The following is a 56,795-nucleotide window of genomic DNA, read 5'->3' on the forward strand; positions in this document are numbered from 1 at the left end:
GGGGAAAAACAACTGGCCGCCACCGGGGAGAACCCGTGGCCACCAGCGGGGAGAACTACTGGCCGCCTACGGGGAGAACTTCGTGGCCATTGACATGCAACTCGCCAATTCGCTGCTGATAGGTAGATGTCAACGGTATTGGCATCACTCCACCTGTGCCACCACCTGGAAAGACCGCCGTCCATGTCACCACGAAATTGCTTGTCACGCTGAGATTGTGGACTCCGCCAGGCTCCGTCTCTGAGCTGCGCTCAATTCGATGTCCACAAGTCGGAGAGGGCATTCCACTTGGCGGGGTCATCGGACTCGCATCGACTGCGTCGGTGTAAGGAGTAAACGGCAAGAGCGCACCCGCACAAAAGGTGGGCGCGGAACGATCGCCCCAATTTACGAGCACTCCAGAATTTACTGCGTTCGCGGTGACTGTGACGACGCCGGCGGTTGCGACCCTGTTTACGGGCCCGATTTGAGCGGGTCTCGTCGATGCTCCGTTGGGGCAGAAATAGATCCACGCCTCGCGCCCTACGAGACCGGTTCGGCCGCCAGGAGAATTTGCAGGCTCGGGTGTCATGCACATCTCAGGCTTCTCCAACTGCATCGCGGTGACAGCCATCGACACGGTATTCATGATCTCCGCCATCGACGGTGGTGTCGGAGGAACATCAATCCCTGGTGCGGCTGGCGCAGCGTCACAGTTGTTTCGGAGATTGCTGCAGCTGCGACGTTCAAGTACAGCCGGTCCATTATTCGCTGCAGCGGCGGCACCACCGCCGCTCGTCCCTGCACCACCACCGCCACCACCGGCGTTGCCCGCGCCACCAGCATTACCGGCCCCGCCACCGCCGCCCGAGGGCGCGCTGATGTAACCACCACCGACAGTGACGTTCGCGCCACCAGGCGTTACGAACACATCGGAGCCGGCCCCTCCCACACCGGGCTGGGCGAATGAGGACTGACTACCGCCCGTAACCACCACTCCGCAAACGAGTGCCGCAGTGACGAATGCTCTCATTGCTAGCCGCATGATGACACCTTCTCAACTGTTTGACTTGTAACCCGCCAGCCATTCGCGTCTGGCCACTCAGGGTTTCGGACAGTGATCGCGGTGGACTCGAACTGCCCACGGTCGGGCTTCATTGCACTGGTTCCGTCCTGGTATTTGTTCTCCCAACCCGAGATATCCGTGCAAGCTTGCACATGTACCCACGCCGGCTCGGTCCTAGGCTTTCCGTTCTCGTCAACAGGAACCTCGAGATCCGAAACCGAGGAATTGACAACAGTTATCGCTCCAGTACTGGTGATTCCTTGCGAACGCCGGAGAGTGATGTTTCCGACCTGTCCCGACAGGACCGGATCTGCAGCAACAGTGCTGATCGCATCTGTCGATGCGGCGGGATCTGCTTCTACACTCCCCAACAGCGCGTAGTAGTCGTTCACCTTGGCGAGCGCCTGGGCACGTGCTTGTTCATCTGGTGTCTTGGCTGTGGCTGTGCCGTCTGGGCCACCGAATGCGGGGTCTGCGGTGGAGGTGAGGGTGACGTTGGGGTCGTCGGTTTTGTCGGAACAGGCTGCGACGGCGGCTAGTAGGGCTGCGGCGGCGAGGGCTGCTGCTGTGGTTCGTCGGATTGTGTTGTGGGTCATGTTGTTGTCTCCTAGAAGCTTCCGGCGCTGCAGGGGGTTCCGGGTTGTGTGTAGTCGGCTGTGACTCTCCATCCTGCTGGGTCGGGCCACGCGGTGTTGGTCAGGATCGGTTTTCCGAGTTCGAGTTTGTCGACAGGTTTGCTGATGCAGACGTCCATTTGGAGGGTGGCTGTTCCTGCGGTTGGGGCGCCGTTTTCGTCGATGGGGATGTCGTGTTTGGTGATCACGTTTTTGAGTACTTTGAGATCGTTTGGTGGCGTGGGGTTTCCGTTGCGGCTGGTTGTGATCTCTTTTTTGGTTCTGTCGAGGAAGCGTCCGGCTGCGACGGTATCGAGTTCGGAGAGTGGGGCGGTGGGGTCGGAGTTCAATCGTGCGAGCACGGTGTAGTACTCGCCGATCTTCGCGAGGGCGCCTTCTCCTGCTTGTTGTTCGGGTGATTTTCCCGATCCTGGGGGGCCGGTGAAGGTGGGGCCGTTGTTGGTGTCGAGGGTGCCGGGCTCGGGGCTGAGGATGCTGCAGCTTGCGGTCAGGCATGCCGCCGCGGCGAGGGTGAAGACGGCTGCGAGGCGGCGGTTCATGATGCGGCTCCGATTCGATAGTCGGTGGTGGTGTCGAGCTGTCTGAGGAGTTCGTTGGTTTCGGGGTGTGCGTCGACTTGCAGTTCGTCGAGTTCGCTTTTGAGGGTGTCGATGAGGGTTTGGGTGGTTTCGACGTCTCCGGAGAAGTGGGTGGCGATGATGGCCGCTCGCCAGCAGCCTTCGTGGGCACTGTCGACTGTGAGGCCGGTCTGGGCTGCTTTTCCTGCTGCGTCGAGGTCCTGGGTGACTTGTTCGCCGCGGATGTAGCGGCCGGCGAGTTCTTCTGCGACGTCGGTGATTGCGGAGATCATTTCTTGCTTTGTGTGATCTGCCCATCGGTATGCGGTGGGGTCGTCGCTGGTGAAGGGTTGACCGGTTACCAGTGTGAGTGCGGCTTGGAGGCGTTCGGTTGTCGTCGTGGCTGGGTGTGCGTCGACGAGGTGGTTCCAGTAGTCCCAGTCTGTGGTTACTGAGGGGTGCAGGCGGAGTGGTGTTCGGCCGGTTTTGTCTCCGGATTTGATGAGCGCTGCGTCTCCGGTGTCGGTGTCTCCCATCCAGCTGCGTAGTCGTGTGACTGCTTGGTTGCGGCGGCTGCGGAGCCGTACCTTTGCTGTTTTCGCTTCTGCTTCAGTGCTGGCCGTGTTGACGAGTTCGACGTCGTGGGGCCACATTTTTGCGGTGAGTTCAGTTGCGGGTACGCCGTCGTCGCTGAATGCGAGTAGGGCGGCGATTTCGGTGAGGCTTCGTGAGTTTTCGCGGTCCGTTGAGCCTGGGGTGAGTGGGGTGAGGGTGGGTTCTCCGAGGACGCGGATCCAGATGTGTGGGGTTGTGGGGACGTCAGGCTCGGACGCGGTGGTCTCGGTTTCGGTGTCACCGACTGTCTCGGAGTTGTTTTCCTCGAATACGTTGTCGTCGTTGCGAACTACCGTGAACGCCGCAGGGTCGGCGCTGGTGATGAGGTTTTCGGTCGTGATGTCGAAGTCGAGACGTGCCCCCTCCCAACCGAAGTCCCCGAAGTCTGCAGCCTGGGGTTCGGCAGCTGGGGAAGGATCATGTGTGGTGGTGGCGTACAGACTGACGATGCTGTCGTAGCTGGTTTCGTCGAGTGTTGTGACAGTGAGCTGTGCTGATGCGATACCTGGGCGGACCAGTGTTGCGGTGCCGTCGTCGGCGACGTCGAGTGTCCAGTCGGAGCGAGTGTTCGAGTTCTGTGTCGTGACTGCGGCGAACGCGATCCGCGGTGCGTTCTGGGCGATTGCGGCGAGGATTTCTGTTTGTTCAGCTGTCAGCGGGTCGGAGATGAGGACGATTTCCGGAGCGGTCAGCTCGCTGGTTTCGTACACGCTCCGTGCGTGTGCGATGGATTCGATGTCGTTCTCGTCGAGGATGTCGGCGTCGCGTTCGAGGTGGCGGGCCAAGCGCGTCAACACCTCGTCGGTGTTGTCTGAGTGCGTGATTCGGCCGGTGTTCACTGCGTCTGCGAGGTCGCTGCAGTATCCGACGACGTTGAGGTGGAGGGAATCGGCTAGGGGGGATACGGCGAGCTCGACGGCCATCGCGCGCAGCACGTTTGCGGTGGCGGTGGGTGTGCCGGTGATGGAGAGGTGCCCGATTTCCTCCAGATTGAGCATGAGTTCTCGTCCGTCGTCGCTGGTTCCCATTGCGGTTAGGGCTGGGTATGGGCTGACGTCGATGTCCGGGGTGGAGCGAGGGAACGTCCGTGGGTCGACCATCCACGTGTCGTCGTCTGATTGCATCCAGGGTTGGGGCAGGGAGATTTCCTCGAGTAGTCCGAGTTCGATGGTGTCGTCGCCGATGAAGACTGCGAGCAGTCTGGGGATGGGGGTTTCGTTTGTTCGGCAGTGCTGTGCGAGGTTCCGCAGTGCGGTGTCGACGTGAGCGGTGGTCAGTGGATCGACGGCGGCGGTCAGTGCTTGTTCGGCGAGGATTGCTTCTTTGGCGGGTAGGGCGATGCGTTCGCCGCGGCGGCGGCGGTGCTGTTGTTGTCGGCGGCGTAGTGCGAGGTGGCCGGTTAGGCCGGCGGCGGCGAGCGCGGAGATGCCGAGGGCGATGTAGACGATGTCGGATGAGTTGGTGGAGTCGTCTTCTGTGTCGGCGGTGATCGCGGGTGCAGGTGCATCAGGAGTCAGATTTGCGGGCATCTGAGGTTCGGCGGGGTCGAGTTGCCAGGTCGGTGTTGCGGCAACTTCTGGGAGGGGCTGCGGTGCAGGGTCGGGTGCCTGCGTCTGGGGGGTTTGTTCGGGTGCCACCGCCGGCGCAGGTACGGCCGCCGGCTGGGGTGCTGCCTCCGCTGCCGGCGCAGGTGTTTGGGCGGACGCGGACGGAATGATCAATTGCTGTCCGACTGTGATCAGGTCTCCGGCTGGCGCCCCGTCCGCAGTGGTGATCTCAGAGAAGCGCACAGGGTCGCCGAGCTCTCGGTCGGCGATGTCCCAGAGTGTGTCTCCAGCTTGGACGGTGTAGGCGCCTTGTACGACGTCCTGGGCTGTCGCGGGGAGTTGCAGCGTCATTCCCTCTGCGAGGAATCCTGCTTCGGGCACAACGTCTTTGTTCAGTTCGAGCAGTTCGGTGAACAACCTTCCGTCGCCGAGGTGAGTGTGGGCGAGTCCCCACAGGGTGTCTCCGCGGACGGTGGTCACGGTCGGGCCGGCGGGTTGGACTGCGGGCCGTGCAGCGCGGGGGTCCATCTGAGTGTGGGCGGGGCCGCTTGGGTCTTGTTGTGCGGAGATCGGTGCGTAGGGCGCGGGTGATGCGCTGTCCGCTGGTTGCGAGAGTGCGGGTGTTGCGGTTGCGGTGCCGGCTGTCAGCAGGAGAAGTGCACCACTGACGAGGAATGTCGCCGTTTTCTGTTGCGACCCGAGTAGCCGGATCTTCGGTGCCTTGACGCCCCGGAGTGTGGCTGCGAGTTCGACGAGGATCGGGAGGGTGAATGTCGCCCAGGCGGCCCAGCCGACGAGGGGCAGGAGTGCGACGAGGAGGCTGCCGTCGTCGGGGCTGGAGAGCAGACTTTCGAAATCCGAGAAGGGGATGTCGAGAGGATTTCCGCGCAATGCCCATAGTGCTGCGGGGATCCCTGCCACGAGCAGAAGCAGGATGAGGAGGTACCCGAGTCCTGCGAGGCGGGATCGGACTGTGCGAGTACTCATGGCCGGTACACCTCCCCTGCGTTGGTGCGGTTGAGGTTCACGGTTGCGCTGCCCGTGATCACTTTCGAACCAAGGGGTAAAAGCTTGTTGTCGTAGATGATGCGGGTGGTGATCAGCAATGTTCGAGGCCCGGTGGGGATGACCTCGCCCTCTACACCGGCGTCGGCGAGGTAGCGTTTCGCGGCCGCCACTGCGCGTACGGGGTCGACAACCGTATCGATGCCTCGCGCGCTGAGTGTTCCGACGATCTGCTGTCCGGACGCGCGGGCGGCGTCTTCGGCGACGTTGTCGGCGCGTTGAGCTGCGGTGTGCATTCCGCCGCCGTCGACGATGAGTCCCCACACGAAGAATATGAGGATGGGGGCGAGTATCACGGTCATCAGGGTCACGGAACCCTTGTCGCGTTCTTCGGGGAGCCTGGAGGTGAGTCGCTTACGCAGGGCGGTGATCATCTGGTGCGCTCCCGGAATGTGTCGATGGGTGAGATTGCCGTGACCTCGATGGTTCGTCCTCCGCTGACGCCGGGCCATCCGAGGGCGTCGTAGGAGACTTCACAACTGACGGTGACTTCGACGGTGGCGGATACTCCTGGGCGAGTGCGGAATCCGGAGGTGTCCGCGCTGACGTTCATCGTCGTGCATTTGAGTCCTTGACCATCCATCGAGTCCAGGGCCGCTTGGTATGCGAGGGGGTTGGCTTGAGCGGCGGTACGTGAGAGTGATGCTGCTCGGGCGGCTTCTCCCGCGGCGTGCTCGACCTTCTGATGTGCCTGGCGGTTGATGCCGTACGCGTACATCCAACCGAGTAGGACGAGGAGGACGACGATCGCGAGGCACAACTCGATGGTTGCATCTCCTCGATCGTTTGAGCGGGCGCGATTGATCCACTGGTTCAGCTTCATCCGACACCTCCGGGATTGGTCACGCGCTCAGTGGGTTTGGTGTGGTCGACGGTGATAGCGAATTCCAGCCCCGGTACGAGGGTCGGGGACTTTCCGGTGATCGTGACGGTGCTTTCGCGGAGTGTCTTGTTCACCGACACGACCGGTGCTTGAAGGTCACCAGATCCGGATTTCGCGATGCACGCGTTCGCTGCAGCGAGCCCGAGCGCCTGGTTCCCTTGCTGGGAACGTGTGGCTTGCAATGCTTTTTCGGCGCAGGTGTTGGCGACGTCCCGTGCGTGGAAGAACAGGGCGGTTTGCAGCATTACGGAGAACATCATCAGGAAAGCGACCATCGCGATGACGGTGACGAGCGTGGTGGGCCCTCGGTCGTCGTGGCGCCACCGGTCGATCAGCTGTTCCAGTGTCATGACTGTCCGTTTCTCTGCGGTCCGGTTGGTGGGTCGGGTTAGGTGGCGAGATCTCTTTGGGCTGCGATTCTGCGTTTGGTTTCCACACGGTTGCGGACGAACACGGCAGAACATGTCACTGCGGCTACAAAGGCTATGGAGAGGGGGAATGCTGCGGCAAAGGTGCCGAAACGTGCTGCACGGGAGGTGTTTTCGTCGGTAATCAGGTCGGTTGCCAGGAACGGCAGGACGATTATCATGATTGCCGCAGCCATGGGGGCGTAAATGAACGCCATGGAGTGGTCATCGATGATGGTTTCTATCGCCAGCAAGAGAGCCATCGTGACGAGCAGTACGCCGACTGTGATGATCATCGTCGTTTCCTTCACTTTTCTGTGGGTTGGCGCGCGGTTATCTGCGCCGCTTGATGTCAAACCAAATCGCTTCGCCGACGAAGCGGAAACCGTGAAGAGCCACTACTCCGAGTGCGGCGAGACCAAGCACGGTCAGAGATGTTTGCCACCGGCCGAACAACACAGCGGTCAGAAGCAGCACGTACTGCCCCCATAGGCACCAGAGGAACATGTTCTCCATCCGCAGGACCCAGTCTTTGAAGATGAGCCGAACACCGAGTATCAGGAGGCATGCAACTGCTATACCGACAAAAATCGCTTTCGTGGTTGACAACTCAAATGACAACGCGAACATTGATGACTCCTTCCCGCAGATTGGTTGCGCGAGGGGCAGAAGAAGGGGTTTCCGACCCTCAGGGTTGCCATCGATGAGCCGAGCGCTGGAACGCTACGTTGCACTCCAGCGCCCGGCGCGATCGATAGAGCCATGTGTTTTGCTCCTCCACCCGAACTGCGTTGTGCAGTGTCAGTCGGGGATGGAGTCGGCGCGGGACTGGATCTTCTGGACGACTACGGCGCCGGCAGCGATGGCCGCGACGGCGACGATTCCGGCCATGATGACGTATTCGAGGGTGGACGGGCCGCGGTCCGAGCCCTTACCGCCTGCACGCTGCAGGAGGCTTCCTGCGAGTGCGGCGACGAACATCATCGTGAGTGTGAGGTAGGAGGTGATGGCGGCGCGGGTTGCGCGGCGGGTGGTGGTGATGGCTTTGGTGGTCATGGTGTGCTCCTTGTTGGTGTGCTGGATGTGTAGCAGTTGTCCTGGACTGGATGAGTCCGGTCGATGAGTCCTTCTTCGTTTTGCCTGTTCAGAGGGATTTCCTTTCGTGGGTTTGGTTAGCCGCTGATGACGGAAACCGCCGGGATCAGGAGTAGTGCCATGAACAGGCCGGCGAGGCCGGCAAGGGGCATGGCGAGCTTCTCCGTCGCCTCGACGGCGGCGGACTGTTCAGCGGAGGTTTGTGCGGAGCGCAGGCTGGCGGCTTTGGCTCGCAGTGAGGTGTAGACGCTGGCGCCTTTGTCACCGGTCATCGTCATGATGTCTGCGAGGTCGCCGAGTTCTGCGAGTCCGAGCTGCTGCGAGACGCGTGTGAGAGCACTCCAGGGCGCTTCGCCGGAGCGGCCCGCTTCGTAGAGTTCCTCGTCGAGTCGGAGGAACACCCAGCTGTCGCCGACTTGGGCGGCGATCTCGAGGGATTGCGTGGATCCGACTCCGCCTCGTCGGCATAGCGCGACGAGGTCGATGTAGGAGCTGAGAGCCTGTGCGAATTCGGCGCGAGCGGCAGCTGCGCGTCGACGGATGTCGATGTCGGGAATCATGAAGAGGAAGACGGCGGTCGCGAGTGAGAGGATCGCCGGCATCGACCATGCCAATCCCAGTCCGAACGCTGTCAGGACCAGGTTGAGTATCGGGAAGATCAGCAGGCCGAAGAACGCTGCGACAAGTTTTTCGCCAAGTACGTGCGCCGGATCTTTGTGCAGCAGTGAGAGGTCCGCTGTGGGGAGGGTGAGGAATCGGCTGTCTTGTAGGTAGGGGTGTACGCGCAGGCCGAGCCTGTTGGCGAGCCCGTCGACGAGTGATGTCCCTGCGGTGTTTGCCTTTTCCGGCGCGGGTCCGGACATTCTGGACATCACGTCGGTGAGGGCGGGTTGGGCTCGCAGGAAGTACAGGGCCACGAGGTAGATGCCGATTGTGCCGACGCTGGTGTAGACGATGATCGTCATGGTGATGCTCATCGCTGCGCTCCTACGAGGTCAGTGCGTTCGACGCGGTCGTTGGTTCCGATGAACCGCGGGTAGACCGGCGGCTTGGTGGCTTGTTTCATCCAGTACAGGTCCGCCGCGAAGAGCGTCAGCAGGATCAGTAGGACGATCTGCATTCCGCCTGAACGGTAGGGCTCCATGAAGTTTGTGAAGGCGAACGCTGCGGCGAGGACGGCGATGGTGATGATGGTGACCCATTTGGCTTGTGTTCGAGTCGATTTGCGGTCCGCTTCGATGCGGCGGCGGCGGGCGACGGTGTCGCCTACGTCTTCGGCGAGGCCTTCGAGGACGTTGGCCAGGCCGACACCACGCAGTTGCATGGCGAGAAGGAGGGCGCCGCAGATCTTGTCACCGACGCTGTCGTTGAGGTCGGATGCGAATCGTGTGACCGCTTCGGCGGGTGGGACATTGTTGCGGAGCCTGTTGATGAAGGCGGTGATCTCGTCTTTCAGCGTTTCTGGGATGGGGGTCGAGATGATGGTGTGTTCGATTCCGGAGCCGGCTCGCATGCTGCTCGACAAGTTGCGTGTCCATTCGTCCATCGAGGACAAGCGACTGATCTGGTGTTCGGCTTCCGGTCGACTCAGGAGGTAGGGCAGACCCACGAGAAGGGCGGGGACGAGGAAGAGCGTGAAGAGCCATCCGCTCAGGTAGTAGACGGTGGCGCCTGCGCCTATTCCGACGGCCAGGAGAAGTTGGGTGGTGCCCGATAGTTTTGCTCGTTCGCCCTTTCGGCGGCGCTGGCGAGTGGGGGCTGTGGGGTCGCGGCGGTCCCTCCACCCCACGACGAGGCAGCCGACTCCTGCGCAGAGCAGCAGGACGAGGAAGACGCCGATTTGTTGGTACATGATCATGCAGCTCCTTCGTCGTCGAACAGATCGCGTTCTTCGTCGAAACTCCGAAGAGTGCCGGGAGGGAGGTCCACTTTCTTGAATCCGCCGGCGAGGAGCTTGCGTAGCATCGGCTGCGGGATGCTGCCGAATACGCCTGTGCCGTCGGAGTATCCGCGGTAGATGTTGGAAAAGCTGGGTAGCTTGTCGGTGTCGCCAGGTTCGACGTAGACGACTTCGGAGACGTATCGGACTGCGGTTGTGGTGCCTTCGCGGCTGACCCTGACCTTCGTCGCCAGCTGAACGATCACGTCGACGTGTTCGGCGAGTTGCCGCTCGATGTATTCCGCTGACGCGTTCATCGGCGGCTCTTGGGCGAGGTTGGCGAGTCGGTCGATGACACCGCGTGCGGTGTAAGCGTGGGTGGTGAAAATTCCGCCATTGGCCGTTTGGAGGGCCTTGACCAGAGCGAGGATCTCGAGGCCTGCGATTTCACCGACTACGAGGAAGTCGAGTCCCTGGCGGACGAACTCGTAGAGAATTGCGCTCAGACTGAAGCCGCCGGCGAGTTGTCCGTCTGCGCCGCGTTCACCGCCGCCCATGATCATTTCTGCATCGACGATGAAGTCTCGACGGCCTGGGAGTTCGTCGAGGAAGAGTTCTCGTTCGGTTTCGGCGACTCCGATTCGTGTCTGGATGGGGAGTGCGTTGGCCAGGGCGCGGGCGAATGTCGTTTTGCCGTAGCCCATTCCGCCGCCGACTCCGGTCGATGCTCTTCCTCGGATGGCGCACCCGAGCATGTGTGCAAGTTCTGGGGGCATCATGAGGTGGTCGAGTGAGAGTTGTTCGAGGGTGATGTTGGTCAGGCGGTGGATGCGGATTGCGACAGAGGGCCGGATGGTGGTGTATCCGAGGACCGAAAGTCGGTGGTTGCCTTGCATGTTGAGCCGGAGGGAGGGATTGATCCTGGAGAAGGGCCTGCCGCCGTTGTCGGCTCTGGATGCGAGCAGACTCATCCATTCGAGGAGTTCGTCGCTGCTGTCGACGACGGAGTCTCTGGATTCGTAGTGTCCGTCGGGGTATTTGACGTACACGGCGTCGCCGTTGAGGTAGATATCTGTTATGTCGGGTTCTTCGACGAGGTCTTGCAGGGGTCCGAGGCGGAACTGTGCGTCGAAGATCGCCTTGATGAGGGCGTGTTCCTGGTTGAGATCGAAGGTTTCGCCTCCGGACCGGATCGTTTGTTGGACGTGGTTTTTCACCAGCCGGGTGATTGTTTCTCGCCCGTATTCGCGTTCTTCGTCTGCGGTGAAGGGAGCGACGATTTTCGTGTTCTTCGGATCGTTGAGCTCTCGGTCACGCTTGGTGCGGTGTTCGCGCAGCAGCTCGGCCGCTTCTCGCTGCAGGGTGCGGACGAGTTTTCGGTCGACTGGGATCTTCGGGGCCGCACTCCGCTGCGACTGTACGACCTCACCAGGGGCATTGTGCCGCGGCGCTGGCGGTAGGTCGTGAAGGTTGTTGGTGCGGAAGAAATCAGCGGTCTCTGCCGGCACCGGCACCACTGGTTCGGGGGCAGTCTGGGGCTGATCGGCGATTGGAAGCGTCGAGGAGAAGAACGGGAGATCGGTGATGTTCTTGTGCGTAGTCTGCGCTGTCTCGTCTGTCGTCATCGTCGGTCTCCTGTCATGGCGAGGCTGGACTTCCAGTCGGCCTGGTGGGTGGCCGCGAATTTTTCGATCTTCGGCCAGGTCGTTCGGTGCAGTGCACGCAGATACAGCGACCGACGGCGGCGCCACTTGGTCAACACCTCACCGTCGGAGAAAACCCGCGCGTCCTTCGAATCCGGGATGACCGCGATGACATCGAGTCCCGCGACCTTGGCTACTTCGTCTGCGTTGTACGGGGATTCGCCGATGAGGATCAGTCCGAGGCTTGCCGTGGACTGTGTAGCGGACAGTTGTTGACGCAATCCGTTGATCGACGCTCGCAGTGCTGCCAGTGCCGGACGAGTAGTGCGGGTGACGATGGCAATAGTCGTGGCATTGACGATCATTTCCACCGGTGAGCCGTGTTGTCCGATCCGGCCGGCGTCCACGATGACGTTGGCATCGTCGACCCCGAGTCCTGCGAGGTGGATTCCGAGTGGGCTCCAGACGGCGCGCATTGCGTCGACTTGAGCGGAATGTAGAAGGCCGGGGAGAACCGAGACCGTGGTGTCGGGGAAGGTGATCACCTCGGCGGCCAGCGCTGATTTGAGGCGTCCGTGACGGTTGGCGTCGACGAGGTTGATCAACGATTTGTCGTGGTAGCGGCCTCCGAGCAGGTATCCGGCGAGCACCGGCGAGGAGCCGATGGGGTCAGCTTCAACCAAGAGCGTGTTGCTACTCGGTGAATTCAAGGCCAGAGCTAATGCTGTCGTGGAGACCCCTGGCGCCCCGGATGCAGAGATGAGTGCGAGATACATCGATAGTCACCGCACTCGGTTGTCGAGGACGATGGACACGCGCTTCGTCGCGGCACGCGCCGCGACCCAATTCGCTTCAGCTTCCGGGACCAGCAGATTGAGAGTGGTTTCGCCCGCTTCCGCGATAACGGTCATCGAGTAGACCTGCGCCTTCGTGTTGACGGGTCCTGTGACGGGCGGATCGTCGCCCTCGCGGGGTGTGTCTACGACGCGGATCATGTCTCCGGGGACAATCGCTTCCGACGGTAGGTGTGGGTATCCCACGGTGATGCCGACCATCGTCAGGCCTTCCCCGGGTACTACCTGGTCGGTGACAGCTGCAGGCATCAATACGGATCCGGCCGGCAGACGCGTGCCGGCGCTCATGCCGATGACACGGCCGCGTTCACCTGCTGAGAGCGCACCCAGGTCCGCGTCGACGTTGACGGTCTTCACCGTGAGGTCCTTCGACTCGATGACTTGACCCTGTTGGACGTCGCGGGCGAGCACGAGGACATCCGTGGTGGCGCGCATAGCACTCACAGCGGCGAGCATCCCGATCACAGCGACGACGACAAGGGCAATGCCCACGGCCAAGTAGATCGGGCGTCGACGAACACGCGCACGGGTAGTCAGATCAGGTGGGCCATCCGGGTCTGCGCCGTTATGTGCTGGTGGTTTGTCACCGGACGAGCGGATGGAATCGATCTTTTTGGTCAGTAGGGATGCCATGTGTGGTGGTCCTTCACAGTGGACGAGTGGACGAGGTGGGCAGGTCGTACGGGGACAGTAGGACGGGACCTGGACTGGCTGGCGTCAACTGCGCTGCGGAACGGTTTGCTGCGGCTTTTCGGTGGCCGTAGGTTCGCCACAATTATTGTCAATCTTGGTGACAAATCTAAAAGCCAATCTGGGTGGCATATTAGAAGGGTTGCGGCATGGTGTCTAGCGATGGACGGACCAACCCGATGAGCCGCAACGTCCTGCGCGGCTTCGATAAAAAAGCATTCGCAGTTGCTCGCAAGGCAGCTGGCATGTCTCGTGGCGATCTCGCCCGCCTGGCTGACACGACGGCCGCGACCATCCACAATTGGGAGATCGGAGCCACGTCTCCTCAGATCGATTTCCTGGCCAGGGCTGCGAAAGTGTTGAACATCGAGATCGGCGATGTCGTCGTCACGGATCCTGAGCAGCGTTATCTGAGCGACTATCGGTGCTTGGTCGGACTTACCCAACCCCAGCTCGGCAAAGTGTGCGGGCTGACGACCACGACGATCACGCGCATCGAACGCGGTGAGATCGCCCTCACCGACAAAATCGCGGCCGCATTGACCGCAGCGTTGGGGATTTCTGAGGCGCAGGTGAAACGCGCGTATCTGAAGGCCAAGCATCGCCCGCCTGGAACGCCTGCCTGAGTCTCGCCGTACACGTGGCATGGCTATCCCCCTCTGGAGCAAACTCCGAGGTTCTCCCCGCCCCGGTGCCAGCTCGTTCTCCCTGCTGTTTCACTCTCCTGCCTGCCACGCAGCTGAGAGTCTTCTGTGAAACAGGACAGCAGGTTTGTGTGGCCGATACGAGGGTTGCCGGTACCACTAAAGAGTGTTACCTGCGAGTATTGACTTTTCGCCGCACGTTACTGATGAGTATTTGTCCCGTTACAGATGCCCGCGAAAGGTCATGCATGGACAACGTCCGCCCGCCCAACCTGGGCGATTACCTTCGCGCGTTGCGCACCAGATCCACGCCGCAGCAGCCGGGCGGTCTGACCAGGACTGAATTTGCCGCGAAACTGTACTGGAGCGTGAGCCATATCACGCAGGTCGAACGTAACGAATCTGCGCATCCTTCGGTCAAATTCCTCGAAGACGTTTCCCGAGTACTCAGCCTCGATCCGGCCCAGCGCCGACACCTGTACAACCTTGCTCGCCGCACTCAAACCGAACGGGAAACATCGACCACCCCGTGGACGATCGACCAGTACCGATCACTCGTCACACCCGAGATGCGCACGGTGATCACAGCGCTCAATCCACATTTGGTGGCCTACCTGGACGAGCGATGGAATGTCATCGAATGCAACGCTGCCTACGATCGCGCCTTTCCAGGACTTCTCGACGACGGCAATGTTTTGCGCTGGCTCTTCTCCACACCACAGTCCAAGCACGTCATGGCGGAGTGGGAAGCCGAGACAGCCTTGACGGTGAACTGGTTCCGCGCGTTGATGGGACGCTATTACAACCCTGAATGGGCAATCGAAACCCTGCAAGAACTGAGCCAGTTCCCCGCCTTTCGGCGCCTGTGGGACAAAGAGGACGTCCGATTCGGCCGGCATCAGCCATTCATGCACCTGCGCGATGCCGACACCGGCGAGGAATACCGCGTTCACGTCCAAGTACACACGGAAATGCGCGGCGACTACCCCGTCCAGATGTACTTAGGGGTACGAATCCCAGGAACGCAATAGCTGCTCGAACCTCTACAGCCAGCCGGTTTCGACCATCGTCACGAAAGCTGCGATGGTCTCGTTCACGGGCTGCGGGTGAGTCCAATTGGCCGCGTGACCTGCGCCGGGAATGGTGAGGACTGGAACTGCGAGCGGCAAATGGTCGTACAACTGTTTCGCTTTGGCCGCAGGCGCGGACATGTCGTGTTCACCGCGGACAATCAAGGCCGGCACCGCGATGGCACTCAGCCGGTCGACGACATCGTCGCGTTCGATCAAGCACTCCGCGGCCGGCCGAATCGCTCGACGATCGCTCGACGTCCACTTCTCGATCCACGGCGCCCACGACTCTCGTGAGTCTCCACCGATCAATTGCGGCGCCAGAGCTTCGACAAGCGGTTCGATCGGCGCATCGCTGCACCACTGATCGAACATGGCCCTGTATCCAGCCTTTTCGTCATCGGTGCAGGCAGATGCTTCGGTATCGAGCAGCAGCAGCGCTTGGACTCTCTCCGGAGCAAGCAAAGCAGTCCGCAGCGCGGTGTAGCCGCCCTGCGACATTCCGCCGACGATTGCTGTCTCGACTCCGAGGTCGTCGAGGACCGCGAGGGAGTCGCGAGCCAAATCCCAGTACGTGAATGCGGCACCGGGATCGGTTGTACGGCCGTGCCTGCGAGAGTCCCAGGCCACCACCCTGACCTTGCCTGCGAGGGCATCGATCTGCGGGGCGAACATCGACGAATCCATGAAGAATCCATGACCGAGCAGCAGAACGGGACCCGCTCCCCCACTGTCGGTGTAATAAATATCGGCGTCGGGCGTTCTCACGTTCGGCACGAACCTGATACTAGGGGTGACGCATTCCTTCGCCACCAGTGGCCGAGGGCGAGGACGCTGAGCGAACTGAAAGGGACACGCCCGCCTCATGCGACCGGCCCGGTGCGGCGTCCCGATGGGGAACCCGACCAGCGAGAGACGGGCTGTACCTTGAATGACCTCGTGCACCACGGGTGCGGGGCGGCTGTTTAGAAGAGATAGGGAAGCAGGAACGACGCCACGATCAGGAAGGCTCCGAGGACGACGAGAGCCGTGAGATTGCGTCTCATGCCCGCAGCCTTATCTTCGTAATACCACTTCTGGGCTAAAGCGTCGCGGCGCTCGTATTCCTCGAGTAAGTAGGAATCGCGATCGCTTGAAGGGCCTCCGCCGCTGAGAATGCGCACCAAATCGTAGCGATCGGGGCCGACGAAGCCGAGATCTTGGACTTCCCTGTCGTGGAACGATGCTGACGAGTCCGAATGTGCCATTTCAATACCTGACGCTTCCTGGTGTTCCGCAAGGCGGATTGTGACCGCGGATTCGATCCTGCTCATGTGCGAACGTGGATACGACAGTTCCTTGAGTTCCTGATGCGTACCCTAGAAATACGTTGCATTGGAACGTCTTTCGTAGGTGATGCAGTTCGGCTAGTCCGGGTTGCCGGGCAGTCCTTCAAACACGTCCGCTACCCGTGTTTGCAAATTCGGGGAGCTGACGTCAATCGACTGGATTTGGGCGCCGCCGATGAACGTCGCGCACACCTGATCGGACAATCGGTGGCTTGCGCCGCCGGCCCTTATCTCGCCAGCCTCGATGGAGCGGACAACCAATTCATCAATACTGTTACGCCACTTCCGGTATGCGCTCTTCCCCTCAGCGAGGGAGGGTTCTACAGTGAGAAGCAACCCAGCACGCAGACCAGGGTCGGCATCGATGCGGTGCGCCACCTCGCTGCAGAACCGCACCAACTGGCGGCAGGGGGAACCATCGCCAGGTTCTCCGAGAGCCGCATACTCCTCATCCACCATAGCGGACCATCGTTCGATAACCTGTTGTGCCAGTTCTTCTTTGGAGGGAAAGTGAAAGTATAGTGCACCTTTGGTGACGTTCCCGTTTTCAATGATGGCGTTGATGCTTGCCGCGGCGAATCCGCAAGCATCGAATTGGCGGGCAGCAGCGTCGACGATTTTCTCGCGAGTAATCTCCGACCGTTTTTGCCGTAGCTTTCCTTTGCCCGCGCGCCCGACGTCGGACGGGCTGGGCGAATGAATATGACCTGGACTCAACGGCTCTGATTGGACGATGGTTTCACGCATTCCCTCTCACTTTCAGCAGTGGCTTCTCGCTGCATCCTGCAGAAACAACGGAGGCGTTGGCAATCTGCCTATTGTCAGCATTGGTGCACGATTGTGCCGATCGGAGGCCCGCCTGAGCTGACTCTGTCCTCGTAACCCATTCTCCGATTGCAGTCAAAATCCAACTTTTGGACACCTCGCGGTCGACGTCCACTGCCGATGTCAGTGCCTCGAATGCCAGCGTGACGGCGACAGAGAAATCGGGGTGCGAAGTGTCCGTCGCTTCCAGCGCGATGTCGTTGACGGCAGAAAGTGCGAGGTGCAGCGCGTCCGCTGAGACCACCGCCGGGTCTTCTACCAGCACTGCAGTGGATTGGTATGCCGATATCCAACCCTGGGGGTCTAACGGATGCTGAGCGGAGGCGCGGCACATGCGGGCAACCTGCTCCAGTTCGGAGATGATCTGCTCGGTCAGGATCGGGCCGAGTCTGCCGGTCAGCCCCCACTGCGAGTCGAGGAGGTCCGCGAACCATTGCCAGCGCATCGATTCCGGTGCGTCATCGAGAGCGAGCTCGACTGTTCCGGCAGCAAGACACATCACGGCGTCGCCGGGTGTCATGGTGTTGAGTGCGGAGGCGAATGTCGTGTTCATGAGCAAGGTCCCGTCTGGGCTCTCAGGTCGAGACCGGAGATACCTGTATATGTAAGGAACGATCTATTCGTAATGCACTGTCCTGGCATGCTTTTCAGTTTTCAACGGAAATATTGCCGAGAATCGCTTCAGCCGCTATCAGCGATGTCGATCGGGCGCACGTATCCCTGCGGTTGATTCCCTCCGTCCGCCTTTCGCTGCGGCGGACCGCCAGCGTGGCCGTGAACGAATTCCTTCGTGCCGGTCCCTGAAAGGGGTCGACCGCGCAGCCGCGATGCCTGTGCGGGCGAAGGCGACAGCGACTGCGAGCACTGCTTTGCATCGTTGAAATGTTGATCAACTCCGAACAATCGACCAGTAATATTGGGGCGCAACATGTCTCGAGTGGGTTGATGGCGAATGATTCGACCACCAGTTCCTACTCCGGGGCGCCGCTTACTCAGAGTGCGCGGCAGATGGCACGCAGGCCGGATCGGTGTCGCTCCATTCTTATGCCCTGACAGAGAATCAGGCAACAGAACTCGGCCGTTCCTCACGTCGAGCACGACCGTCGCGCGAGCGCTCGATGTCGCCTCTTCCGGCGATTCTTCGTCGAGCAAGATCGGCTCCAGCTGCTGGCCCGAGTGGGCCTCGACAGGAGGCAGTTCGTCAGATTCGTCACGAACAGCGAGGACTTCAGCGGTCGTTTCCTGCGGGCCACTCTCTTCTGTCGATGAATCGCTGTCGGCAGCTGCATCGCGCGCCAGTGCGCGCCGGTAGCGGCTCAATTCGGTGACTGCCGAGTCATATTTGATGGAAAGCGTTGCAGCGAGCTCGGCAGGAGACCAACCTTTCTCGAACGCAATGCGCACGATCTCGCGTCGCTCGCAGAAGCGCAGTGGCATCTGTTCTCCACCGAGCCGGCGAATCACGACTGCCTCGTCAACGGGAACAGCTCCCGCTCCCTGGCGTGGTTGAACTCGTTCCTGACTCCGTGCCTTGGGGTTGTCGATTTCGTCGTCATCCCATCCGAGTGGCGGTACGACGCCGGCGGCGCGGGATTGTTCACGAATTTCGGCGTCCGGGCCCGGGCGCATGGACAGCTCGTCGTAGATGCTGTCGATCGCCTTCCATAGGCCACTTGGGATGAGGCTCTTGGTCGGCATCCCGGTGACGACGTTGATGTCGACGCCGAGACGCGCTGCCAAGAGTTCGTCTCCATAGCCCATTGCATTGAGTGCGCGTAGGCGCCGGTGCGCTCCCACTGCGGGGGTGAGATCGCGGCCGCGGCTGGGGTGGAAGGTGATGGAAAGTACGGCGTCGACGACACGTTGGGGTGCTGACGTCGTGGACGTCTTGCGCAACGCCCGGATGGTTGCGATGGGCAGTGTTGCGAGTTGAGCGATCAGCTCGGTTGTCATTCCCGCGCACATCAGAGCATTGAGGTGGTAGCGAACGTTTGCGAGGTCGACTGATGTATCGACGTGACGGGCAGGTGTCCAAGCCTGCCCGTCACGTCCCCCTGAACCCGATTGTCGCGATGTCTGGAACCACCCGTCGTCGCGACTGGGTGTAGTAGACCGGGCGGGGATTCCGGCTGTTTTCAGTCTAGCTACCGACGCTTGGCGTGCAGGGGAGCGGCAGTCGCGTCGGCTGCTGGGAATTTCGGACGTGCGCTGTGGTGCGGCGGTGCTGGTGGTCATCGAAGACTCTTTTCCGTCTGGCGGCTGGTCAGACCGCTGGTTCGTGGGAACCGTGGTGCGCTTCGGAAATTCGCTGGTAGCACGCGAGCAATCAGGCAATGTTCGTTTATCTTGCCACAGTATGCCCGCATGCTGTGACGGTATGCAACTATGCTGATTCCATGACGACCGTGACGCGACGAATTCTCAAAGGTTTCGACCCAGCCGCGTTGATCCGAGCAAGGACGCTCCGCAAGCTCACCCGGAGCGATCTCGCGCGGATTGCATCGGTCAGCCTCAGCGCACTCGGCAACTGGGAAGCCGGGCGAGGAACACCGCAGGTCGACACTCTCGCTCGCGTCGCCGCAGCACTGGAAGTGCCCATGGAAACCCTGATCCCCATCCCCGAGAAAGATCGGACGCTTGCCGACCTTCGGAACATCGCGGGAATCACGCAGCCTCAACTGGGCAAAGCCACCGGTATCAGCACCACAGCAATCGGCGCTCTGGAGCGTGCCGAAGTGCGTCTGGCCGCCCTCGAACCGACGCGTATCGATGCACTGATTCAGTCGCTGAACACCACAAGAGCGGGATTTGAACGTGCGTATGCAAATGCGAAGAACAGACCGCCAGGAACCCCGGCGTAGTGCCGCACACGCTTCGAAAATTACTTCGAAGGTCGCCACTCTTACCGAAATATTGTGCCGCATTTGCTATTTCACCTGATCGCCCATTCGCAGCCGCTGCTGCCGTCGACGATCCACTGCCTGGCGTAGTCCGCTGATCGCCAGAGCGATCGCTACCGCAAGGACTGCGACAACGACGATGAGCCGGCGAATATCGAGGCCAGCACCTTCCGCGCCTGGAAGGGCCAGCAAGGGCGATTCCGATGCGGCGATGATCATGTTGTGTTCGAGGAGCCAGGCTGTGGCCCTGGCCGACATGGAAGGAAGGGCTCCGACGACGACACCGAAGATCAGTGGGGCTGCCATCAGCAGGGACATTTGATCCGCGTCAGAGAGTCCTGCTGAGTTCGCCGTATTCGGGGTGGTCCGCTGGGGTTCTGACTGACTGTCGAACATGACCGATCTCCTCGTGTCGCCGGAATTGGGCTTCTACGAGTAGGAAGATCCGGTGGAGGCGTCCTGTGTGACACGCGTGGGCAAACTATTTTCGGAACCTGGGTGTCGCACGTGACGGACGCGAGGCGTCGATACGTCCTGCCGCGTTTTTTGCGTTCGACTATCGGCCACACGTGCAGCAACTGTCACCAAAACTCAATGATAGGTCGTCAAAAATTACACTTAGAGCGATATTATTGATGCATGAAAGGTGATGATCGGCTCCTGGCACTGGCAGACCTCGCCCAAGAACAGTGGGGCATGTTCACCTCAGCCCAAGCCGCCGAGTCCGGCGTAAGTGCGCAACACCTCAAGCGGCTGGCAGACCGATTCATCCTCACCCGCATCAGGCATGGCGTGTACCGGCTGACAGGGACGCCGATTCACCTCACCGATCACGTACGCGCCCAATGGCTTGCACTCGACCCGACACGCTCGGCAGCAGAGCGCATCAACAGTGCCGATCCCCGCGGGGTCGCCTCTCATCGAACGGCCGCCGACTTGAGAGAACTCGGTGACATCGATGCCGACATTGCAGAATTCACCGTCCCGCGGCGGCGCAATACACGCAGCGACGGAGTCCGTTTCCACGTCGCCGCGCTGGACCCTACGGACTGGTCCCTACTCGACGGCCTGCCGGTCACGACGACAGCAAGGACGATCGTTGACCTCGCTTCCTCTCGCACAGACGGTGGACACCTCGCGGGAGTGGTGTGGGATGCACTGCGCACCGACCAGGTCTCGCGAGAACAACTGGAGTCCGAACTGCGCCCATTCGCGCACCTCTACGGCGCCCCCCTCGGCGACGGAGCGGGGTTCGTCGCCGCCCTCATCGACGACGTCGCCGCCTCGAACCTGATGGCCATACCGACCGAGGCACTGCAAGAGAAAGCCGCCACCACCGGCGAGGACGCGCACAGGCACGGTGTCCTGAATATTCTGCGTGATCCTGCTCTACCTGCCGCGATTCGTGCACTACGGAAACAAGGAATTCTATAGTGTCACAACATTATTAGACGTCAAAAGCACTTCATAGCGCGGCGCTGTCAGACCGTCGACATTGCTGCGGCACGTGGCGCGAGGAGGTTACTCGAGGAGGTCTGCCACGTGTCGCCCGTCCGTCCCACCGACGAGTTTGAGATTCAGACCTGCGCGCGACGCCAAGGATAATGCGCCGATGCCGTCGGTCAGAGCGGCGTGGGTGATGCGGTCGAGCCCCGCTCCGACAAGTGGGGCGGCCGTCCGCAATGTTGCTTGCAGTGCAACAGAGTTAGTCGAACCGCCGTGCATCAGCAGGTTTCTCTGTCGATAGAGGCGCCGCATCGCGGTGGTGATGTGTTTGGAGACGTCGTTGAGGGTGCGGCGAGGATCTTTCACGACCTGGTTCATGCGTTCCTGGGCGGCGATATCCGTCGGCCGTGTCAATGCCAGCGACCGACCAGATTTGAGGGATTCCGCTACCAATAGAGCCCTCTCCCGATTGGAGGCGGCAGAGGCAAGTGCCAGCGCAAGCCGGTCCGGTTCTTCCGGGTCATGGCGGTGAGCCAAGGAGGTCAATTCACCACGAGGCCATGAACATGCCACCAATGCGGCCATACGATCGGCAGCGACGGAGCCCCGGTCTCGGGTGTCGTCACCGTCGGCGGATGAGATCAGCAAGGCCTCGATGGCCGCCCATCCCCCGGAGATGGCAGGGCCGGGGGATCCGAAGTTCAGCGATGCGGCAAGTTCGAGTGCGTCGTCGAGAGCTGTCGGCTCAGCAACGTCGTATACCCGACGCTCGGCCTGTAGGGACAGCACGAACGCCCCACGCCCGTGTTCGCGGCGCAGTTCGATCTTTTCAGTGTCCGTGCCGCTGCTGACCCAGACTGTGCCCAGCGGCAGCGGGATCTTGTGGCCGCGGGTCCGTTTGCGGGTGTAGCCGCTACGCGCAATCAGCCGATCGACGGTCTCGGCGACAGCGTCGGCTGCGCCGAAGGTGTCTCGGGTCTCCACTGTGTAGAGGAAGCCTCCGCACGTGAGGATGCCTCCTGGAGACTTCGTCTTGTCCTGAATCCACTCGTTCACCTGCCCAGCGGTGCGCCACTGCGGCAGATCCTGCGCCAACTCCATCTTGGGCAGCGCGATGAATGGGACCATTACCTCGAACGAGTGGGCACTGCCGTGGGCCAACGCTCCCGCAGAATCGAGCAACTCGGCCAGGGAATGACCGCCGTACACATGCCCGGAGACCCAACGATGCAGAAAACCCATGCTGTATCCGCAGTCGAGGAGATGCGAGGCAACGGCCCGGGCTAACCGCTCTGGCGAGGGCCGCGAGGATCCCTGCACCGCCACAGCCCAACGCGCGATGTAACCGTCCTGCACCAGATCCGTCAGCTGAGCCAGTGTTCGGTGATGGCGGCTTCCGTGCGGAACTCCGGATCGGAGAGTGGCTCGCAACTGCGTGCGCAGTTCCTTCTCGCCGACGCCCCGATCGCGGCCGGCGAGACGTTCGATATCGTCTGCCAGCCAGGAAACCGCGCTCGTCGAAAGCACGTTCCGCTCGCGCCAACGAGACGCTTCGTCGAGTTCGCGCAATGCCAGAACCGTTCCGGTATCCCAGAGTCGGCGCTGCCAAGGCGAGGTGTCGGAAAAGAAGTCCAACAACCGCACGAAGATGTGCGCGGAATACGGATCAGCGTCCGCACCCTGCGATGCGGCGATGATATGCACGGTGACTGGATCGAGAGGTTTGCTCACCGGAATATCTTCACGTAAACTTCGAGACAAGCGAAACGCTGCAATCTTGAGCAGGGGAATAGTCCTTCGGGACTATTCCCCGCTTTTTCGTTCTCAGCATAGAACATATGTTCGAGGTTAGTTCTGTGTGTGGCAGCGGTTAGGTCACGAGTGCTGAACCAATAGCGAAGGTCCGGTCGGCCAGTTCTTGCCCGTAGACGGTTGCGATGTTGGCCGCGACCGGGGCCCACGCAGTGCGGAACCATTCCAAGCCGCGTTTGAGGCCTTTCGACATCACGGTATCGAGGTCATCGAGAACGTCCTCGACATCGCTGGGGTCGATGTTCGGATGTGCTGGGGCGGAGGCGATGTCGCTGCGAAGCGTGCGCACTAGCTCCACGGCTTCCTCGATGGTGACGCCTTCGGTGTTGTTGACGGTGACGGTGTGGTTTTGCCCGCCGACGACTTGGCTGCTGATGGTTCCGTAGTTCTCGGCCGAGTAGTTCGTGACGTGGTTCGAGACGGGCACCGGCATCGCAGCATCCTCGATCGGGAAGGAACTGCGTAAGGCTCGGTGGCCTTTCGGGGTGAGTTCGGCATAGGTGAATTCGTTATTGGCGTTGCGCTGTCCCGTGATCAGCCTGCGGTCCGCAAGGTCATCGAGAGCCAATCCGACTTCCTGATGAGTGAGAGCGCCGGTGAAGTCTTCACCGTCCGGCCCGCCGACGATGCCAGTGAAGTGTCCGGTGCGCGCGATCGAGGACAGGACCTGGCGGCGTGCGAATTCCTCGCGGTACGACTCAACAGTGTTGCGGGCCCGCATCTTACCGACAGTGGTGAGATGAAAATCGTAGCTGCCGTCGAGGGTGTAGGTGTCTTCGACCAATTCAAGATTTTCGAGTTCGTCGTACACGAAGCGGGCATCGTCATATGGGCAGACCTGTACTGGAAGGGCAACGGCTGGATCGTTGTCGGCCAACCAGCGCAATGCGCGCATAGCGCGAAAGGAGATGCTCACGTTGTGCTCCGTCGTGATCGCGTCGTGCCTGAGTTGGCGCGACGATTCGACACTATCGGCCGCATGTGACATGCATGCTGGAGCAGACGACAGAGGGCTCCGCGTGCACGGACGCCGTTGGCAGTCACAGACACTTTCCGCGATAACGACGACACCGAGAAAGCCGCACGGCCGTCGCGACCGCCCCTACATCCCAATTTCGTCGTCCCACCTGGGTGCGGCTCGATTGCGCACAGGCTGTTTACACGTTGTCTTACGGCTTCCGGTAAGCGAGAACGCGGGAATTCCGAGCGCAGTTAGTACTTGTCGAATACCAAGACCAAGTCGAGGTGGTGCGGTCACCGCTTAACAACGCAACCGCACCGCACCGCATCGCAGGGCAGGGCAGAGCCAAGCCCGCGCCCGCATCAATGCCAGCCGTTCGGCTGCACGGCAGTGGGTGCCGGCCGAGCTCGACAGAGGTCACGCCAGCTCAGGTACCTGAACAGGCTTGCGAATCGAGACGTACGAACTGTCCGGAATCGCAAGATCGCCCATCTCGTCGGTGTCGCTGCGCCAGGTCAACGAGAGCAACGAGTCTTCGATGATGTCGGGCTCGGGTTCGGTGTCGACAACGACCCACTCGTCGGTGTCCTCCATCAACATCAGATCTCCCAGTGCCACGTCAGAGGCGCGAACATCCTGGACCGGTCCGTATTGGTCCTCGTGTTCGTTTCCGCTGCCGAATGCATAGTCCGGTTCCTCGCGTGGAGCCGTATCGTCGACTGCTGCCTTGACGACGGTGAGTCTGGTTCGGGCCTGTTCGACGTTCGACGGTTCTGGTCGGGATTCGGGATCGGAGAGTTTGTCGAGAAACGCCGCCGCATCGGCGGCATCGTTTGTCGCGAACGCCGGCCGGCGGTAGGTGTCGAGGTCGACGAAGTCCGCCATCGCTTGTCGCTTCTTCGGAGTTTCGGACGCCCCCAACAGACCCAACAATGCGGTCGGCGATGCGAGCCGGGGATCGGTCTCGCCATTCATCCGTGCTCGTGTGAGTACCGGGTCGAGGTCAGGCCTGTCACTGGCAAGGACCCAGTCAGCGGCGACGTAGTCGAAATAGGTCAGGGGTGCGGGTTCTGACGTTTCGTCGGAGTCGTCGATGTCTGCCAGAGATTCCGGCGGCACGATGAGCAACCGCGGGTGTCTGGTCACCGCTGGCCGAAGTCTGTCGAGGAGTTCAGCGTCGGGAGTGCCGTCTCGCGTCTTCCGCGGGTCCGGCACGCGGTAGCACTGAATTTCGAGCGCCTGATAGGTGTCCGTGACAGTGGTACCGCGTCCTCGGCACTTGCGCGGAACGCTCGTGCCGATCGACGGCGACTGCCACATCATGACGGCAGCTTGAGGTGAGAGCCGCCCCATGGAGATGCGCATCGCGAAGTTGTCACGCATATCGCCCTTGAAATAGATCGCATCGGGGCGCTGTGTGCCGAAGACCAGATGCACTCGCGACGTACGAGCCTTGCGCGCCATCGATGCCAGCATGTTGAGTACCGGTGGTTCCCTCGGTCCGCCTTTTGGTTTGACCGAGAAGTACCAATCTTCGACATTGCCGCGGAATTCCGCCCACTCGTCGAGGAACACCAGGACCGGTTCGAAGTCCGTTTCCGTTGCCTCGCCCATTTTGATCTTGTCGTAGCGGAACTCCATCAAGTCGCGTGCCCGGTGCACCATCGCAACTTGCTGTTCGATGGACGTGGCGACCACTTGAACATTGGGCCAGTCCTGGAAGCCGAGGAATTCGACGTATTTTCCATCGAGCACCCAGATCGGCCATCCGCGGCGCGAGAAGTTGACCAACAGGTTGTGTGCCGTCACTGTCTTGCCGCTACCGGGAGGTCCGACCAGCATCAGATTCGGATCGATCGCGGGGCGCCACACCACTTCGTTGCCATCTTCGTCGACACCGTATGGGATCTCGACGGAGTCGTAGTTGGCCAACAAATCGACTTCCGGGTCGATGTCCGGGGCGGGCAACCAAATGCTGTCGGGGAACGCGGTGCGTTGCTCGAACGTGACCTCGTCCGTGTGATGGTTCCACTTTGCTCGCCAGCGTCCGGGGAACATCGCATTGATCGCGCGTTCGACACGAGTTCGATAGCCGTCCGAGACGAGCTTCGATCCGATTTCGTGCCGCACCTTCATGGAGGTGACTTCACCTGTCTTGGCATCGACATCGATCGCGGTGACCGTTGCGGTCGGTCCCAGCAGTTGCCCGACGTAGCGTTTTGCACGCGCCACCGCTTCACTGTCGGAGGGCTCTCGTTCCGGTTCCGCCGCGGGTGTGAAGATCAATCGCCGACGGTTGCGGTCGTGTTCTGCGAGGGCGAAGAATCCCCACCCTTGGTCTTCGAAAACCTCGCAGATGTCGTCGACCCATGTGTCGTCGTTGAGCGGTTGCGCCGACTGGTAATAGACAGTGAGTTTTCCCGGCACGCCCGGTGTCCCTCCGCTCCACTTCGATACCGACAACACCGCCCGCGTCGCTTCAGGGAGTCCCATGACAGGGCAGAGCCGTTCGACAACTTCGTCGACGTCGACATCTCGGAGTTGTTTTCTCTTCCCCACAACTCCGGTGTAGACCGCGCCTATCGACAGACCTGCGGCCGCCGGAATGGACAAGGCGGCATACCCGAACAGCGGGGCTGCGGCGCCGACACCCACTGCTGCGCTTCCGAGGCAGAAGCTGTCGCGAACCCAGTTATGCGACCGTGCCGGCAGCGAACTAATGCGTGGGGAACGAGCGAATCGGGCGGGGGCCTTTTCCTGCGCGGGACTCGTCATCGCCGACCCCCGATCACCTGGCGGCGATCGATTCCGGTCTGCATCTGCATGGCGCTCCTCCTGTGGTCGGTCAACCGCGCGCTCGCGCAGCTGCCTCGGATGGTCCTTCTACTCATAGGAAGATCCCGCCGACCGGACCTGAGTGACATCGCGGCGAAAAATCTTCAGAGAAAAATGTCTCTGGACTTTCACTCATGCCAGACCTTCTACCGACGCATCCGGCAGTGCCTTGTATCCGATGCATTACTGAGTGACAGGTTCATGGGAGCCATCCCATCGCCCTCCCACTGCAACTTCCCTTCGCGGAGCCCGCACAACAACTGGCGCTCACTCCAATCGCGAAATAACACCGTCACCCCTTGACACGTGGGTTACGCTCCGAACAGCGCAACGAAGTGAGCATGGATCGGAGCGACCCTCCGCGTAGGGGATAAATTCCCTCCCCGGCAACTAGATCAAATTCGCGCTGTTCAGCTGGTTACGGCCTTGGAAACGAGGGCCCGAACCGGCCCTTGTCTCCTCGTCGCACCCAGGCAGACAACCGCAAAAGTGTCTTCTCCCGATCGCCACCCACGCCCCTCCCATGAGGGAATCAACGTCGCGAGCCTGTCCCTGTCCGGCGTCTGCGATATGTTCGGTGTCGAGTCGTTTCGCGTGACTCCCACCCATGTTCGAGCAGGCGCCCGCATCGTCGTTTCGGCACAAAGTTGGGGAAGGTCCTCCGGATCCGCGGATGCTTTTCGACACTGACCCCTTGATGGGTACATGCGGGGCACCCGTCAACGCGCCCAGTGATCGGAGCACACTCATGGTCTCGAATTCGGCTCGTAAGAAAGCTGCCCGAGAACACCAGCTACTGCACGGCGGGACTTATGCATCGGCGCTCGCTGCAGTGAAGCAGATCGAAGTCTCAGTCCCAAGTCTGTCCTCGTGGACCCTGTCTCGAATGATCGACGACGGAGTACTCGGCGACGGCACCGCAGCATTTCTAGAGCATTGCGTTGCCGTGGGCCGAGTTGTCGTCATCGCCGGACCGATCGGCAGCGGGCGCAATGCCCTGTTGAACGCCTTGGCCAGAGGTATCCGTGAGGATGCACGAGTCGGCATCGTGGCTCGCGGAGGCTGGAAAGGACTCGACGAACTCGTTCCCCGCTTAGGCAATGCTGTCGTTGCCTAAGCTCCCTCAGGGCTCGCTCAATCACTGGATTGGGAGTTCTCGCTGAGTCGGCAACAACTCGAGTACCTGGTCGTGGACGAGATCATCGAGCCTGGTGATGGACATTTCTTTACTCGGTTCGTCTCCGAAAATGTGTGCGGGGCGCTGGCGACGATTCAGGGGCAGACTGCCGACGAGGCCTTATCGCGGATGGCCGCGAACTTCGCGGCACTACCAGTCACAGAGACCACTCGTGTGCGTGCCGACGGAATCGAGGACATCGAAAAGTTCATTCACGAGGTCGTCAACGTCGTCGTTGTCATGAAGCCGGGCGGAGTGCGGGCAGTTCCCACAGTTTCCGAAGTCGCTGCGGTCTCCAGTGGACGAGGGCGCAACGGTCCGACATCGACGGCTCTGCTGACCGAGTCCGATCACACGAGCGACGCAGTGAATGAAGCCGCCAACCTTCTCGGTCCAGCGCGTCGACCTTTTTGGAGGCCAACCAAGGATTGGCGATTCATGAAGAGGTGTCAGTGATCCGAATTCGATCGATGCGCGTTGTTGCCAAGCGGTCGTTCTTGCTGCTCAACGCCAGGTTCCTGCAAAGGGGATGTTGGGTCCGCGATTGTCGTGAGCGCACCTCGCCGGGACTGTGGCAATAACACCGGACGAGCGTCGTTGAGGTGTTTCGACTCCGAATCGGGCCGAATTTCTCGTGTGGCCACTCATCTGCCACGGCGCAGGCTTGTGCTGTGGCAGATGAGTCGACCACTCCTGGCTCATCGGACGGCTACGGCGCTCACACGCCAGACATCGAGTTTGATGGCACTCATGTAGACGGCGAAGGTGTTTTTGCTCAGTTCTTTTCCATCCGGTCCGGTGGCAGTCTGCGTCACTGCTAGAACGCGGGAAACTTTTTCGGGTTGATCAGCAGGGTGTTCGTCGCCGGCGATACTCGCTGTGGCAATGACGATCGCATGGTCGTCTGCCCAGTTCTGCCATTGCTTGCCGGTGATGGGTGCGAGCGCAATGAATGAGTCGGCGTTCGCGGCGTAGTACCTCTCGTCGAGGAGTGGCGCCGCCCGTTGAGCTGCCGCGGATTGGTTTACGTCCTTGCCTGGCGCGTAGGAGAGCATGGTGCGAGCGGCGGCGAGCATGACCGACTGCGCGTCGTTCTCGTTGGCTCCGGCCAGTGTGTCGGGGAGCGCTGGAGGCGGAGTGGTGGTCAGGGCTGGAGGGGCGGTCGGCGGCGACGGAACTGTCGTCGGCGCCGAGCCGGATTGGCTACTTTCAGCGAGGACGTCTGTCGAGGGGAGTGGGGGTACCGTCCACGAGCTGTCGGCTTCGGCGCTCGTTTCCACCGCATGATCTTCGGGTTCGTCGCTTCCTCCGCACGCTGTCAGTACCAATGCGGCAGATGTGAGAGCAGCAAGAGCGAGCGAGCGTTTGCGAGTAATCATGGTGAAGGTTTCCTATCCGAATCGTTTGACGTACATCTCTTCGCCGGCCCAGCCGGAGAGCGGCATGATCGAGACGCTTTTCCCCGATTCCGGGGCGTTGAGCAACATGTCCTGTCCGTTTTCGGTGCCATAGAAAATGCCGACGTGATGGGTGTCGCCGCCTGCGCCGAAGTAGATCAGGTCACCTGGACGCTTCTGGTCGAACGGAATGTCTTGGCCTCGGGAGTCGTACAGCTGGCCGGGATTGGAGTGACTTCCGGTGAAGTGAGGGAGCAAAATTTGGCCACCGGATGCTTGGTAAACCGCGTACAACGTCAAGCCTGAGCAGTCGAAGCCGACCTTGTTCGAATCGCCGTTCGCATCTCCTGCCCCGCCGCCATCACTGATGCCTTTCGTTGGGCCGTTCTGATCTCCGCCTCCCCACGCGTACGTTGTTCCGATCCATTGGGAGGCCGCAGCGATCACGTTCTCTGCGAATGGCCCCCCGGGCTTGAACTGGGGTCCACCGGGGTTCGAGGTTCCAGGCGCGCAGGCGCCGCCATCGATGATCGTTGTTGCGCCGCCACCCTTGACGATGTCTGCCAGCTCCTGCGGCGTCAGGTCTTTGCCTGAACCTTTGAACTGCGAAGCTAGTTGCCGAGCGAGCGTTTCGTCGTCGGCGTATGCCTCAGGGTGGGCCGATCCCTGCACGGTTTGGGCGGCGACGGTGACTGGCATGGTTTGCCAGCCCGAAACTTTGAGCAACGCGTCAAAGAATTTGACGTTCGCCGTGACGGGGTTCATCAACTCTTCCGCGGTGCCCCAGATGCCGACTTGCTGTTGGTATTGATTGACCGAGAGGTGATCGCTTCCGACGCCGTCGTGGGGATATTGCAGCGACTCGGGCACGTTGGAGCTGGCGAGCATTCGATAGGTCGATTCCTGGCTCATGGTGGCCAGGGCAACCACGATTCCTTGATCAGGAACGGCCATGGACTCACCTATGGCGACAGCCTGTTTCGCCAGCGCTGTTTGGCTGGCGTTGAGACCGCCCGTGCCGGCGGGGGTGGATTTCGCCACCAACTCTGCGTCGGGCTGAGCGGGGACGGAGGCTGCTGCCGGGGAGGCGGTTCCTCGTTGCTTGAGCCAGGGAACCGGGTCCACTCCACCGCCCATCGACCATTGTCCTGGGTAGATACCGAAGTGCAGGTGCGGGCCGCTGGACTGTCCTTCGCTGCCGACTTTGCCGATGAGTTGGCCTGCGGTGACCTTGTCGCCGGCTTTGACGAGCACTCCTGCTGCGGTCATGTGTCCGTAGAGAGATTCGACGGTCTGCCCATCGATGGTGTGCCGGATGCGGATCCAGTGTCCGTAGCCCGAGGCCGGTCCGGCGACGACGACTTCGCCGTCGCCTGCGGCGTAGAAGGGGGTATCCAATGGGGCGGCGTAATCCTGTCCGTCATGCATTCCGCCTTCTCGCATGCCGAACGGCGAGCTGATCGTGTACGTACCTTCGGCCATCGGAACTGCCAGCGATCCAGGTTTCAGACCTACCAAGGATCCGTCTGCACGAATGTCGGTACCGGTCGGCTGTCCGCAGGTGGTGTCCTCACCGGTGAGGGACAAGATGACGAGAACCGGCGCCATCAACACGACCATGCACACGATCGGCACGGAGATGAGGATCCACCACCACTTCTTCGACGAACTTTCCGAATCAGGGGACGGTGGTGCCGCCAGGAGCGTCATCAGCGCGGCCGCCGGGTCAGCGAGCTCGGCTGCGGGGTCCTCGCGTTACCTGCTCCTGCTTGAGCTGCCGCCGCAATCAGTCCTGCGGTTCTCGAGCCGGAACCGGTGGGAATGTTGACGGCGGGAACAACTGGAGCAGCTGGCGGACGTGCAGGCGCGGCGGTTGGCTTCGGTGCCTTCGGAGCGCGGGTAGGAGTAGTAGGCAACAACAGCGGTGCGCCGGAATCGGTGGTGAATTCGCGGAAAGCCCGACCGTCTGGTGCAACGGTCTTCGATGCTGAACTGCGAACTTGTCCGCGCTCCGGAGCAAGCCCCGACGGTGCTGTGGCGATCGCCTTCTTGATGCCCGGTTTGTCTGCAACAGCCGCCTTCGAAAGTCGACTGCGTACCGCGGCCGCCGCGCTATCCGTACCGGTTCCACGGCTCGGTGAGCTCGTAGAGGACCGTGAGCCCGAGGACTGTGAACGGGCCATCGTGGCCGGGTCGGAGAGATTGTCGATCGACTTCTTGGCCTTCTTCGCTCCAGAGACTGCTTTCGTGCCCGCCCAGACTGCGGCAGCGACGCCTCCCGTTACCGCAGTCGATGTCGCTGTGCCAGCTACTGAGCCAACGGCTTTGGTTGAAGTAGTCGCCTTCTTCGCGATCTTGCCTGCACCCTGGACCGTGGCCTTGCCGCCACGGTAGATCTGTCGGCCCTGTGCAGCCATCAACGCGATATCGCGGCCCGACGTCGGGGTAGATCTGGTGATGGATGTGGGTGCGGCATCGGGGCGCTTCGCCAAAATCGACGCCAGGCTGTCCGACATCCGTTGCAGACCCTTGATCGCGCGGCGGAAGAGGAGGAGCGCGATGATCAGGAAGATGTCGACGAAGAAGACGGTGCGGATGAGGTTCGATTCGTCTGAAGCGAAAAGGTCTTGGACGACGAGCACGTATCCGACCAGGAAGACGATGGAAAACATCATCTGCAGCAGCGCCATCGCGACGTTGGCGATTGTGCGCCAAAACTGTCCACGCATCGACGGCGCGATGGCGACGACGATGCCAGGGATGGATTTGATGGCGTTGCCGATCGACACCCCGGCCGCGAGTACCAGCCTGCCCGCCAGGTAGATCGCGAAGGCCATCAGCAGGGTGCCGGCGAAGATCAAGAAGAGCAGGCCCATAGCTTGACCCGGGCCAGGGTTGTCGGCGTATTGCTTCATCGGACCGTCATCGCCGTCGCATGCCGCGATCGCGTCTTTGATGCGGTCTTCGGGCTTGTCGTCCGGGTTGATCAGGTCCAGGGCTGCCCCCGCGCCGGGAAGAATGTCACCGACCTTCTCTTGCACCTTGTCCATGACCCCGGGCCCGTCCGGGGTTGCGGCGTACGCCTCGTCGAATTCTTTGACGCACTTGCCGTTGTTGTCCGGCGCATCGAGGACGACACCGAAGTTGATCAGTTGGGTGGGTTGACGCAGGAAGGTATCTACGAGGGTCGATTTGATGGTGTCGATCTGTTGATCGGCGTTGCCGCTGGTGTTCCCACCGTTGGCCAGTCCCGACGCGACTTCGAGTCCGGCATCGCGTGCAGCGAAAACGAGGCCGTCGTTCCCGACGACACGGTCGAGCGGGTTGGCGAGGAATCCGACGGCCGCGGCCGCGATGACGCACGACATGAGCAGTTCGTAGATGCCGGTGGAGAAGCGGCCGCGTACGAACCACACGGCCACGCTGAATCCGGCGATCGTCAACATCAGTGGGGTGAGCGCGAATTGGTCGGTGATCGAAGTGACGGAGTCTGCGATGGTGCGGATCGGCGTGAGAATCATTTCGATCCAGTCGAAGGACAACGCGTAGGTGATGAACCAGATCGCGGTCGCCATCAGGAATCGGAAGATCTCGTATTCGAGGGTGATGATGTAGGCCCAGATCATTCTCCAGCCGCCGCCCATCGAGGCGTTGCCCTTGTCGATCGAGAGGAAGTAGCTCCAGGCGTCGATTCCGTGCGTGTCCTTGAGTGCCATCCACGCGAAGAACGGTGATGCACCTCCTCCTCCGCTGGGGTCTGCGGCCGCGGGCGTTGCGAAAATCAGCAATAGCGCACCAAGGGCGTGCCATCCGGCGGCCGCCCGAATGAGCAGGCGGCTCCACCAGCGTGACCACAGCCAGCGAGAGATCGGTTTGCTCGCGTACATGATGACGACCAACCAGGATTCGGGAATCCAGGCTTTGGCGAGCCTGCCGGCGAAGTGCAGGAGCCAGCGCAGTGAGTGTGTGACCGCGGCGCGGACGCTGAAGTACTCGCGGGCTTCGGGACGGCCCTCGACAACGTCCTGGTCGAGGGGGTGCGCCGCGGTCGAGGTCATGCCTTCACCAGCTTCTTGTTGTCTTTCGGGGTGGTCAGTGCGGCTTCACGGCGCGATTCGGTGGCGGGGAGAAGTGTCTTGATGCGGCCGACGTTTCCCCCGCCGTCGCGCATGTAGCCCTCGCCTCGGCGATGCGGCTCGACGTAGCCGTCCTGGCCTGTGACCGGCGCTGTCTGCTCCGTGAGCTCTTTGACCAGGTCTCGGTTCTCTGGGTCCAGGCCCAGCCACTCGATCGCGCGCTTGGCGAGGCCTTCGTCAGTGTGGCGATGAACAAATCGGGTTTTGATGAGGCCACGAAGTTTCGGTGTTCCGAAGGCGCAGTCCTGATCACCTAATCCCACTGCTGCAGAGGACTTTCGGCCTTGAAGAACGAAATCTTCGATGATGTCGATACCGTCGTCGGCATTGAGAAGGTGATGGGCTTCGTCGACGAGGAATAGCGCCATCTGATCGGAGTCGGCGAAGCACTGCCCGCGGGCGATCTTCGCGATGAGTGTGTAGACGGCGTGACCGAATCGTTTCTCGAGCGGCAGATTGTCGTACAGGTGCTGCTTCTCTGTCTGCAGCTGGGTGGGGAGCTCGACGCGGTGGGTTCGGAAGATGATCGCGGGTGCGGTGATCGGCAACGCCGGCAGATCCTTCGCGAAGAGCGCTGCGGCATAGCTCAATCGGGCGTAGACGTTCATCTCTTCGCCGAGGTCGTGGGCGCCGGCGATCAGGCAGTCGTCGGAGAGGAGGTGCTCGGTGAGCTCGCCCAGCCCTGCGTAGGGGTGACTGGTGCGATAGGACGGTTCGAGCACCTTGGCCAGCGCCTTGCCGTGTGTTGATGTCGGCTGGATTCGCAGCAAGGCCAGCATCACCGATTGCGTCATCTCCGCCGCGATGTTGGGCGGGAAGATCCGCAGTGGGTCGGTGCTGTAATCGGGTTCGACCAGATCGACGATGACCGCATCAGTGACCGCCCGAGCCCAGTTGGCGTATTCGCCGAGGTCACTTTGATCGATGCCGATGACCTGGCCGCCGCAGTCGACGACGTGACCGGCGATCACCTTCATGGTGACGGACTTTCCGGATCCGAGCTCCCCGGTGACAGCCCACGAAGAGGACTGGTCCCGGAGGGACTTACCGAGTATGTCGTTGAAAACCGCACCGATCCGGGCTGCCGTGATGTTGAGTGCCAGCAGGGGTCCGGAACTGTCGCCCAGATCGTTGCGAGTGAACGGCATGTAGGCCGCGAAATGTGTCGAGGTGGTGATGTGCCCGAATTCGCGCACGATCTTCGACGTCGGAACGCCGGGAATCATTGCCCACCACAGGTCCTCTTGAAAACCGAGCGGCGCGACCAGCTTGTAGTCCTGATGTTCAAAGGACTTCTTCACTGTTTGGGCATCAGCGAGGGCCTGCTCTTCGGTCGACGCGCCTACGGCGAAAAGCGCTGTCCAGGCGACTTCGACCTCGTCACGGTTGGTTTCGAGAAGCGAGCTGTACTCGGTCAGTGCAGAGGCTGCGATATCAAGGGCGCCCTGTCCACCTGCCAGCTCGCCTTCCCGCTGCTCGTACTGTTCTTTGAGGTTTTCCAGCGCACGCTTGTTCGCGCGCATCACGTCAGCGCCTGCTGTCACCTTGAGTCGAGCAACGAAATCGACGTCGATGTCTCCGAAGTCGTCGGCCAGGGAAAAGAATTCCGAGCCGGGAAAGAGGACACCACCGGAGGGCATGTCCGCTAGCGCGAGAATTACTTGGTACGACGCGGGTCGATCATCGATGTCGTAGGGCTGATCGATCTTGAGAACTCGACTGAATGTGGGGACCTTCGGACGCCACCAAGTCGTGGGCTCATCACGATCTGATTGCGCGCCTTCGTCGAGTCGTGCTGGGGCAAGAGCCGCTCCCGATTTCGGGGAAGGCGTGGACGCGGCGCCAGGCATGTCTCGATCGACATGGAGGCCGCGGCTCATGGAGTGCTGCCAGAGCCAAACCATCTGCGCTGGCGTTGCCGGCCGAGCCCCGAAGACTGCGGGGATGTCGGCGATGATGAGATCCGCCTGACGAATTCGCGCCCGTACCTCGTCTTCGGGGACGGAAGTTCGAGGGAGTCCGATGAAGTCCGACAGCGACGACCATGCCGCGTGCGTGGCGGCTTTTGCTTGTCCGGCGAGTCCTGTCGTTGTCAAAGGGATGCTCAGATAGAACACTCGTTGGCCGGGGCGATAGAGCTCGATGGAGTCGAGGGTCGCCTCGCATTCGATCGCCCAGTCTGTGTGGACATCGAGATCAACGCCCTCGGTCATCCTCGCCACGACCGCTTCCGCACTCAGCGACGACGCGATGCCCATCAACATCGACTCGCCGGGCAGCGCGCGCACCAGCATCGTGTGCAGAGTCCGGGCGGTGCGCTTGTCGACGTTGGGTCGGTAGCCGTAGTCCATCCCGCTCAGTACGTAGTCGGCCCACACGACACCGGATTTCGTCCACCGGATATTTGCTGCCATCGACAGAGTTGGCTGTTCCATTGCGGCGAATCGCTTTCTACTCGGAGTTTCCGGCGTTGGCCAGCGCAAGGAGTTCCTTGACGCTCGAACGGCCGGGGCGCGGGGCGGGATCGTTTGGTGAGAGGGCGGGCAGTTCCTGTGGTCGCGACCGAGTGCCGACAGCGTTGTGTGCGACCGGCACAGATTCAGAAGGGGATTCGGGTTCCACAGCAGCGACGAGTTGGTCCTCGATGCGCGGATCGGCAGTGATGTAGCCGCCGGCGTGAACAAGGTGCGGTGCTCGGATATTCACGCGTTTGCCGTTGATCTTCAGCTTGGCCTCAGGCGATGCGAAGACGGCCTTTTTGACCCCTTGAGCGACAGATGCCGGGCTGCGGCCGGCCAATCGGAGCTTGCCGACGACGAACACCGTGCCGCCACAGCATGCAACGAAAAATCCGACGTTCCACGTGATGCTGTCGCCGAGCCACAACGGATGCAGGAGCCACAGGATTGCTCCGACAGCGGCGCCACTGACGGCTTGAGGGACTGTGTAGGGGCCGAAAGGAAGCTTCTTACCGTCGGGTGTGCGGCCGATCAGCTGAGGAATACTTCGAGCTGTTGTGAAGTCCTTGATGACTTCGACGTTGTTGTCGTCGTTCATGCGTGCACCGACTCGCGTGAGGAGTTCTGTCGGTGTGCTCGTGTGGTCGCGTCCGTTGCCGCGGTGGTTACCACGGACATCTGCAGTCCTCCTTGTCAGGGTCGGTGAAGGGCGATTCGACTGGTCTCCGGTCGCCGTTTACACCGGCAGATCCAGACTCGGGTCCGGCGCTTCTACGACCTGCACGACAGAGATGGCCAGGTCCTCTCCGGTTCGGTCCTTGAGGGAGTCCATGTTGAAGACAACCCAGAGCGCTGCAGCACCGATGAGGGCGGAGACGACCAGCCGGGCGATCGTGAAGGACTGCATCAAGTTCCGGAGAAGGAAGTACAGGACCAGGCAGCTGGCTGCAGATTGGAGGGCGACCTTTCCGTTGTTGGTCAGCTCTCCGATCTTGTCGAAGACACCGGCGGCGACGATCGCGGTGTTGGGGTCAGCGGCGGCGAGTGCGATGAACATGATGGGTCACCTTTCGGTTCGAGGAGTCAATTTCCTGAAGGGGAAAACAGTGGGACTTCGCCGACAGCTGGAAGCGACGATCCGGGTGTTTGGCTTGGCGCGGGAGCCTGAGCCGGCGCTACGGATGTCGATGCGGAAGTCGACGGAGCGCTCTTCGGAGTCGACGGGGACGGGGCGCTCGTGGTCGACGAATTGACTCCGCTGCGAGGAGCAGTAGCGGCAAAGAGCGGCGTTGAATCGATGGCGCTGACTTCCCAGCGACCGCCGCGGGAAGTCATCGTCAGCGCGTACTGACCGTTGACAGATTCGGCGTCGGTGATCTTCAAAGATGCAGTGATCAACAAGCGCACAACGTCGCCATCTGAACGCGGTGCCGCCGAGTTCGACGCACTGAGATCGACCGAGGAGAGCACATCGGTGAGTGCGATGCTGCGGTACGGCGCCGGGACGATCGGCGCGATGGAAACCCCCGGCGTCAGGTAGCGAGCAACCTCGCCGTTGCCTGTCAGAAGTGCGGCGAGGAACTGGTTGGCCGACGTTCCGATCGGGTGATTCGCGACGCGGAACTTATATCCGAGTTGAAGGTCTACAGCTGTCGACGGCTGCGCAACTTCGGAAGGAAGTGTGGCGGCGCGCGCACCGGATTCGGTCACAACAACAGGAACTTGGAAGTAGCGCCGAACGATTGTTGCGGAGGCATCGTTGGCGGGGCGTACCGAGACCGATACCGTCACGGCGTAGGTTCGTGCGTCGCGATCGAAGACAATTGATGCGATGGCGGGGTCCGTCGCAACGTAGAGCGCAGATGCCGGAATATTCGGTGGCGTGGCAACGAACCGTTCGATCTCACGCTCGTTTCCTCGGCTTCCTTGAAGCCACGCCACGACCAGTTGACGGGCTACATCTTCGGCTTGGGCTTGTGCTGCGGTGTCAATGCTTTGCGCTTCGTTGTCAGTTGCTTTGACGACTGCCGGAGTTGACGACGAGCCGAATACGACGAGCAGCAGTGAGACAATTCCTGCGACGAGAGCGGCGATGATCGCACCGCGAATTGCGCGTGTAGTCCACTGCTGACGAAGGCCCCACTGGACTCGCTCTGCGCGCACACGCTCCTCTACTTCATCGACGATCGTCTCGGTGGAATCGGCGGTTGCGGAACCATCCTGCTTCGGTTTCGGAGTGCGCCCGAAGTTGTTGATCTTCTTCCAATCAATGTTCATCGGATACCTGCCTCGGACGGCTGCTCTGACGAGTCGAGTTCTGATTCGCCATCCGGGATGTCGGCGCTCATTGCCCGCGCAAGCGCTGCACGAGCGGCCGGCACCTCTGCGAATACCAACAACGAGAGCGCGGCGCTGGCATCTTCGTCGAATGGGTTTCGTGTGAGAGCCGCAGCGACTCGACGGATCTCCTCAGCAATGGCATGGGCGTAGCCGAGATCGTGCAGTAGCGCTTGCATCGAGTCGTGCATCCGGTCCTCCTGGCGACTGGCGAGTGTGAAAGCCGCACCGAATTTGTGGGCTTCTACTTGTAGGAAGATCCGGGCGCGAAGACCTGAGTGACAGAGCTCGCCAAACTTTTTTCAAAGTTTTTTCCGAGCGCGGCCAGGTGCTTGTTGCCAGAGGTTCAAACGTGCACGTCGATGCCTTCGATGCACGCGCATCCACTCACGGCAAAGCGCGCGGCAACAACATCTCCGGCAACAACAAACACTCCCCTGGCAACAACAAACATGCAGGTCAGAGGCAATATAGGGCTGCTCTACTGGGCGCGAGACCAACCTCGCACGCGCACAGAGGAGACCCGTGGAAATGTCCACCCACGCAGCAACCGCACCCAGCCATTCGTCGTCCGCCCTGCCGTCCCACGACGCGACTCGAGGCGACCTCTACAGCCGCCTGAACACCGAATGGATGCAGCTGTGCGCACGACCCTCAGCAGCGGCAGAGGTGCTCACATGGTCGGTCAATCAGCCGGCCTTGAAGCAGGTGCAAGAACTCAACGACTTGGCTGGCGCCCATCGCCTCGATCGCGACGCCGTACTGCTGGCACTGTTGACCCTCCACCAGGAGGGCAGCGTTCTCGCGGGGCGAGCGCTGTTGCAGCTGATGCTCGGGAAGTTGATCTCGTTGACCCGTCACGCGCGGGTGGCCGGCTTCGATTCCTACCACGCTTACGACGAGCGTGCGGCCACCACAATCGCCACTTTCATGTCATTGATAGCCGAGTATCGCCCGTCCGGCGAGAACATTTATGCAGCTCTCTTTTTGCGGACTTTGAAGAAGATCGCACACGAGAACACCTTTGCCGGTGAGATCCCCGCGTCGGATCTGATGGATCGTTCCGATGCTCCTGAGGCGGAAACCGAGAACCCATTTCTCGCCCAGGACTTGCTCGCTTGGGCTGTTCGGAACGGAGTCATCACCGGCACCGACCGAGCTTTGATTCAGCGCGCATATCTCGACCAGACCGACACCGATCTGACATCGATCGCGGCTGAGATCGGCATGACCTCGGCCGCACTTCGTCAGCGGCTCTATCGCGCTGTGTCGAAGATTCGGAACAGCGTAGGAACTTCGAATCAGACGTCGGATCATGCGCGCTTCGCCCGTGCATCGCGCAGCGCCCGGCCGATCGAACAGGCTTTGTGATGACTCGAACTCTCGACGCAGTTTCGTTGCTGGTGTGCTTCCTGATCGCTGGCTTCGTGATGAAGGAATCGTCCCTTCTTTTCGAGACTGCTGGAAGTTTCGACGCAGCGCTACGTATCCCTTCCGTGAGTCATCCCGAACTTTTGGGACAGCTGATGTCGCTCGCTCACCGCGCCGTCTTCACGGTCGTCGACCTTCTGCCGAACACCGTGACCGCACATTCGGGCAGCGGTCTTTCCACTTTGCCCTCGCTGTAATCGATGACGAAAAGAGATCTGTCATGACGACCATCGCTTCCCCATCTACCGACTACCGACGCGCCCGTTCGGTAGGTTCGGCGGCCCTTCTTACAGCAGCCGTGGCGTCAACTCTGCTCACGATCTCAACGCCGGGGACCGCTCATGCCGCACCGGCTTCTGCAGGCTGCCCCACTGCGGAGGTGGTCATGATGACGGGGACGTTCGAGACAGATTCGGGAGCAGATTCTTCGGTGGCGACGGGCCTTCTCAAGCAAGTGACTGATCCGCTTGTTCAGCAGTTCGGAAGCTCCATCAAAGTCACTTACCCTGCCTACGAAGCATCCGCGTTCAACAAGGGCAAGACTTACGGAACGAGTAAGGCCACCGGAATAGAGGCTGCCGCGAAAGTCATGCAGACCCGGGCAACGGAGTGCCCTAGTACTGTTTTCGCTCTCGGTGGTTACAGCCAAGGGGCGGATGTCGCGGGCGATCTGACGTGGCTGATCGGGCACGACAAGGGTCCGATTCCCGCGGAGAAGCTGATCGCGGTCGGCTTGGTTGCCGATCCCCGACAGAGTCCGAGCGAGGACAACACTCTCGTCGGTCCAGCTGTCGACGGAGTCGGTATTGCGGGGGCGCGGCCAGGCGGATTCGGAAAGACAGCCTCGGTAACGCGGTCGTACTGCGCACCTGACGACCTCTACTGCTCGACGAACAGCAACAAGGACGGGTTACTTGCCGGTCTCGGCCGAGTACTTTCACAGCCCCCTACTGCATCCGGTCCACAGCAGAGTGATGGCTCTCAGCCCAACACAGCGACCCTGCAGAACGCCCTGGTTTCGGACTACTCGAAGGTTGATCTCCCGGGCCTTGCCGGCAACGTCGACACTCTGCAGAAGCAGCTCCAGTCTGGTTCTCCCGACCTCGCCAGCGTGAGCGCAGCGGCATCCGACATTGCAAACACTCTGGTCCCTGTAGCGGATACGACCAAGTGGGTGACTCAGAATCCCGCCGTCGAACAATCACTCAAGTCAGCGGACGCATCGACGCCCGAGTTCACGGCCGGCAAGATCGTCGAGACGGTCAAGGGTATCGATGTGGCCGGCGCATTGAAGGCCGCCGATTCGATAACGAAGGCAGTCCAGGGAGCCACAGGCGCGGCGCAGGTGCCGCAGTTGCAGGCTTCCGTCGATGCTCTCGCCAATCAGGTTTCACCTTTGACGTCCACCCCGGCGGATGGGCTCTCCGTTGCCGCGAACGCGCTCTCGATCATCAAGCCGAGTGTCCTGATCGATCAGGTCACCCACATCGGGACGAATGCCTTCGCATTGGCCAACAACATTCCAGCTGTCGCCGACATCTTCACGACTCGGATCCCGCAGATCGTTCTCGATCCCGCGCTCGATCCCATGGCGAAGGTCAAGGCGGTGCACGCCGAGTTCGACCGAATCAATGTTCTCTTCGAACCACTCGTCAAGCTCGCTGCAGGACTGGACTACAAGACCGCAGCATCACTCATCGCGATGATCCCCGACCCGTCCGGTACCGCTCAGATCGTGTCGATGATCGTCGGACTCGTCGGCAACCTCGATATCATCGGTTTGGCCAACTCCGCCGGCGAACTGCAGAAGCAGCTCTGGCACGCGATCGAAACCGGCGATGTCATCGGAGCCGGTCTGGGTGCACTCCCCCACATCCTCGACTTCGCGAAGATCGCGGTAGGCACGCTCGGGGGTGGACAGAAGACTGATCCGGCCAAACTCGGAGCAGCGTCCGCATCGTCGGCGACCGGCCAGCAGCTAACTCAGCAGTCCCAGACAGGGGACCTTGGTGGGCTCGCTTCGAATCTCACCGCGCTGGCAGGTTCTGACGGCGCCGATGCACTGGCACAGATCGGGACTGAAGGACTGAAGTTCGCTTCGTTCATCGGTTCCGGAGCTCACCAGAGCTACGGAGAAATGGTCATCGACTCCGCTGGAACGACCGCCCTCCAGGATCTGACCAACCACTTCCGCGACGCGATTGCGAAAGTGACCGCCTGACTCCCCTGACCTCAACTCTGCACAAGGTCAGCAGTCAAACAATGAACCGCACGGCCAGGGAAGGGTCTCACCGTCCAAAGGTGGGGCCCTTTTCGCTTTCCCATTTTCTACATATCCACTCGTCACGTGCGAGAGAATTAGGGATGAGCAGACCGAGTGACGACGTTCGCCTGTTGACGATCTCAAACACTGTTTCGGATCGCCTCAAGTCACTCCCCGCAGACTATGAGGCCGCTTCAGCACTGATTGCCTCAGCTGCCTTTCAAGTGGGGTTCACTCGCATAGCTGCGGGACTGGCGCAAGAGATGGCTGGCCCCAAGGGTGACACGTACATCCATGAACGCTTCGCACCCGAGCAATTCGATGTCCTACAACTAGCCCCGATCGATTTTGCCTCGCGCACGGCCCTGACTTGCCTCGATCTTTGCGCAGCTGCTGCGTATCGACTGCGACGAGCAGGGCGGTTCGATCCCCATGGCGAGTCTGACCTGGAACACCTGAGGGAGGCGATCAGGAAGAACGGTGTGCAGCTCCACGAAGGCCAGGAACGGTGGCGCCAGGCCTTAATGGGCGATAACAAGTTCAGACTCCTCAAACTGGTGCGGGACCAGGTCACTCATCGAGCGCTGGAGAGACACACCACTATTGGCGAGGGCCCGCCGAAAACAACAATCACGATCGAGGGCAAGCCATACGACGGGACGGTCGCTACTCTTTTCGCCGACTTCGCGGAGTCCCAGTATCAGGCGTTCACCACCGCAGTCCTCGCCGATTATCCTGATCGTCGGTCCCCTACACAGAACAACTGATTTCGACACTTCAGATCGACAATGCCGCATCGGCAAGGATCGCAATCCAGTCCATGCTGGCAGCTACCCTCCACGCCATGGCAACTCCTTCACCGTTCGGCAACAGCGGTCGCGATCTGTTTGTTGTTCACGTCAATACCGCAGCGACCGACAACGGCGAGCGCCCGGTACGGGAAATTGCGGCAATAGACACAGGCAGCGGGCGATCGTGGGAGATCTCGCTGGCCAGTGGAGGCGCCTTGGTCGACGACGCGGCGGCCCTCCCGCTCGCAACGCTGGCCCGCAGCATTGAGGGACATATCGCGGGCGGCTTCCATCCGGAGGAACACACAGGGCTACTCAGGCACCTGTTCTCACAACTGGATCTGTTCCCAAAATGGCACCAGAACTCTGATACACGGCAGCTGACAGCCGGCGCATTGGGAATCCCACCTACCCATATGCCCACCACTGAACAGACCTGCAATCTATGGGGTGTTTCTGTACGGGCGCGCGGAAGGGCCGTCCAAATGGCTGAAGCGGCGGCAGCGTGCTTTGACGCGCTTGCCTACTTTTCTGCCAGCGACCGACTCCGCATGGTCGATATCCAACTGAATTGAGCCAGCTATGCCAAACCGAATGTCGAGACTGAAACTGCCTGTGGGACTGAACCTGTTCTTGCGGCGGTTGCGCTGGCGCCACGTCGCGTTCCTGTGGCTCGTCGCAGCCCTTCTACTGACTTGGATCAACAGGGAGGTGGAGACAGGGACAGTGACGCATTGGGTACTCGCCGTCCCTGTCGCCTTCTCCCCCGTGCTTGTTCTTTTCCTTTGGGTACTCGCAAACAAGAAGCGCTGAAGGCGCCCTCGTCGCTCCCCTCGTCATATTGCGGGCTCGTCGTCTTTGAAGAAATATCCGGTCAGCGCCGCCGCGATCAGATGCGAGCGGGATTTTGCGCCCAGTTCCGCCACAAGGTGGTCAATCACGTCGAAGTCGGCATGAAATAGTCGGTAAGTTACCTGCGTCTCACTATCGTCACGTGACGTTTTGGCGCGAATGCCGCGGGCTGCGAATAATCCCCCACCGATTCGACCGCCAGGGTAGAGCAGTTCCGGCAGTCGATCATGAGTCTCCTCGATCGCGACGATGAAAATCTGACCGTTCGTCATCCCCGTGCTCGCCCGCATCTCCTCGAGCTTCGCATGGCACCTTGCCGGCACCCGAACACTTGACGACTTCCCTCCCCCATCCAGGTCAGAGGAACGGTCGATTGACTCCCGATCTTGTTGGCTTCCAGCAGGTTCAGTCTCGGCGGGGCGATCCACATGCGCGGGTACTTCCGACCCTTGTTCAATTTCGTCGTTGTCACCCTCGATGTACGCGGAAGCGATGCTCTCGACCGATCGGGCCGCGGCCGAACGGAAGGTCCCGGCAAGTGGTCGGTGCCCGCCAGCCGACTGAGACGGGCCTTGGTTATGCGTGCTACTCACGTCAATCTCCGATACTGAACAGGGAACGAGACACGCTCGCTCAAAACCTAAAGTGATCTTGCTGAGAGTTATACAGCCCTCCCTGGACAGCTCGGGTGCGACGAGACACCTCACCCAAGACCCGCGAATCTTGCACCCAAGTCATATCCACAGCCGTTAGAGAAACCTATCGGATCATTTCGATACGACCAAGACGTAAGCGCCTAATTGCCTACATATGCGGAAGTGGCAAGCTCGATTCCATCACACGACCATATGCATGGCGTCCAACAAGCGTCCCAACCTCACATCAAATCCAATTCGACTGGCACATTATGCGACATTGGGACGCTTCTGGGACGCCTTTGAAAGTGAGTGGCAATGTTTGCGAAGCCGCTTGGCTGGTATGTCGGTATGACTGGCATGCGACCGTTGGAATGCCTTCAAGTTCCAAACAAGGCGATAAGCATGATTTGTCGGGACGCAACTAGTACTACTGATGACACACCACCGGTGTGGTGTCATCATTGTTCTATGACCGTTCCTGGCAGCGAGATGGGCCTCAAGCTCAACTCGGCATGGATCGACGATCTCCGCTGGCACCGCGACCAATACAGGCAGTCTCGATTTCAATGGACGAGCAGCGACGCCCTGTTGGCTGCGACCGAGTTCACTCGCGGACGCCAAAGCTTCACCACCCTGTCTGAACTGCGCGAACTAAGCCAAGCGCGACGTTCAGCCGCCGCATACGCCACAGTGTGCCAACGGGCATTCGGCGAGGCCGCCAGACATGCGCGCAGAGGCCTCGAAACGACCACATCCTGGTCCGCAGTTGCTCGCGAACTGGACACGACTGTGGTCACCTGCTCGGCGAGTTCCCACTTTTCGATCTGGTCGCAGGCGCACGAACGCACAAATCCCCAGGTAGCCCGGGTGCAAAAGATCGTCGACGGGCTCTATTTCTCTAATCCCCTGATCCGCGCGTGGGAGCTCAAGCAGCTCTGGGACCTATATGCGGCTGCCGAGGACATCCTCGAAGACACTTTGGTCGATCTAGCCGTCGAACTCGACGGATTTCGCCGGGCTGACGCCATCGCTCAGGCCGCAGATGTCCGCACCGTCGCCGGCCTCGGACATCGCATCAAGGCACAGCGTGCACAGCGTGGCGCCATCGGCGATCCACGACGAACCCCACATCAGTACAGCTAAACGGCTATTTCACGCACACCTTCACGCAAAGCAAGCCATGTTGAATCACGCAGAGTGAGTAGTGAGTCCGGGGCTCTAGAATTCTGATCACGCACCCGGTCACCCTCGCCTACAAGCAGGCGGATCCGTACGCCAATTGGCAACTGATTCCGCCTGTGGCACAGCATGTAGACCCGCACCACATGCCGTACGAGAACCCTTAGTACCACCCCGCACGCAAGCCCATCCTTCTGCACGCACATCATCCTGCGAGCGGTCACGCAAAACATCACGGATGTACACCCGCACATCAAACCGCTGTGCACTCCGCACCTGATCATGCGGAGTCTCACGCATAGAACCACGTTTCATCTCCCGTATCACCCCAGGCAGTCCAACACGCAGAAGACCACGTTTCTTTACACGCCATTTCATCCGCGTGTGTTCACGCATCATTATCCGCATTTCTTCACGCGTGATTCCCTGCAGCGACTCACGCGTGTTTACATACGTGTTCACATACGTGTTCACATACGTGTTCACCTGCGATTACATCGGCATGCAAACACGCGGCATTACACGCGGCGCCGCTTGCCGACCCACATGCCTGAACACATACGGCCCCACACGCGTGGCATACCGCGAGTTGTCCAGGACCCCTGCTAACTTTCCTTACAGACCACTCGTCAGAAACCAACGTCCATTGGGAGAACCACCATGTCTGTAGATGCCGTTCCAACGACACCCACTCATCAGCAACTGCCTGCCTGCTTCGGATTCTTCAACGGCAAAGGGGGAGTGGGCAAGACCTCACTCTGCGCGAACACCGGAGGCTTACTCGCTGCCGGCGGCTACCGGGTTCTCTTGCTTGACTTCGACCCCCAGGCCAACTTGTGCCGCGACCTAGGGTTTGTGAAGGAGGACGGCGTGCCCTTGTTCTCAGCCCTCTTGAGCGGGTCGGCACCGCCGATCATCCAGAACGTCGGTGGTCGCGAGAATCTCGACATCGTTCCAGGCGGCCCGGCAATGTTCGACCTTGCCGCAGTCATGGTGTCCAGGCAGCAACGCCAGGGAGGCAAACGACTAGGACAGCTTCTACTGGCCATGTTGCTGCAAGTGGCCGCAGACTACGACGTCATTATCTTCGATACCCCTCCGACGGATCTCACGATCATCGAAGCAGTGATGGAAGTAGTCCACGCTGTGGTCATTCCAATCCGCGCAGATGATGCCAGCCTCGACGGCATGGAAACGATCGCCGGCCAGTTCTCGGCAGCACGAGACGGAGATCCGGAACGAAACCTTCCTGCCGTGAACCCCCAGCTCCAACTCGGCGGGATCTGCCTCTTCGGCGTCAGCTCACGCGCAACCAAACTTGACGCAACGATTCGGGAAGCAGTCGAGGAGATGATCGGCGATTCGGCCCCGACTTTCGAATCTCGGATCCGCACGATGGAAACCACCGCCTTCGACGCGCGACGCCAAGGACTTCTGGTGCATGAGCTCGAGGAACGATCGGCCGGGGAAACCGCATCACGGATCGCAGCGCTGAGGAAAGGCACGAAACCAAAGGATCTGATGCTCTCGCGAAACGCCTCTGGCCTGGCCGAGGACTACTCGAACCTCACCCGCGAGATCCTCGTACGGATGTCGACCATCACCGCTGAGAGGGCTTCGGCATGAGTGAAAATAGGGTCCGCAACCGCAAGAGCATTGCCAAGTCTTTCGCCCCGAAGCCCAACCGAGCAGAGGGACTCGCTGGTCTCTTGCCCCCGGCCGGCGGGCTGCAGCCTCGCCGCACTACGAGCCCACAGACACCGGACACGGCTCAACCCCAGATCGACTCCACAGCTCCTCACCCGCCGACTCCCAAACGAGTCACCGACGCCCCTCAACCCGCCGTCTCGGCGCCTGAATCTCCAGTGCGGGTGCAGCCGATGGAACCCGAAGCTGTCACCGTTCCAGTCGCACCACCCCACGCGCCTCCTGTTGTCGTCGAGTCTCCACCCGCAGTCACCGAAGCGCCCCCAGCCCAGATTCTGGAAGAAGGAAATCCGCCGGCTGCAGATACCTCGAAGGTGACTGTCACGGCCTACCTGGATCGCACCACTCGCGACGCCTTGGTGAATCGTGCAGCCGAACGGCGATGCGATCACGCCGATGTTGCCATCGAGGCATTCGACGCAGTAGGCATCGAGCGACTGCGAGCCCTCTTTCAACCCGTCGCGGGCAGATCGTCCTCAGGGATTCCAGTCCATCAAGAGCCGTTCACGGTCAAAGGACCCGTCGAGACCTGGTTCCGCTTCACCACCGCTCAACGTGACTGGCTTGACGAGCAAGTGAAGGTCGTCGGTTCCAAATCGCGCAGCCGATTGCTCGCGGGCGTCTTGTCGTTGCACCTGCGGTCGCCCGCACGATAGTGGGGGACGACCTTCGAGGAGCAAAAAGTAAGCCTCGGAGGTCGTCTCTGCTTCCAGGCCCACATGAACGGCAGTCGAAGGTGGCATCGAATCGCCTGCCTTCGTAGCCTAAAAACAGATCGTAGATCCGGGCGAGCGCAAACGGCCGATTCGTGTCTTTGAAGCCGCTCCCCACCCCACTCCCCACCCCGCTCCCCACCTACGTGGGGAGCGGTTTTTGCCGCCTGAACTGCTGTTTCTTTCCACTCCCCCCACTCCCCACCAACTTCGCAGATAGGTCACACGTAGTAGTGGGAAAGTGCATGCCTCGCTAACCTGACTCCGCTTCGACTCGGCCCGTCCAGGTCTCGCGACATGATGCGCACGAAGATTTGTTGACCCCATCTGTCACACGGCGCGGGGCACGCGGATCTTCCTCTAATCAGAGGCATTCATTGCGAGGGTTGAGGGGATTTCAGACATGAGCAGCGCCGGGCACGACACGCTGACACAACCAGCATCACCGTTTCTGAATCAGAATCGATTTACGCTCATCCCATGGGACGACCAAGTAAAGGCGCGCGCCGGTGCCTCTCCGTGCGCGCACCCCTCAACCAGGCCAAGGTCTACGAACGTCGGGCAGACGAACTCGGGATCGATCTCGGGGACTACTGGGTGCTCGTCATGGCGCGCGCCTCGAACCTCGACATTCCTGATTACATCCTCAAGAAGTTGGATCCGGAGCGACTCCGCATCCACGACGCCCGCTATGCAGTTGATCGAACCCAGGCTGCTCGCGAAGCGACCGACGGCGAACTTTCGGTTCCAGCATGAGTTGGCCCTAGACAGCGAAAAACCCCCACTGCTTTGCCGGCCGGAGGGGGTTCTTCGATTCGATTTCAGTCCCGGGAAGCGACTTGCGAGGTCACTTTCCGAACTTCACTTACTCAAGTCCAGAGGACTTATGGCCATTCTAACCAAATTCCGAGCACACTCGCCATCCTTGGCGACGAGTGTCGCTGAGGCAATCGCATGACGGCGGCTGCATCGAGCGGCGCAGCGACGGGTCCTATGTCGTCGTTCGACCGCGTACGCATCGCGGTCGAGTCCAGTGGTGGGGTCCAACACCGAGGCCCTCACGAGTTGATGGCCTTATGCCCTGTCCACGCGGACCGACATGCGTCCTTGTCAGTGAGCTGGGTCAACGGTCACCGCGGCGGCATGGTGCTTTTGCATTGCCACGGCTGCAACGCCTCTGCTTTGGAAATTGCCGAAGGCCTTGGCCTGACCATGGTCGAGCTGTTCGACGAACCTCTTCCCGAGCGCGATGCACTCACTCGGGTCGGCCGTTCGGCTCAACAACGGAGTGCGGGTCGACGACGTCCTAAAGGCGGGCGGTTGCCGGCTCGAATCGCCGTAGCTGCACCAGACCCCAAGATTGAGCACAGTTGGGTTCGAGTCAGGGTCTACCCATACGTGTCGGCGGACGGCACCGTCGTCCAAGAAGTCATCCGCGAGGAATGCAGTTCCTGTGACGGCGCACGTCACAAGCAGTTCCGGCAGTTGTTTGTCAGTGCCAACGGCACCCGTCTCAAGCGCAAGCCCGACGGTTTTGATTCTGTCCTTTATCAGCTTCCCGCCCTCTTGTCCGCCCTGTCTGAGCGGTCACCGGTCTGGTTGCTCGAAGGCGAGAAGGACGTCGAGACCGCTGAGATATTGGGGTTGGTCGCGACCACCAATGCGCAGGGTGGGCTGAGCTTTCCAGTTACCTCCGCTGAGCTCTTCGAGGGTGCAGAGGTCCGCGTCGTCCTCGATAGAGATGGCGCTGGATGGAAGCGCGGCATAGAACTTGCGTCATTGCTAGGTGGAGTTGGCGCACAGGTTCAGTTGTTGCTCCCTGCGATAGTCACCCCGAAGTCTGATTTCACCGACCACGTCGAGGCTGGGCTGTGGTCGGACGAGGACGAATGGGGTGGGTTTACTCCGGTCCGTCCTGGAGAAGTCGCAGCACATAGCTTCGCTGCTGACGTGGTCGAAAAGCAGGCCCTTGTCGAGGTCGCGCTCGCTGAGGCTGTAGCGCGTATCGATCTAGCTGACACGCAGGTCGAGTCCGATGAAGAGTTGGTGCGCGCTCAGCGCTGGGCTTTGGAGGCTGAGCGCCGTTTTGAGCATCTGAGCGAGCTCGTGGACAAAGTCGTTCAGCAGGCAGCCGAGGAGGGGACCGAGTGGGCTGGCGAAGCCGTCGAGTCCGCGACGATTGCTTGGAATGCGTCTCGGGTGGCGGCGCGAGCTGCTCATGAGGTCGCCGGCGTCGCGATCCCTCCGCTGCTGCAGGATCCGGAGCTCGAACCCGCGCCAGTCACTGAAGCTAACGCGGACGAGGCCACCGCGGCGAACGGTCCGTCTGCGACATCGGTCGTGGTTCGCAATGGCATCCGCGGAACCAATTTCATCGCCCCTGTCTATCGAATCATCGAAGGGAACCTCGTCGAGATCGTCACCAGGAAAGACGGCGATCAGCAGGCAAAGTTGGTGCTGGATATCGATGCTCGCATCGTCGAGATGGAATATCTCGAAGTCACCGACGATGGGGTGGACGTCGACGAGCCTGATTTGATGGGCCGCGAAGCGATGGCCGGTCAGAGTGAAATTAACCCTGCCTCGCCGCAAGAGCTGACTGCGGTGATCATCGGATACACGCATCCGGACAGCCGTGAGTTTCTGCGGGTCCGGATCCCGGCAAAGGAGTATCGGGACTGCGCGTGGGTGGAAACACTGCCAGGCCCTCCTGCTTACGACAGCCGTCCAAGCGGCGTTGCAAAGCTTCGTGATGCACTCAAAGGAGCTGGCGGACGCGAGATTCGACGCGTTGTACGGTATCGATCCACCGGATGGCGACGGGACGCGCAAGGAAAATATTTCTTCGTACACGCCGGCGGTGCTATCGACGAGAACGGCGGACGGGTAGCACCTGTGCTGTTGACCGGCCCATTGAGAATGTTCGACTTACCTGCGCCCAGTTCGGATCCTGCGCGGATCCGGGCCGCGTTTCTTTGCGACTCGGCATCGATGCTCGAACGCACGCCTACCCGGGTCTCGGCAGCACTACTCGGGCATGTATTCAGGTCCGCGCTAGGCCCAAACCCGTGGGTGATGGCACTTGTCGGGTCTCCAGGGAGCTACAAAACCTCGCTTGCCTCGTTGGCGATGCATCACTGGGGCGAGAAATGGGACCGTCGACGTCCTGCTTCATCGATGTCAGGTAACGGTGACACGTTGAATGCACTGCGCATCAAATTGAATGCTTCTAAAGATGCCCTTTATTGGGCCGATGACGTCGCTCCCACGCGTGACTTCGCCACCGCCCAGAAAGCTCTCGAAGAGTTCGCTCGTCTGGTTCACAATGGTGAAGAGCGGTCACGGAGCACCCGGGACGGTCTCGGAATCCTTGACGGGACACCACCCCGCGCTTCTGCCCTGATTACGTCGGAGATCATGCCGAGGCCAGGGTCAGCAGCTCAAAGAATGCTCGTCATCCCTCTCCAGGCGTCAGAGATCGATCTGAATGTTCTGAAAGAATTGGATGGCCCTGAATCCCGCCACGGACGTGCCCTGGTAATGGCCACTTATTTGCAGTGGCTGTGCCCCCGCTTGGATGAAGTTCGTTCCGCCGCTTTTGCAGCAGGCGAACAGTACGCCAATCAGCTGAGAAAGGGCGGCGAAAGCGTACGTCAAGCCGACGCTTTGGGCTCATTGTGGGCCGGCTGGCATGCCATGTCACGCTTCCTTGTCGAATTGGGCGCGTTGACGGAAAACGAAGTCGCACATATGGGAGACCTCGTAGCTGTCGGTCTAACCGATGCCGCGTCCGCGGCGGTCGATCCTGACCTCCCGATGCGACCGGGCGCCCGGGTACGTGAGCTTTTGATACACGCATTGAGGAATGGGCAAGCATACGTCGACGACGTCGAAACTGGTGAGGCGCCAAGTGACTGGTCGTTGGCCAAGCGACTTGGCTGGCGGCGCAGCGTTGTCGGGGAAACATCTGATGGCACCGCTCGGTGGAGAGAGGAGGGTCGAGGAATCCGTCTGGGTTATGTCGTCGCCAACCCACGGCCCTGCGATGGGGAACCGCAGATTCTCATTGATTTGCTGGCCCTTGAGCAGGTCCTCAAATCCGCCGGGCAGATGTTGACCGATTCCTTGCAAATTGATCGGGGCACTGCACTGCGCGCACTATACGACGAAGGTGTGCTGATCGCGGAAGAGCGGAAGGGCCGGATGCCCCGCTACACCGTGCAGCGAATGATCAAGTGCGAGAACCGTCGTCAACGAATGGTCGCACTACGCCTGCACAAGTTGTTCGGCGAATGTTCGGACGATTTTGAGGTGAGAACGGGATCTGACGATCCCCACGGTCCGGTACCGGATAGCAAGCCTGCCGACCTTCCTACAGACATCGATGGACGGGACCTTCACGATTCGCCAGATGAAGCGCGAGCGAATTCGTCCATTACCGGGTTCGCAGTATCTTCGCCAATCCCGTCCAACGAAAAAAAGGGTCTAACCAGCTCTGTCACTGACAAGGAGCCTGAAATGGCGATTGAAACCGATGCAGAGGGATTCTCCGCAGACGGGTTCCAGATCTCACCTACATCTACCTGCGCTCTCTGCCATGGCGACGAAGCTGGCTGGGAGATCGACGGACTCGTGATGCACCTCCCGTGCTGGTGGCAGAGCACCGCTGCTTCTCGGGCGATTGCAGCTGGCACAGCCGAAAATCAGGAAGAAATCGAACCTGCTACCGAACCTTCACCGCTGGTAGCGCTGGCACCGAAGGGCCCTGAGACTCGCCCGAAGGTAGTGAAGACGGCCGGCAAGGAGAAGGCGGCCGCGTTCACTGCGCCGGCTGCAGTACTCGATGTCGACGGTGTATGGCTGCCGGACGGCACTCGCCACGAGCTGGCTACTCCGATCGCGCATGTCGGAGATGTCGCCGAGTTGGTCACGACGCTGAATCTCGGGACGTGGACGTCTGACACGTGGTCTGTGCCTGGTCAGATCTGGATCACCGATGCGATGGCGCAGAAAGTTGGTATTGACACCAGTTCGTTGGGGAAACGCAACAGGAATGATCGACTCAAGGAGCTGTCGGCTGAATCTGCATTTGTGACCGATGCGCTGGCTCAGGGATGGCAGCTTGGCGGGCAGCCGGGGGACCGGCTAGGGACGTGGACTCGTGTGTGGCGAGGCGAGGCACGTGGCGTGTGGGTAGCTCTGATTTCCGGGATGAGTCAGGATCCGAAAGAGATGCCTGTACTTGGTGACTCTCCTACCGCAGCCACGTTGGCAAGGCGGCTTGCGTTGTTGGCCGGGGCGCTCCGATTCCCGTGGGCTGTGAGTCCTGCATCGACCGGGATCGACTTGATGATCGCCGCGCGCCCCAAGGAATGGAAGCGGATCTTCGCGCCGTCCGACTCGGATTTTGCGAAGAAGTTCCAGATCTTTGAAGCCGATATCGATTGGTCGCGAACCCTTTCCGATTCAGAGGCGAAATGCCGCTACGTTCATGCCTTCGATCGCGGCGGTTCCTATGCTGCCGGTATTGCTGGTCTCGAATTGCCGATCGGGGAGCCAGAGCATCACCCGGATGGGATGGTGTTCGATCGCAAGCTTCCGGGATACTGGCTGATCGAAATCCCCGACGCAGCGGACTGGCGTTACCCGAATCCCTTGAATCCGATGGGGCTGTCTGTCTCCGAACCGAAGTGGGTGACCACTCCGACTCTCGAACGCGCTGCCCAACTCGGTTACGAGCCGGAGATCTTGGAAGCATTCGTCTGGCGAGATCACGGGCGCGTTCTGGTGCCGTGGTACGAACGCATTCGCGATGCGCGAACCGCCTTGGATATCGAGGGTGACACCGATGCACTGTTGGCGCGTGAGCAGAACAAAGTGATTTACACGCACACCATTGGCATGCTCAATTCCGACATGCATTTGGCCGGGCGACCCGGTTACTCGCCCGAGCGGCACCACCATATTGTCGCTAAATCTCGCGCGAACATCATGTATAGGATCGCGAAGATCGGCGAGGACAGCGGAGTGTGGCCTGTAGCGGTCACCAAGGACACCGTCCTGTACGTCTCCGACGAGCGCGATCCACAATTGGCGTGGCCTGGAGATCAGAAGCAGTTCGGGCGGGGGTTCGGGAACTACAAGCCGGAAGGATCGGCGCTGTTGTCCGACCACCTGCAGTATTTGGACGGCAAAGGTTATCGGGGGAAGTCGGAGCTGATTGCTCCGAACGAGTGGGCAGCTAGTGCGGAGGGGAGTGATTCCTGATGGCACGCAACCCACTCAGTAGGGCGTCGTATTCGCGCATCGCAGACAGTCTTTCCGACTTCGGGTCTGTCGTGGCCGGCCGAATCAATATCTCGCGAGCAGCCAAAGAGCTTCGTGTCACTCAGACTGCCATCCGGGAAGTCTTGCGGGGGGAACGAGGAAAACTTCAGGGGGAGTTCTTCGGGAAGTTGACCGGCCGGCAAGGGGCCGACATTTCCGGACAGCCAAATGCGTCGAACCTGAAGGCTCAGCTGCTGGCCGCTTACGGACCGGGAAAGCGCAGCGAAATCAACACCGCTGCAGCGGCACGTGATTTGGGTGTCTCCAAACGAACAGTCGAGCGTTGGCTGGCTCCCGAGGGCCGACAGCGAATTGCGAAGCCACGCACCGAAACCTTGAATGCATTGGCCCGCAAAGCGAAACAGTCCGCGTCCACTCGAACCTCACGTAAAGAAGCGATGTCGAGCGTACGCAGCAGCGCACGAGGAAAAGCACTGTCGAACTTCGGCGGGAAGATCAAGATCGACGCGGTACAGGGGCCCGGCACCCGGGAGTATGCGCGGGACCGAATGATCACCTTGGCCCTGACACCCGACCAGGTTGAATCCATGTGGAGCGCCTACGAAAATGGGGGCGACAAGGGAATGATCAATTGGATGAACAGCCGAGCCCAAGACTATGTCGGCGGCTGGGAGTTCTACCAAATCAATAGCTTCGACGTGGAACGGTAAGCGGCGATGACTTCTCGGCGAGGGCCGCGGTGGACACGCAAGCGACTCGAAATGATGCTCCGGACCTGTTATGGCGAGACCGAGCGCGGGGGAGTGGACGTCGCGGTCGTCGCCGAGGCTTGCGGGGTTTCAACGCGCACCGTGCGACGGTGGCTTTCTGGCACCAACCGCCAGCTTGCGGCGATCCCTTCTCCTCGGTTGGCGCAGTTGCGTCTGCCGGCGCCGGATTCGGAGCTGCGCAGCCAGCAACAAGCCGATTACGCCCGCGACGCCATAACTTCGATCGCATTACCAAAAGGTCGAGGAGTTCTGCCAGCGTGGCGTGATCGTGGATGGCTCGATTCGCACGTGGTTGCGATCGTGGACCTCGCGGGCAAGCCGTGGAGGCAGGTTGTCATTAGTAACGGTTCAGCGCGGTCGATGAAGGAGTTCCGCCGTAGAGGCTCGATCGTTGACCTCACGACGCTGCCTACTCGTTTCCATGGTGTCGTGCTGGCCCACGAGGTCATACAGGAAGTGGAGCCATGGCGTGTTCACCCCCGACCTCAAATCCTGGCTCAGGGCCGAACGCAGGTCTGGTCCGATGACGCGCCGGCTGTCGACCTCTCGGTGTTAGCTGTGGCGAGAGAACTGAAATGAACGGCAGATAAGGACATGAACATGAATCCCACCAACAGTGCAATCGAAGCTCGCGTCAGCGCTGTGCTGTCCGAGTTCTTGATCGATGACCAGGCAGGGGCGTCGCCGGCCGGCGCGACTGATGTGTCGTGGCCGGCGGAGAGCCTTCCGTCGTGATCGAATCCGTAGGCCCACAGCCTTGGCAACGCGTCAAAGATCCACAACCCCTGCCGACGGCGTCGAAGCCGGCGCTCCTGGCGGGGCACTTGCGCGACCTCGATGACGAAGCGCTCGGCCGGTTGATCCGCGATCACCTCGTACCGCTCGACTCCGAACGCGGATATCGGGTGCGGTGGAACAGTTTCTGGGCGACCTTGGGTTTCGACCCAGTTCTACGAAACCGTGCCACCTCTATCATCAATGGGTTTCTCGACCTGGCCGAGTCTGCGCTCGCAGCAGATGATCAGGATGCCAACCAGTCCAAACGGACCGGGAAATTCTTCGACCGATGCGAAGGTGCGTTGGACCGCATTCTCAACCGCGCCGACGAACCACTGGCTTGGGCCGGCGCCGCTGCGGCATCGTTCAATCCGGCCGCAAGGATCGTGATCGACAAGCTGATCTCAGCCATCGATCAGCACCGCCGCGATGGTGACAATGAAACCCTCTGGGCGACACTAGATCACATCAAAACTGGGGATCTAGGAACGTCCGCACCGCGGCTCCGTCGCTCTCAATATCGAGAGTGACGGAGCCCCATCAGTCTGAAGAAACTCGATCCCTCGACCACTTTCGCTAAATTGCTGGTGAAATCACTCAGGATTCCGTTTTGCGTCGTACGCAGCGATTGCTCGTCGCACTCCCGCAGAGAAGTTTCCGCGGAGCATGCCAACCACTTTGTCAGTGCCATCATCAGGTGGCGACGAATTGATCGTGCTCGCCACCATCCGCGCAACCAGGGTTCCTTCGTTTGCCAACAGCCGACGCAGCAGATTTGCGCGGTCTATGTCGCCATCGACTGGCTTTTCACGGGCTATCTGACGCGCTATCACTGCGCGCACCCACGGGTCCGTGTCCCGCGACATCGCAACAAGGACGTCAAATCTGTTCGCAGATTTCTTTCCTGACACTACTTCGACTGCCGCTGCACGCTGGTATACGTTGCCGCGCATAAGGTCCCACAGTTCCTCATCCGAGATCGCGTCAGGTCGAACAGCCGCCAATGCAGCTGCCGCGGAACCTCGCACGTCCTCATCACTGAAACTAGGTGTAGGAGGAACGGACGTTGGTGACGCGGTGCCGGCGGTAAGCGGCGGGCGGTCGTCCTCCGCGTGTTGAATGCGGTCGGTGGTAATTGTAGTGA

Annotated in this window: 53 protein-coding genes; 20 read left to right on the top strand and 33 right to left on the bottom strand. The window is 60.8% G+C overall.

Going from position 1 to position 56,795, the window contains the following annotated elements; translation table 11 throughout:
- Positions 1-1,014: 1,014 nt before the first annotated feature.
- The 14 genes from ABTX60_RS39320 to ABTX60_RS39385 all read right to left on the bottom strand — a co-directional run bounded on the left by ABTX60_RS39320 (position 1,015) and on the right by ABTX60_RS39385 (position 12,858).
- Positions 1,015-1,641 (bottom strand): hypothetical protein, encoded by a 627-nt coding sequence (locus tag ABTX60_RS39320; protein ID WP_003944273.1) that lies wholly within the window; start codon positions 1,639-1,641, stop codon positions 1,015-1,017.
- An 11-nt stretch (positions 1,642-1,652) separates the two neighbouring features.
- Positions 1,653-2,219, bottom strand: a complete 567-nt coding sequence (locus ABTX60_RS39325) for a hypothetical protein (protein ID WP_003944285.1) — start codon at positions 2,217-2,219, stop codon at positions 1,653-1,655.
- Positions 2,216-5,386: a LysM peptidoglycan-binding domain-containing protein gene (locus ABTX60_RS39330; protein ID WP_209922970.1), complete on the bottom strand. Its 3,171-nt coding sequence runs from the start codon at positions 5,384-5,386 to the stop codon at positions 2,216-2,218. The genes ABTX60_RS39325 and ABTX60_RS39330 overlap by 4 nt, the downstream gene beginning before the upstream one ends.
- The gene (locus ABTX60_RS39335) at positions 5,383-5,838 is read right to left on the bottom strand and encodes a TadE/TadG family type IV pilus assembly protein (protein WP_003944242.1); all 456 of its coding nucleotides are present in this window, start codon (positions 5,836-5,838) and stop codon (positions 5,383-5,385) included. The genes ABTX60_RS39330 and ABTX60_RS39335 overlap by 4 nt, the downstream gene beginning before the upstream one ends.
- Positions 5,835-6,287 carry a pilus assembly protein TadG-related protein gene (locus ABTX60_RS39340; protein WP_003944245.1) on the bottom strand — a complete coding sequence of 151 codons (453 nt, stop codon included), beginning with the start codon at positions 6,285-6,287 and terminating at the stop codon, positions 5,835-5,837. The genes ABTX60_RS39335 and ABTX60_RS39340 overlap by 4 nt, the downstream gene beginning before the upstream one ends.
- Positions 6,284-6,697 (bottom strand): hypothetical protein, encoded by a 414-nt coding sequence (locus ABTX60_RS39345; RefSeq protein WP_003944251.1) that lies wholly within the window; start codon positions 6,695-6,697, stop codon positions 6,284-6,286. The genes ABTX60_RS39340 and ABTX60_RS39345 overlap by 4 nt, the downstream gene beginning before the upstream one ends.
- 38 nt (positions 6,698-6,735) lie before the next feature.
- A complete protein-coding gene (locus ABTX60_RS39350; RefSeq protein WP_209922972.1) occupies positions 6,736-7,050 on the bottom strand; it encodes a hypothetical protein in 315 nt (104 codons plus the stop codon).
- A gap of 37 nt (positions 7,051-7,087) precedes the next feature.
- Complete coding sequence (locus tag ABTX60_RS39355; protein WP_003944231.1) at positions 7,088-7,384, bottom strand: hypothetical protein; 297 nt, start codon at positions 7,382-7,384, stop codon at positions 7,088-7,090.
- Between the two features lie 171 nt (positions 7,385-7,555).
- Positions 7,556-7,810, bottom strand: a complete 255-nt coding sequence (locus ABTX60_RS39360) for a hypothetical protein (protein ID WP_003944212.1) — start codon at positions 7,808-7,810, stop codon at positions 7,556-7,558.
- Between the two features lie 116 nt (positions 7,811-7,926).
- A complete protein-coding gene (locus ABTX60_RS39365) occupies positions 7,927-8,826 on the bottom strand; it encodes a type II secretion system F family protein (RefSeq protein WP_003944267.1) in 900 nt (299 codons plus the stop codon).
- Positions 8,823-9,707, bottom strand: a complete 885-nt coding sequence (locus tag ABTX60_RS39370; protein WP_003944218.1) for a type II secretion system F family protein — start codon at positions 9,705-9,707, stop codon at positions 8,823-8,825. Before ABTX60_RS39370 ends, ABTX60_RS39365 begins: the two co-directional genes overlap by 4 nt.
- The gene (locus ABTX60_RS39375) at positions 9,704-11,353 is read right to left on the bottom strand and encodes an ATPase, T2SS/T4P/T4SS family (RefSeq protein ID WP_209922974.1); all 1,650 of its coding nucleotides are present in this window, start codon (positions 11,351-11,353) and stop codon (positions 9,704-9,706) included. The genes ABTX60_RS39370 and ABTX60_RS39375 overlap by 4 nt, the downstream gene beginning before the upstream one ends.
- Positions 11,350-12,054: a hypothetical protein gene (locus tag ABTX60_RS39380; protein ID WP_238704744.1), complete on the bottom strand. Its 705-nt coding sequence runs from the start codon at positions 12,052-12,054 to the stop codon at positions 11,350-11,352. The genes ABTX60_RS39375 and ABTX60_RS39380 overlap by 4 nt, the downstream gene beginning before the upstream one ends.
- A gap of 99 nt (positions 12,055-12,153) precedes the next feature.
- Positions 12,154-12,858: an SAF domain-containing protein gene (locus ABTX60_RS39385; protein WP_003944215.1), complete on the bottom strand. Its 705-nt coding sequence runs from the start codon at positions 12,856-12,858 to the stop codon at positions 12,154-12,156.
- Positions 12,859-13,094: 236 nt separating this feature from the next.
- On the opposite strand from ABTX60_RS39385, the gene ABTX60_RS39390 reads away from it, so the two are divergent.
- Positions 13,095-13,541, top strand: a complete 447-nt coding sequence (locus tag ABTX60_RS39390; protein ID WP_003944235.1) for a helix-turn-helix transcriptional regulator — start codon at positions 13,095-13,097, stop codon at positions 13,539-13,541.
- Between the two features lie 266 nt (positions 13,542-13,807).
- A complete protein-coding gene (locus ABTX60_RS39395) occupies positions 13,808-14,590 on the top strand; it encodes a helix-turn-helix domain-containing protein (RefSeq protein ID WP_003944262.1) in 783 nt (260 codons plus the stop codon).
- Positions 14,591-14,602: 12 nt separating this feature from the next.
- Here ABTX60_RS39395 and ABTX60_RS39400 read toward each other — a convergent pair whose 3' ends face one another.
- The 5 genes from ABTX60_RS39400 to ABTX60_RS39420 form a co-directional block, all read right to left on the bottom strand.
- A complete protein-coding gene (locus ABTX60_RS39400; RefSeq protein WP_209922976.1) occupies positions 14,603-15,406 on the bottom strand; it encodes an alpha/beta fold hydrolase in 804 nt (267 codons plus the stop codon).
- A 188-nt stretch (positions 15,407-15,594) separates the two neighbouring features.
- The gene (locus ABTX60_RS39405; RefSeq protein ID WP_037131408.1) at positions 15,595-15,942 is read right to left on the bottom strand and encodes a hypothetical protein; all 348 of its coding nucleotides are present in this window, start codon (positions 15,940-15,942) and stop codon (positions 15,595-15,597) included.
- A gap of 93 nt (positions 15,943-16,035) precedes the next feature.
- Positions 16,036-16,704: a TetR family transcriptional regulator gene (locus ABTX60_RS39410; RefSeq protein WP_050794059.1), complete on the bottom strand. Its 669-nt coding sequence runs from the start codon at positions 16,702-16,704 to the stop codon at positions 16,036-16,038.
- Positions 16,697-17,335 carry a hypothetical protein gene (locus tag ABTX60_RS39415; RefSeq protein ID WP_003944274.1) on the bottom strand — a complete coding sequence of 213 codons (639 nt, stop codon included), beginning with the start codon at positions 17,333-17,335 and terminating at the stop codon, positions 16,697-16,699. The genes ABTX60_RS39410 and ABTX60_RS39415 overlap by 8 nt, the downstream gene beginning before the upstream one ends.
- 128 nt (positions 17,336-17,463) lie before the next feature.
- Positions 17,464-18,735: a hypothetical protein gene (locus ABTX60_RS39420; RefSeq protein WP_232509006.1), complete on the bottom strand. Its 1,272-nt coding sequence runs from the start codon at positions 18,733-18,735 to the stop codon at positions 17,464-17,466.
- A gap of 443 nt (positions 18,736-19,178) precedes the next feature.
- On the opposite strand from ABTX60_RS39420, the gene ABTX60_RS39425 reads away from it, so the two are divergent.
- Positions 19,179-19,643: a helix-turn-helix domain-containing protein gene (locus ABTX60_RS39425; protein ID WP_003944268.1), complete on the top strand. Its 465-nt coding sequence runs from the start codon at positions 19,179-19,181 to the stop codon at positions 19,641-19,643.
- Between the two features lie 66 nt (positions 19,644-19,709).
- Here the strand turns inward: ABTX60_RS39425 and ABTX60_RS39430 are convergent, their stop codons facing one another.
- On the bottom strand, positions 19,710-20,078 hold the full coding sequence (locus tag ABTX60_RS39430) for a hypothetical protein (RefSeq protein WP_003944204.1): 369 nt from the start codon (positions 20,076-20,078) through the stop codon (positions 19,710-19,712).
- Between the two features lie 243 nt (positions 20,079-20,321).
- On the opposite strand from ABTX60_RS39430, the gene ABTX60_RS39435 reads away from it, so the two are divergent.
- A complete protein-coding gene (locus ABTX60_RS39435) occupies positions 20,322-21,116 on the top strand; it encodes a type IV toxin-antitoxin system AbiEi family antitoxin domain-containing protein (protein WP_003944244.1) in 795 nt (264 codons plus the stop codon).
- Positions 21,117-21,203: 87 nt separating this feature from the next.
- Here the strand turns inward: ABTX60_RS39435 and ABTX60_RS39440 are convergent, their stop codons facing one another.
- The 3 genes from ABTX60_RS39440 to ABTX60_RS39450 form a co-directional block, all read right to left on the bottom strand.
- Positions 21,204-22,859, bottom strand: a complete 1,656-nt coding sequence (locus tag ABTX60_RS39440) for a hypothetical protein (protein WP_003944271.1) — start codon at positions 22,857-22,859, stop codon at positions 21,204-21,206.
- 139 nt (positions 22,860-22,998) lie between these two features.
- Positions 22,999-23,856: a hypothetical protein gene (locus ABTX60_RS39445; RefSeq protein WP_003944282.1), complete on the bottom strand. Its 858-nt coding sequence runs from the start codon at positions 23,854-23,856 to the stop codon at positions 22,999-23,001.
- A 462-nt stretch (positions 23,857-24,318) separates the two neighbouring features.
- The gene (locus ABTX60_RS39450) at positions 24,319-26,556 is read right to left on the bottom strand and encodes an FtsK/SpoIIIE domain-containing protein (protein WP_003944223.1); all 2,238 of its coding nucleotides are present in this window, start codon (positions 26,554-26,556) and stop codon (positions 24,319-24,321) included.
- Positions 26,557-27,622: 1,066 nt separating this feature from the next.
- Here ABTX60_RS39450 and ABTX60_RS39455 point away from each other — a divergent pair.
- Positions 27,623-27,853, top strand: a complete 231-nt coding sequence (locus ABTX60_RS39455; protein ID WP_350834946.1) for a P-loop NTPase family protein — start codon at positions 27,623-27,625, stop codon at positions 27,851-27,853.
- Positions 27,854-27,925: 72 nt separating this feature from the next.
- Positions 27,926-28,369 carry a hypothetical protein gene (locus ABTX60_RS39460; protein WP_003944270.1) on the top strand — a complete coding sequence of 148 codons (444 nt, stop codon included), beginning with the start codon at positions 27,926-27,928 and terminating at the stop codon, positions 28,367-28,369.
- A 242-nt stretch (positions 28,370-28,611) separates the two neighbouring features.
- Here ABTX60_RS39460 and ABTX60_RS39465 read toward each other — a convergent pair whose 3' ends face one another.
- The 8 genes from ABTX60_RS39465 to ABTX60_RS39500 all read right to left on the bottom strand — a co-directional run bounded on the left by ABTX60_RS39465 (position 28,612) and on the right by ABTX60_RS39500 (position 38,433).
- Positions 28,612-29,292: a hypothetical protein gene (locus ABTX60_RS39465; RefSeq protein ID WP_003944203.1), complete on the bottom strand. Its 681-nt coding sequence runs from the start codon at positions 29,290-29,292 to the stop codon at positions 28,612-28,614.
- Between the two features lie 12 nt (positions 29,293-29,304).
- Positions 29,305-31,020: a peptidoglycan DD-metalloendopeptidase family protein gene (locus tag ABTX60_RS39470; protein WP_003944272.1), complete on the bottom strand. Its 1,716-nt coding sequence runs from the start codon at positions 31,018-31,020 to the stop codon at positions 29,305-29,307.
- On the bottom strand, positions 31,020-33,368 hold the full coding sequence (locus ABTX60_RS39475) for a hypothetical protein (protein WP_003944264.1): 2,349 nt from the start codon (positions 33,366-33,368) through the stop codon (positions 31,020-31,022). Before ABTX60_RS39475 ends, ABTX60_RS39470 begins: the two co-directional genes overlap by 1 nt.
- Positions 33,365-35,881, bottom strand: coding sequence for an ATP-binding protein (locus ABTX60_RS39480; protein WP_003944254.1), 2,517 nt, complete (start codon positions 35,879-35,881; stop codon positions 33,365-33,367). Before ABTX60_RS39480 ends, ABTX60_RS39475 begins: the two co-directional genes overlap by 4 nt.
- 16 nt (positions 35,882-35,897) lie before the next feature.
- Complete coding sequence (locus tag ABTX60_RS39485; protein ID WP_003944259.1) at positions 35,898-36,503, bottom strand: hypothetical protein; 606 nt, start codon at positions 36,501-36,503, stop codon at positions 35,898-35,900.
- Between the two features lie 138 nt (positions 36,504-36,641).
- Positions 36,642-36,962 (bottom strand): hypothetical protein, encoded by a 321-nt coding sequence (locus tag ABTX60_RS39490; protein ID WP_209922981.1) that lies wholly within the window; start codon positions 36,960-36,962, stop codon positions 36,642-36,644.
- 26 nt (positions 36,963-36,988) lie between these two features.
- Entirely contained in the window at positions 36,989-38,182 is a 1,194-nt protein-coding gene (locus ABTX60_RS39495) for a conjugal transfer protein (RefSeq protein ID WP_209922983.1), read from the bottom strand.
- Entirely contained in the window at positions 38,179-38,433 is a 255-nt protein-coding gene (locus ABTX60_RS39500; protein ID WP_182262178.1) for a hypothetical protein, read from the bottom strand. Before ABTX60_RS39500 ends, ABTX60_RS39495 begins: the two co-directional genes overlap by 4 nt.
- Positions 38,434-38,773: 340 nt before the next feature.
- Between ABTX60_RS39500 and ABTX60_RS39505 the strand changes: the two genes are divergently transcribed.
- The 5 genes from ABTX60_RS39505 to ABTX60_RS39525 all read left to right on the top strand — a co-directional run bounded on the left by ABTX60_RS39505 (position 38,774) and on the right by ABTX60_RS39525 (position 43,302).
- Positions 38,774-39,613 (top strand): sigma-70 family RNA polymerase sigma factor, encoded by an 840-nt coding sequence (locus ABTX60_RS39505; protein ID WP_209922985.1) that lies wholly within the window; start codon positions 38,774-38,776, stop codon positions 39,611-39,613.
- On the top strand, positions 39,613-39,870 hold the full coding sequence (locus tag ABTX60_RS39510; protein ID WP_182262180.1) for a hypothetical protein: 258 nt from the start codon (positions 39,613-39,615) through the stop codon (positions 39,868-39,870). The genes ABTX60_RS39505 and ABTX60_RS39510 overlap by 1 nt, the downstream gene beginning before the upstream one ends.
- 23 nt (positions 39,871-39,893) lie before the next feature.
- A complete protein-coding gene (locus ABTX60_RS39515; RefSeq protein WP_209922987.1) occupies positions 39,894-41,894 on the top strand; it encodes a cutinase family protein in 2,001 nt (666 codons plus the stop codon).
- Positions 41,895-42,037: 143 nt separating this feature from the next.
- Positions 42,038-42,703, top strand: coding sequence for a hypothetical protein (locus ABTX60_RS39520; protein WP_182262182.1), 666 nt, complete (start codon positions 42,038-42,040; stop codon positions 42,701-42,703).
- A gap of 77 nt (positions 42,704-42,780) precedes the next feature.
- Complete coding sequence (locus ABTX60_RS39525; protein WP_232508943.1) at positions 42,781-43,302, top strand: hypothetical protein; 522 nt, start codon at positions 42,781-42,783, stop codon at positions 43,300-43,302.
- Positions 43,303-43,563: 261 nt separating this feature from the next.
- Here the strand turns inward: ABTX60_RS39525 and ABTX60_RS39530 are convergent, their stop codons facing one another.
- Positions 43,564-44,172, bottom strand: a complete 609-nt coding sequence (locus tag ABTX60_RS39530; protein ID WP_232508942.1) for a hypothetical protein — start codon at positions 44,170-44,172, stop codon at positions 43,564-43,566.
- 513 nt (positions 44,173-44,685) lie between these two features.
- Between ABTX60_RS39530 and ABTX60_RS39535 the strand changes: the two genes are divergently transcribed.
- The 9 genes from ABTX60_RS39535 (at position 44,686) to ABTX60_RS39575 (ending at position 56,181) form a co-directional block, all read left to right on the top strand.
- Entirely contained in the window at positions 44,686-45,360 is a 675-nt protein-coding gene (locus ABTX60_RS39535; RefSeq protein ID WP_003942436.1) for a hypothetical protein, read from the top strand.
- A 696-nt stretch (positions 45,361-46,056) separates the two neighbouring features.
- On the top strand, positions 46,057-47,022 hold the full coding sequence (locus ABTX60_RS39540) for a ParA family protein (protein WP_003942441.1): 966 nt from the start codon (positions 46,057-46,059) through the stop codon (positions 47,020-47,022).
- A 254-nt stretch (positions 47,023-47,276) separates the two neighbouring features.
- Positions 47,277-47,759: a hypothetical protein gene (locus ABTX60_RS39545; RefSeq protein ID WP_003942444.1), complete on the top strand. Its 483-nt coding sequence runs from the start codon at positions 47,277-47,279 to the stop codon at positions 47,757-47,759.
- A 537-nt stretch (positions 47,760-48,296) separates the two neighbouring features.
- Positions 48,297-48,572: a hypothetical protein gene (locus ABTX60_RS39550; protein ID WP_037130212.1), complete on the top strand. Its 276-nt coding sequence runs from the start codon at positions 48,297-48,299 to the stop codon at positions 48,570-48,572.
- 357 nt (positions 48,573-48,929) lie between these two features.
- A complete protein-coding gene (locus tag ABTX60_RS39555) occupies positions 48,930-54,083 on the top strand; it encodes a hypothetical protein (protein WP_003942443.1) in 5,154 nt (1,717 codons plus the stop codon).
- Entirely contained in the window at positions 54,083-54,814 is a 732-nt protein-coding gene (locus ABTX60_RS39560) for a hypothetical protein (RefSeq protein WP_003942446.1), read from the top strand. Before ABTX60_RS39555 ends, ABTX60_RS39560 begins: the two co-directional genes overlap by 1 nt.
- 51 nt (positions 54,815-54,865) lie before the next feature.
- Complete coding sequence (locus tag ABTX60_RS39565) at positions 54,866-55,453, top strand: hypothetical protein (RefSeq protein ID WP_391622831.1); 588 nt, start codon at positions 54,866-54,868, stop codon at positions 55,451-55,453.
- A gap of 21 nt (positions 55,454-55,474) precedes the next feature.
- Positions 55,475-55,609 (top strand): hypothetical protein, encoded by a 135-nt coding sequence (locus ABTX60_RS39570; RefSeq protein ID WP_256931494.1) that lies wholly within the window; start codon positions 55,475-55,477, stop codon positions 55,607-55,609.
- Positions 55,606-56,181, top strand: coding sequence for a hypothetical protein (locus tag ABTX60_RS39575; protein ID WP_003942445.1), 576 nt, complete (start codon positions 55,606-55,608; stop codon positions 56,179-56,181). The genes ABTX60_RS39570 and ABTX60_RS39575 overlap by 4 nt, the downstream gene beginning before the upstream one ends.
- Before the next feature lie 63 nt (positions 56,182-56,244).
- On the opposite strand, the gene ABTX60_RS39580 is transcribed toward ABTX60_RS39575, so the two are convergent.
- A partial coding sequence (locus tag ABTX60_RS39580; protein WP_350835187.1) for a HEAT repeat domain-containing protein occupies positions 56,245-56,795 on the bottom strand: 551 nt, incomplete at its 5' end.

It is taken from the genome of Streptomyces sp. NPDC126510 (assembly GCF_040302345.1).
GTDB lineage: Bacteria > Actinomycetota > Actinomycetes > Streptomycetales > Streptomycetaceae > Streptomyces.

Coding starts and splice junctions, on each gene's coding strand:
- ABTX60_RS39320 (WP_003944273.1), bottom strand. CDS start 1,641: ATGACCCACAACACAATCCGACGAACCACAGCAGCAGCCCTCGCCGCC.
- ABTX60_RS39325 (WP_003944285.1), bottom strand. CDS start 2,219: ATGAACCGCCGCCTCGCAGCCGTCTTCACCCTCGCCGCGGCGGCATGC.
- ABTX60_RS39330 (WP_209922970.1), bottom strand. CDS start 5,386: ATGAGTACTCGCACAGTCCGATCCCGCCTCGCAGGACTCGGGTACCTC.
- ABTX60_RS39335 (WP_003944242.1), bottom strand. CDS start 5,838: ATGATCACCGCCCTGCGTAAGCGACTCACCTCCAGGCTCCCCGAAGAA.
- ABTX60_RS39340 (WP_003944245.1), bottom strand. CDS start 6,287: ATGAAGCTGAACCAGTGGATCAATCGCGCCCGCTCAAACGATCGAGGA.
- ABTX60_RS39345 (WP_003944251.1), bottom strand. CDS start 6,697: ATGACACTGGAACAGCTGATCGACCGGTGGCGCCACGACGACCGAGGG.
- ABTX60_RS39350 (WP_209922972.1), bottom strand. CDS start 7,050: ATGATCATCACAGTCGGCGTACTGCTCGTCACGATGGCTCTCTTGCTG.
- ABTX60_RS39355 (WP_003944231.1), bottom strand. CDS start 7,384: ATGTTCGCGTTGTCATTTGAGTTGTCAACCACGAAAGCGATTTTTGTC.
- ABTX60_RS39360 (WP_003944212.1), bottom strand. CDS start 7,810: ATGACCACCAAAGCCATCACCACCACCCGCCGCGCAACCCGCGCCGCC.
- ABTX60_RS39365 (WP_003944267.1), bottom strand. CDS start 8,826: ATGAGCATCACCATGACGATCATCGTCTACACCAGCGTCGGCACAATC.
- ABTX60_RS39370 (WP_003944218.1), bottom strand. CDS start 9,707: ATGATCATGTACCAACAAATCGGCGTCTTCCTCGTCCTGCTGCTCTGC.
- ABTX60_RS39375 (WP_209922974.1), bottom strand. CDS start 11,353: ATGACGACAGACGAGACAGCGCAGACTACGCACAAGAACATCACCGAT.
- ABTX60_RS39385 (WP_003944215.1), bottom strand. CDS start 12,858: ATGGCATCCCTACTGACCAAAAAGATCGATTCCATCCGCTCGTCCGGT.
- ABTX60_RS39390 (WP_003944235.1), top strand. CDS start 13,095: ATGAGCCGCAACGTCCTGCGCGGCTTCGATAAAAAAGCATTCGCAGTT.
- ABTX60_RS39395 (WP_003944262.1), top strand. CDS start 13,808: ATGGACAACGTCCGCCCGCCCAACCTGGGCGATTACCTTCGCGCGTTG.
- ABTX60_RS39405 (WP_037131408.1), bottom strand. CDS start 15,942: ATGAGCAGGATCGAATCCGCGGTCACAATCCGCCTTGCGGAACACCAG.
- ABTX60_RS39410 (WP_050794059.1), bottom strand. CDS start 16,704: ATGCGTGAAACCATCGTCCAATCAGAGCCGTTGAGTCCAGGTCATATT.
- ABTX60_RS39415 (WP_003944274.1), bottom strand. CDS start 17,335: ATGAACACGACATTCGCCTCCGCACTCAACACCATGACACCCGGCGAC.
- ABTX60_RS39420 (WP_232509006.1), bottom strand. CDS start 18,735: ATGACAACCGAGCTGATCGCTCAACTCGCAACACTGCCCATCGCAACC.
- ABTX60_RS39425 (WP_003944268.1), top strand. CDS start 19,179: ATGACGACCGTGACGCGACGAATTCTCAAAGGTTTCGACCCAGCCGCG.
- ABTX60_RS39430 (WP_003944204.1), bottom strand. CDS start 20,078: ATGTTCGACAGTCAGTCAGAACCCCAGCGGACCACCCCGAATACGGCG.
- ABTX60_RS39435 (WP_003944244.1), top strand. CDS start 20,322: ATGAAAGGTGATGATCGGCTCCTGGCACTGGCAGACCTCGCCCAAGAA.
- ABTX60_RS39455 (WP_350834946.1), top strand. CDS start 27,623: ATGATCGACGACGGAGTACTCGGCGACGGCACCGCAGCATTTCTAGAG.
- ABTX60_RS39465 (WP_003944203.1), bottom strand. CDS start 29,292: ATGATTACTCGCAAACGCTCGCTCGCTCTTGCTGCTCTCACATCTGCC.
- ABTX60_RS39470 (WP_003944272.1), bottom strand. CDS start 31,020: ATGACGCTCCTGGCGGCACCACCGTCCCCTGATTCGGAAAGTTCGTCG.
- ABTX60_RS39475 (WP_003944264.1), bottom strand. CDS start 33,368: ATGACCTCGACCGCGGCGCACCCCCTCGACCAGGACGTTGTCGAGGGC.
- ABTX60_RS39480 (WP_003944254.1), bottom strand. CDS start 35,881: ATGGAACAGCCAACTCTGTCGATGGCAGCAAATATCCGGTGGACGAAA.
- ABTX60_RS39485 (WP_003944259.1), bottom strand. CDS start 36,503: ATGAACGACGACAACAACGTCGAAGTCATCAAGGACTTCACAACAGCT.
- ABTX60_RS39490 (WP_209922981.1), bottom strand. CDS start 36,962: ATGTTCATCGCACTCGCCGCCGCTGACCCCAACACCGCGATCGTCGCC.
- ABTX60_RS39495 (WP_209922983.1), bottom strand. CDS start 38,182: ATGAACATTGATTGGAAGAAGATCAACAACTTCGGGCGCACTCCGAAA.
- ABTX60_RS39500 (WP_182262178.1), bottom strand. CDS start 38,433: ATGCACGACTCGATGCAAGCGCTACTGCACGATCTCGGCTACGCCCAT.
- ABTX60_RS39505 (WP_209922985.1), top strand. CDS start 38,774: ATGTCCACCCACGCAGCAACCGCACCCAGCCATTCGTCGTCCGCCCTG.
- ABTX60_RS39510 (WP_182262180.1), top strand. CDS start 39,613: ATGACTCGAACTCTCGACGCAGTTTCGTTGCTGGTGTGCTTCCTGATC.
- ABTX60_RS39515 (WP_209922987.1), top strand. CDS start 39,894: ATGACGACCATCGCTTCCCCATCTACCGACTACCGACGCGCCCGTTCG.
- ABTX60_RS39520 (WP_182262182.1), top strand. CDS start 42,038: ATGAGCAGACCGAGTGACGACGTTCGCCTGTTGACGATCTCAAACACT.
- ABTX60_RS39525 (WP_232508943.1), top strand. CDS start 42,781: ATGGCAACTCCTTCACCGTTCGGCAACAGCGGTCGCGATCTGTTTGTT.
- ABTX60_RS39535 (WP_003942436.1), top strand. CDS start 44,686: ATGACCGTTCCTGGCAGCGAGATGGGCCTCAAGCTCAACTCGGCATGG.
- ABTX60_RS39540 (WP_003942441.1), top strand. CDS start 46,057: ATGTCTGTAGATGCCGTTCCAACGACACCCACTCATCAGCAACTGCCT.
- ABTX60_RS39545 (WP_003942444.1), top strand. CDS start 47,277: ATGGAACCCGAAGCTGTCACCGTTCCAGTCGCACCACCCCACGCGCCT.
- ABTX60_RS39550 (WP_037130212.1), top strand. CDS start 48,297: ATGGGACGACCAAGTAAAGGCGCGCGCCGGTGCCTCTCCGTGCGCGCA.
- ABTX60_RS39560 (WP_003942446.1), top strand. CDS start 54,083: ATGGCACGCAACCCACTCAGTAGGGCGTCGTATTCGCGCATCGCAGAC.
- ABTX60_RS39565 (WP_391622831.1), top strand. CDS start 54,866: ATGATGCTCCGGACCTGTTATGGCGAGACCGAGCGCGGGGGAGTGGAC.
- ABTX60_RS39570 (WP_256931494.1), top strand. CDS start 55,475: ATGAATCCCACCAACAGTGCAATCGAAGCTCGCGTCAGCGCTGTGCTG.